The organism is Burkholderia sp. PR2, assembly GCF_052372875.1.
GTDB classification, from domain to species: domain Bacteria; phylum Pseudomonadota; class Gammaproteobacteria; order Burkholderiales; family Burkholderiaceae; genus Burkholderia; species Burkholderia diffusa.
This window is the reverse complement of the sequence record NZ_JBQRWH010000002.1, coordinates 572033-629703: the sequence shown is the minus strand read 5'-3', so window position 1 is coordinate 629703 and position 57671 is coordinate 572033. Positions and strand designations below refer to the sequence as shown.

Here is a 57671-nt window from a genome sequence, read left to right as displayed (position 1 = left end):
CGATATACAGCTCCGCCGCCGCGCGGCTGAAGCTGCCGGCGCGTGCGACGTGAATGAAACTGCGCAGTTCTCGAATGTCCATTTCGGTGTTGAGCTATGCCGGCGTGGCATAGAAATACATGTTCATAAGGTCTTTGTCAAAGAAGACGCCAGATTCTATGCTGCGGTTAGATAGCAATTCAACCCAATAACGATTCCGGAGACGCCATGCATCCTCTTCCTCCCGCCCATCCCGTTCCTCATTCGCGGTCGCGTCGCAGCGCGCAGCCGCATCGTCGCTGACCGTTTCGTCGTTCGATCGAAGCGCCATCCGAACCGAAATATGAAGGAATACTGATGAAAAGCCTGAAAAAACTGCACGTCCAGGTGCTGATCGGCCTGGCCTGCGCGATCGTGCTGGGCCTGCTCGCGCCGAAGACCGCGATCGCGATGAAACCGTTCGGACAGGGGTTCATCGCGCTCCTGAAGATGATGCTTGCGCCCATCATTTTCTGCACGCTCGTCCAGGGCATGGCGCACGTCAAGGATCTCAGGATGTTGGGCCGGATGGGCGTGAAATCGCTCGTCTACTTCGAGGTGGTCAGCACGATCGCGATGGTGCTGGGCTTCGCGATGGTCAACCTGTTTCCGCCGGGCACGGGCCTGCACGCCGCCAACATCGCCGAGAGTGCCGAAGCGCTGAAGACGACGTCGAATGCCGGCGAGATCTCCGCGGTTGCGTATCTGCTCAGCCTCATTCCGCATACGCTTGTCGATGCGTTCGCGAAAGGCGACATCGTGCAGGTCCTGATCATCTCGATCCTGGCCGGGCTCGCGCTGAACGTATCGGTCGGCGCCGATTCGGTGGTGCTGCGCGGCATCGACGAAGCGCAGAAGGTGCTGTTCCGGATGCTCGCGTTCATCATGCACCTCGCGCCGCTCGGCGCGTTCGGCGCGATGGCGGCCGCCGTCGGCAGCTATGGCGGCGTGACGCTGCTGTACCTGTTCAAGGTCATCGTTCTGTACTACGCGACCTCCGCGATCTTCGTCTTCGGCGTGCTCGGCGCGATCAGCTGGTCGATCGGCCTGCCGTTCGCCGGGATCATGCGCCTGATTCGCGACGAGCTCCTGCTGACGCTCGGTACCGCGTCCAGCGAAGTGGTGTTTCCGCGCCTCGTCGAGAAGATGAAGCGCGCCGGCTGCGACGAAGTCGTGGTCGGGTTCGTGCTCCCGGCCGGCTACAGCTTCAATCTGGACGGCACCGCCATCTACATGGCGATCGCGATCGGCTTCATTGCACAGGCAACCGACACGCCGTTCTCGCTCTGGCAGCAGCTTGGCCTGCTCGCGATCCTGAGCCTGACGTCCAAGGGTGGCACGACCGTCGCCGGCGGCGCGTTCGTCAAGCTGGCGGCCACGCTTCAGTCGGTGCGTTCGTTGCCGCTCGCCGGGCTCGGCCTGCTGTTCGGCATCGACCGGGTCATGGCGACCGCGACCGCACTCGTGAACGTGGTCGGCAACACGATGGCGGTGTTCGCGATTGCCCGCTGGGAAGGGCTGTTCGATTCCGCCGCGTTCAACCGCGAAACCGGCCGCACGGCGCGACGCTCGATGCTGCGCGCGCGCGTCGTGCCTGCCGATGCACGAGCCGAACGGTCCGGCGCGCCCGCCGAAGCCAACTGAATTCTGTCGAGGTGATTTCATTCATGGAACGTATTGCCACGCTCGCCCCCGAGCACATGTCCGACGCGCAGCGCCAGGTGTACGACGCGATCGCCAGCGGGCCCCGCAAAGGCGTGCGCGGTCCGCTGGCCGTCTGGCTGCATCGCCCGAAGCTTGCAGGCTGCGCGCAGGCGCTCGGCCAGTACTGTCGCTATGACAGCAGCGTGTCGCCCCGGCTCTCCGAGCTGGTCATCCTGTCGATGGGGCGCCATTGGCTCGCCGAGTACGAATGGGCTGCGCACAAGCCGTTCGCGCTCGAGGCAGGCCTGACGATCGACGTGATCGACGCGATCCGCGACGGCGTCGAACCGCCGTTCGTCCGGCACGACGAGAAGCTCGTCCACGCCTTCGTCACGCAATTGCACGAACGCCACGAGATCGACGATGCGTTGTATGCGGCGCTCGTCGACACGCTCGGCGAAGGCGCGGTCGTCGATCTCGTCGGCATCGCCGGCTACTACACGCTGATCTCGATGACGATCAAGGTCTTCAACGTGCCGCCGCCAGCCGGCGTCGCCCCCGAACTCCCTGCAACACACGGTTGAACACACCCATCATGAACGACACATCCATCAACGAGGCAGGCACGGGCCGCCTGCAAGGCAAGGTAGCGATCGTCACCGGCGCGGGCTGCGTCGGTCCCGGCTGGGGCAACGGCCGCGCCGTGGCCGCGCTGTTTGCCGCCGCGGGCGCGAAGATCTTCGCGGTCGACATCAACATGGACGCGATGGCCGAAACGGTCCGCCGCGTCACCGAGCTCGGCGGGGAGATTACTGCGCACACGTGCGACGTCACGAACAGCGCCGCCGTCGCGGCCATGGTCGACGCGTGCCGCGAAACCTACGGGCGCGTGGACATTCTCGTGAACAACGTCGGCGGCTCGGCCGCGGGCGGCCCGGTCGCGTTGTCCGAGGAAGCGTGGGACAAGCAGGTCGCGTTCAATCTGAAGAGCGTCTACCTGACCTGCAAGCACGTGCTGCCGGTCATGGAGCAACAGGGCGCCGGTGCGATCGTCAACACGGCGTCGACCTCCGGCATCCGTTGGACCGGCTCCGCGCAGGTTGCCTACGCCGCCTGCAAGGCCGGCGTGATCCAGCTGTCGAAGGTGGTGGCCGTCGAATACGCGAAGAAGGGCATTCGCGTCAACACGGTCGTGCCCGGCCAACTGCATACGCCGATGGTCGAGGTGCGTCTGGCCGGTCAACGCTCCGGCGGCGATGTCGACAAGCTGCTCGAAAGCCGGCTCGCGCGCATTCCGCTCGGCTTCATGGGCGACGGTCGCGACACGGCGAACGCCGCGCTGTTCCTGGCCTCCGACGAAGCCCGCTTCATCACCGGGACGGAAATCGTCGTGGACGGCGGCATGACCGCACGGTGCGACTGATGGTGCACGCTCGGCAGGATGGCCCGGTGGCGCCTGTGTGGGATTGCCACGCGCATATCTACGGGCCGTGGGAACGGTTTCCGGTGCCGGCCGACGCCGCGTACCTGCCCGAGGCGGCGCCGATGTCGCGCTTGCTCGCGCTGCACGAACGGCTCGGCGTCACGCATGGCGTGATCGTCCAGGCCGCGTGCTATCGGCACGATCACGCCGCATTGCTTGCCGCGATCGCCGCGACCGGCGGCGCCTATCGCGGCGTCGCGCTCGTCGACGACACGATGGACGACGGCACGTTGCGCGAGCTTCACGAAGGCGGCGTGCGCGGCATCCGGTTCAACTTCATGGGGCACCTGCCCGGCGAGCGTGACACGGACAAGCTGCTGCGCACCGCGGAGCGCGTTGCAGCGCTCGGCTGGCACGTGCTTCTGCACGGCCGGCTCGCCGAACTGCTGCCCGTGCTCGACACGTGGGCCGGGGTCGACATTCCGATGGTGATCGACCACATGGCGCGCCCGTCGTTGCAAGCGCCGTGGACCGACGACGAACGCGGCGCATTGATCGCGCATCTAGGCAATCCGTATCGCTGGATCAAGCTGTCCGGCGTGGATCGATTCGCGGGCGGCGACGCGCATGCGTGGCCGGATGCGCGGCCGCTCGCGCGCCGGCTGCTCGATGCCGCGCCCGACCGGTCGATCTGGGGATCGGACTGGCCGCATCCGAACATCGAAGGCGCGGCCCCGGACGACTCCGCACTGCTCGCGTTCGTTCGCGCCTTGTGCGGCGACGCGGCGCTTGCGGATGCCGTGCTGGCCGGCAATCCGCGGCGGCTCTACGGCTGAGCCGAAGCAGCCCGCGAATCGCCGCCCGGCGGACGAACAGAAAACACATTCGACTTACAGTGACCCTCAAGGAGGAGACATGAAGGAAAAATCGATCTGGCGGACTTGCGTGGCCGCCGCGGCATGGGTAACGCTGTGCGTGGCGTCGCCGGGCGCGCATGCCGAAGACATTCACGTACTGGCAACCGGCGCGCTGCACGGCGCGTTCGGGCAACTGGTGCCGATGTTTGAAAAATCGTCGGGACATCGTCTCGAGATTGCCTGGGGGCCGTCGTACGGCAAGTCGGCCGAGGCATTGCCGATGCGCTTGCGCAACGGCGAGAAGGTCGACATCTGCTTCATGATCAAGCCGGCGCTTGAGCAGGAAGTCGACGCGGGCCGATTCGACCGGGCCACGCTGTCGGACATCGCCGCCACCGGGATCGGCGTCGCGGTGCGCAAGGGACTCGCCGTGCCCGACATCAGTACGGACGACGCGCTGCGTCGCGCGTTGCTCTCCGCCAAATCGGTTGCCTTTTCCGAAGGAGCGAGCGGCACCTATATCGTCGGCACGCTCTTCAACCGGCTCGGCATCGCCGAGCAGATGAAATCGAAGAGCGTGCTGATTCGCGGCAAGGAACTGGTCGGCACCGCACTCGCGCGCGGCGACGCCGACCTGGGGCTGCAGCAGATCAGCGAACTGAAGGTGACGCCGGGCATCGACTTCGCGGGGCCGCTTCCTGCCGACGTGCAGAAGACCAGCGTGATCTCGTCGGCGATCGCCGCGAATGCGCAGGCCGCCGACGCGTCGCGCGCGTTCGCGGCTTTTCTGAAGACGGCGCCCGCCGTGGCCGTTCTGCAGAAAACCGGCCTCGATCCGCTTTGAGGCGACGGTCCGTATCGATTCACGAGGAGACAATGAAAGCAAACCAGATACTGACGCGGCTCGCGCTCGCCGCCGCACTGGCGACGTCGGTTGCCGCCTGCACCACGCCCGCCGCCGACGCGAACGCGGTTCAACGCACGCTCGTGTCGAAGGGCGACGTCCGGATCGAAACGCTCGCGCAAGGGCATGGCCCGGTGGTCGTGATCCTGCCGTCGCTCGCGCGCGGCGCGGAAGATTACGACGAGGTCGCGCGCATGCTCGCGCACGACGGATTCCGCGTATTGCGTCCGCAACCGCGAGGTATCGGCCGCAGCACGGGGCCGATGCGCGACCTCGACTTGCATGCATTCGCATCCGACGTCGCGCTCGTGCTCGATCATGAGCACACCGGGCCGGTCGTCGTCGTCGGGCATGCGTGGGGCAGCCAGCCCGCGCGCATGCTCGCGGTCGACCGCCCCGACCTCGTGCGCGGGCTCGTGATGGCCGCGGCCTCCGCGGGCAAGTTGCCGCCGGGATCGACAGAGAAGCCCTATGGACGCCTGCGCGAAGCGATCGACGGCGCCGGCGATCCCCGGGTGCCGGAACCGCAGCGGCTGACCTACCTGCGGCAGGCATTCTTCGCACCGGGACACGATCCGAGTGCGTGGCTGACCGGCTGGTATCCCGCGGTACACGCGGCACAGGCCCATGCACGCAACGTCACCCCGATCGATGCGTATTTCGGCGGCGGAACGGTGCCGATGCTCGATCTGCAGGCACAGTACGACGCCGTCGTCGTGCCTAACGTGTTCAAGCCGTGGCTGGGTGAGCGCGTGACCGTGCAGGTCGTCGCGGACGCCGGGCACGCGATGGCGCCCGAGCAGCCGCGCGCGATGAGCGATGCGATCGCGGGCTTTGCGCGCAAGGTCTACGGCACGCGCTGAGCTGTATTCGCACGGACAGCAAGGGGCGAATGCGTTCGTCAATCAACGAGGAGATTCAAATCATGAAGGTATCGAAGCGCGGCATCGTCGCCGCATGCGTGTTGTGGTGGGCGGCGTCCGCCTTTGCATCGTCCGGCGTGGCTGCGGTCGATCGGGAGATCGTCCGGCATGGCGACGTGCAGATCGAGGTGATGCGCCAGGGGCAAGGCCCGCTGATTGTGATCCTGCCGTCGCTCGGGCGCTCGGGTCGGGATTACGACGTGGTTGCCGCGCGGCTCGTGGCGGACGGCTTTCGCGTGCTGCGTCCGGAGCCGCGCGGCATCGGACAGAGCAAGGGGCCGATGGAAAACCTGTCGGTTCATGATTTCGCGGCGGACGTAGCGACCGTGATCGAGAACGAGCATCGCGGGCCGGCGATCGTCGTCGGCCATGCATGGGGGAACTTCCCGGCGCGCATGCTGGCCGTCGATCGGCCCGATCTCGTTCGCGGGGTCGTGCTCGCGGCCGCGTCCGCGGGCAAGGTGCCGCCCGGTTCGACGGAAAAGCCGATCAGCGCGGAGATTCGGCAGGCGATCGACGGCGCCGGGGACCTTTCGCTGCCGGAAGCCAAGCGGATCGAATACCTGAAGAAGGCATTCTTCGCACCAGGCAACGATCCGCGGGTCTGGCTCGACGGCTGGCATGCCGCCACGCACGACGCCGAATCGCATGCGCGCGAGACGACGCCGGTCGATGCGTATTTCGCGGCCGGCACCGTGCCGATTCTCGACCTGCAAGCCGAGCACGACGCCGTTGCGCCGCGCCGGTTCTCCAACGTGTTGAAGTCGATGCTCGGCGATCGCGTGACGATCGTGAGGATTCCGGATGCCGGCCACGCGCTTGCACCCGAACAGCCGGCCGCAATGGCTGACGCCATCGCAGCCTTTGCGCGGAAGATCAACGCCGCGCAGTGATGATCATGCATGGCGGCTCCATCGGGCCGCCGTGCATGATCGAGGGGAGTGCGCCGTGCTCCCCCGCAAGCTTTCCACCTGACGTGTGCGGACCTGTCCGTATGCGCATCCCGATACGACTTCGCGTGTCATGTCACGCTGTCCACCCTCCTCAATTTCGATTGTTTGCCGCGACAGGGGCGAGAAAATTGGTGCGTCGTGTCGTCACGTTGCGCGATGCCGGACCTTGGGCGGCACTGCGGAGAACCGTCAGGTATCCATATCGAATGTCGTGTGTCGCCATTGATCTCGTGTGTCGAACGCGCAAGCGACGGCGATGTGCGAATGACGCCGATTAATTTACGCAACTACATAATAGTCAACGCCCTTGTTTCAAGGAATGAAACTGCGCCATTGCGAGAAATAAGGGATCGTTTATCGTTCTGACTCGAGCTGCGGTTGTCAGCAAATACGGTTCGAGTTCGACATGGGTATCGTCCGCAGACGATAGATATTCTGCGCGCCGGCATTTCGGTGGATTGCGGTGCGGAGCGCACGTTCCGGAAACCGATGTCGCACCATGAACGGGCACGCGGTCGGCGAGCAGGGGCGAGCGACGTTTCGGCGGAGTTCGATGCCTGCGCCGGCGACTGCGCGACACCGGCCTGATCGCATGGTGATCGGATTCGATGGGGCGCAGATGGCATGTCCCTTGCGCTCGCAGATGCAGTGACATGGCCGATCAGGATCGACGCACGGACCTCAAAGGTCTGCTGGCGACATCAGATCAATAAGTACAACGATACGAATTTCTGGGGATGGTCGATGAGAAGTCGAAGGATCGAGTTAATCGGAATGCTGATGATTTCAGGAGCTGCCGCCGCACAATCCAGTGCGACACTCTTCGGCGTAGCAGACGCGTCGGTCAGGCGCATTGGCAACGGGGCGGATGCCGCCTATTCGATCGGAAGCGGGGGACTTGCCGCGAGCCGGCTCGGCTTTCGGGCGGACGAGGATATCGGAGGAGGAACGAAGGTACGCGCCTGGCTGGAGGGCACGGTGAACTTCAATGACGGCACGGGCAATCCGTCCCGCTACTGGAACCGGCGTTCGACGTTGAGCGTGATCGACCGCTACGGCGAACTGCGGATGGGCCACGATCTGACGCCGAGCTATACGTCGTTTGGGGAGTTCGACACGTTTGGCGTCAGCGGTCTGGCCGACCAGGGGAAATTCTATTCGACGGCGTTCGGCAGTGGCATCGAGGCGACCGGGCTTTGGGCTCGTGCCGACAACATGATCGCGTATTACACGCCGCCCCGTCTCGGCGGATTTTACGCGCAGGCTGCCTATGCGCTGGGTGGAGGCGAGCGGGCGAAGCGGTATGCGGGCGGCCGCGTCGGCTATGCGAACGACACCGTCAACGTCACGGCGGCATTCGGCGTATTCGACGGTCTGCAGGGGCCGCTCAAGCGCATCGGCTTTGCGGTCAGCTATGACCTCAAGTACCTGACATTACTGGGGTCGGCGGTGCGCAACCAGTATCTGGAAGCGTCCCGGCTGATAGCACAAGCCGGGGTGATCGTACCCGTCAATCCGTTTCTTTCCTTTCGCGCCAACTTCACGCGTGTGAGTGAATCCGGTGCATTGGGCAAGACCTCGATCGATGCAAATCACGCCACCCAGGTCGCTGTGGGCTACACGTACGCGCTTTCCAAGAGGACGAGCACGTATGGAACGGTTGTGCGACTGAGCAACAAGGGCGGCGATGCATTCGGCTTCGGCACGCAGCCGGTCGGGCGCCTGCTCGTCGGTGCGGAGCTCGGCGTCAGCCATCGCTTCTGAAGTTCGGCGATCGATTGTCAAGGCGGCGCATATCGTGCCGGAGCGACTGGCAGGTTGCAGTCCACTTCGGCGAATTTCTCCTTCAGTACCTTTCGAAAAAGGATGAAATCCAGGTGATTCGATCAAGATCCATCTCTGGTGTAGTCGGCGTACTGTTGCTCTCCATTCTGGCAGTGTCCGGATGCGGAACCTCGCGCCCGGAATCCTCGAAGCAGGTCAGACTCGCCGGCGGTGCAATTCCGCTGATCCACGCCGACGGATTGCTGTTCCGCGATCTGGACCGCAGCGGCGTGCTGGAGCCTTACAAGGATTGGCGCCGGCCCGCTGCAGTGCGGGCTGCCGATCTCGTTTCAAGAATGACGCTCGAGGAAAAGGCCGGCGCGATGATGCACGCGAATCCACCGGCGAAAGAGGCGGCGGGCGTGCCGGGAGCCGGCTCGGCATGGGACATGGCTGCCGTCGGCCGCCTCGTGCTCGACCGGCACGTGACGTTTTTTCTGAACCGGCTCAAAGCCGACCCGGCGAGCCTGGCGAATCAGCAAAACGCGCTGCAGGCGATTGCAGAGCAGGGGCGCCTCGGGATTCCCGTCACGGTCAGCAGCGATCCGCGCAGCCAGTTCTCGTATGCACAGGGTGTAAGCGTCGCCGCCGGCGCCTTCACGAAATGGCCGGATCCCGCCGGAATGGCGGCGACGGGCGATCCGGAACTGGTCCGTCGGTTCGCCGACAGCGTGCGCCGGGAATACCTGGCAGTCGGTATCCGGATGGCGTTGTCGCCGCAAGCCGATCTGGCCGTCAATCCGCGCTGGCATCGCAGCAGCGGAACGTTTGGAAGCGATCCGACGGCCTCCGCTCGATTCGTTCGCGCTTATGTCGCCGGCATGCAGGACGGCGAATCCGGGATTCACCGGAGCAGCGTCGTGTCGGTCGTCAAGCACTGGGTCGGCTATGGCGCGACGATGAACGACGGGGCGGACGCACATAACTACTACGGACGTCTGCTCGATATCGACGGGGCGAACATCGAGCGGCACATTATGCCGTTCACCGGCGCATTCGCCGCGCGAGTCGGCGCGGTGATGCCTTCGTACGGGATGCCTGCGGCGCCATTTCGCGTGCGCGGCAGCGCCGGACCGGTCGATCCGGTTGGCATGGGATTCAACCGAGCCATGCTGACCGATGTATTGCGCGGCCGCATGGGGTTCGACGGCGTCGTGCTGTCCGACTGGCAGATCACTGACGATTGCACGCGGGTATGCCGGAACGGCGCGAATCCCGGCGAGAAGCCACAGTTCTCCGACATCGCGATGCCGTGGGGTGTCGAAGCACTCGACAAGGCCGGGCGCTTCCTGAAGGCGATCGATGCAGGGGTCGACCAGTTCGGCGGCACGAGCGACCCGGAGATCGTCGTAGGTCTCGTCAGGAGCGGAAGACTCGACGTGTCGCGGGTCGATGCAGCGGTGCGGCGAATCATGACGCAGAAGTTCGAGCAGGGGCTCTTCGAGGATCCGTACGTCGATGCCGGCCGTGCCTCGTCGATCGTGGGAAATGCCGAATTCAGGCGGATCGCACTCGATGCGCAGCATCGCTCGCAGGTACTGCTGAAGAACGGCCGACATCTGCTGCCGGTGAGCCGGAGGATGACGAAGGTATTCGTGTACGGATTCGACGCGGAGGCAATGCGACGGCGCGGGTTCACGGTCGTGCAGCGTCCCGAGGAAGCGGATTTTGCCGTCGTCGGTATGGCGACGCCATTCGAGATGCTGCATCCGAACTTTTTCTTCGGTGCACGGTACCGCGAAGGCAGCACGCGTTTCAGGGCGGACGATCCGGCGTTCGCCGTGCTTGAGAAAACTGCCGCCGTCGTGCCGACCATCGCGTCGATATACATGGAGCGCCCGATCGACCTGTCCGGTATCGCGAACCGCGCGACAGCGATCGTCGCCAATTTCGGTGCGGCGCCCGACGCGATCGTCGATGTCCTGACCGGCGAGTCCGGTCCTGTCGCTCGCCTGCCGTACGACCTGGTATGGACCGATCGCCTTCACGAGCAAACGAACGAGCCGGTGTCGTATCGAATGGGTGAAGGTCTTAAGTACTAACCAATTTTGTATTGTTAGCGAGGAACGTATCGATGATATTCAGACATCTCAGAAGATGCCGGACGCTGGCCTGCCTGGCGACTGCCGTGGCGATCACGTCCGCCGCAGGCGGTATGGCGTCGGCGGCGGAGTTCGGCCCGCAGCAGTTCATCCCGACGAAAGTCACGCGGCATGCGTCGTTCTATGTCGGCGGGCGGTATGTCGAGAAGGACGGCAAGACGACGATGGACGGACAGATGTATGTCGAGGGCTGGGCGCCCGCACGCATCACGCATCGGTATCCGATCGTGTTTCTTCACGGCCTCGGCCAGACGGCAACGAACTGGATGAGCACGGCGGACGGGCGAAAAGGGTGGGCCGACTACTTTGTCGATCAGGGTTACGTGGTCTACATGGTCGATCAGCCCGATCGCGGCCGCTCGTCCTGGTCGACGGACGCCGATCGCCGGTTTCGGGTGACCGATGTCGCGATGGCGCAGCGCCTCTTTACGTCGCCGGAGCGCGACAAGGGGTGGCCGCAGGCGGAAAAGCACATGCAATGGCCCGATGCCGGGCGGCGTGGCGACCCGGTGTTCGATGCGTTCTATGCCGCACTCGTGCCGTCGCTTGCCGACAACGTGCAGAGTGAACTGCTCGTCAAAAATGCGGCGGCCGCGCTGCTCGACAAGATCGGACCCGCCATCCTGCTCGTCCATTCACAGGCGGGCCTGTTCGGCTGGTCGATTGCCGACGCCAGGCCGCAGCTTGTCAAGGGGATCGTATCGGTCGAGCCGTCGGGACCGCCGTTCCAGAACGCCACGCAAGCGAAACCCGAACTCGCGTGGGGGCTGACGAACATTCCCGTTCAGTACGACCCGCCCGTCACCGATCCGGCGCAGCTGACGATCGAACAGCAGGACACACCAGACGGAAGGGATCTGACGAAATGCTGGCTCCAGAAGGAGCCAGCCCGCAAGCTCGTGAATCTTCAGCATGTGCCGGTGCTGGTGTTGACCAGCGAGGCGTCCTATCACGCGCCCTATGACCACTGTACGGCGTCATTTCTCGAACAGGCCGGTGTGAAGACGACATTCGTGCGCCTCGACGCAATAGGCATTCACGGCAACGGGCACTTGATGATGCAGGAAAAAAACAACCTGGACGTCGCTGCCGTGATCCACTCGTGGATCGCGAAGACGATGCAATGATGCGTGCGCGCGTGCATTCGGGTAATGAAAGACCATTTGAGGAATCGATCATGCATCGTAAATTGGACAAGTTGCGTTGGCACCCTCTCGTCGGCGCGATACTGGCACTGGGCTGGAGCATCTCGCATGCGCAGGCGCTGCCCTCGCAGCGGGTCGGCGTCGACGGGAAGACGCTCGGGTCGATCCCGTTGAGCGCCGAGTTCCTGGCGGCGGCCGGCAGTCGCGAACTGCGAATGCGCGAAGTCACCATACAGCCCGGTGGCGTATTACCGATGCACAGCCATCGCGATCGGCCGTCCGTCTCGTATGTTCTGAGCGGGACCGTGACCGAGTATCTCGACGGCGCCCCGGCACCGCGGGAAGCGCTGGCAGGTCAGGCCTACACCACTTCCGGCCCGCGCGCGCACGCGCTGCGCAATACCGGCTCGGTTCCGGCGGTGTTTCTCGAGGTCGACCTGCCGGCCGCCAAATAGCTCGACGTTTGCCGAGACGGTCCGCATACGGCAGATCTGTGCGGACCTATTCATTCCGGTTATAGGTTTCTATCGATAAAAGGTTTTGGTCAATCCCGGGAAAAGTGTTCACAGTGACTGGCATAAACAGGAGACGAGCTTGCACGATGCCACGACGCTGCCGAGCGCCATGTTGATGGTCATGATGGAACCACCGTCCGATCTCGAGGACGAGTTCAACGACTGGTACGACACCGAGCATTTCCCCCAGCGCCGATCGCTGCCCGGATGCATCGCGGCTTCGCGATGGGTATGTGTGCACGGGTGGCCCCGCTGGATGGCGCTTTACGATCTGGCGAGCGTCGACGTGCTGCGAAGCGACGCGTATCGCTCGATGTCGGGCAGGCAATCGACGCCCTGGACACGCCGGATCCTGTCGCGCACGGTGGGCCGACGCCGCGTCGTGGCCACGGCGCTTGCCGGGACCACGGCGACCCAGCATGCCGGATGGGAAACTTCGCGGCTCGTCGTGATGGGCATTCCGGTCGAGACGCATGGCGACGCGCTGGATGTCGCCGGGGGGCTGCAACGCCAACTGGCCTCGTCGAACGAGGTGCTTCAGCTTCGCGGATTTTTCGAATCACGCGCTCAGCCGACGCGCGACGGCCCGCGTCAAAGCGCAGTACCGGCAGGCATCGCATGGTTCATTGTCGCGCTCGTCGCGCCCGTGGAGCACGCACTTCTCGACGCGACGCGCCGGGGCGCAGCCGGCCACTCCCTGACGGTATTCAATGTCTATGCGCCGTACCTGCGTGATGTCGGCCTGTCAGCCGACCCGTAAATGCAGATGGGGTTTGTGTCGGATCGGCGTGCCCGATCTGCAACCAGTTCGGCCTAGAAAACAGGATTCCGAACTGCCAGTAAAGACTTGATCGCACAGCTCGATCGCCTCGATCGCCTCGATCGGACACGCGCAATCTCGCGCCCGACTACGTGCGTATGAATGCCGGATTCGCACCACACGCGCGCGCCCAACGATGCGTTCTCCGGTGCGGTACCCATACCTTTCGCCTACCTTCAAGGAATCTGTCGACATGACCATGCCTTCTCCGAATTCCTCGGGGCATTCACTCAAGTTTTCTCCGCCGCCGCTGGCGGAACCGCGCCGCCCGGTCTTGCGCCTGCCGGCAAACAGCTGCGACGCGCATTGTCATGTGTTCGGGCCGTTCGACCGCTATCCGCTGCCCGACGACCGCAGTTTCGATCCGTCTGCGGCACCCGAAACTGCGTTGCGACGACTGCACGAGCGCATCGGCTTCTCGCGCGCCGTGATCGTACAGAGCCAGGGCCATGGGTTCGATCATCGGCCGATGCTCGACGCGTTGCGTGACGGAGCCGGGCGTTACAAGGGTGTCGCACTCGTTCGGCCGGGCGATTCCGATGAGCTCCTCGCGGAGTACGACGCGAATGGGGTGTGCGGTGCACGGTTCAACTTCCTTGCGCATCTCGGCGGCCGTCCGGATTTGAATGCAGTCGGGACGGTTGCCGCGCGCATCAGGCCGCTCGGCTGGCATCTGGCGATTCACGTGGCCGGGCAGGACATCATCGAGTTTTCGCCGTTCATCCGTTCGCTCGACATGCCGGTGGTCATCGATCACATGGCGCGTCTCGACATCGACGAAGGGGCGGACAGTCCGTCAGTGCGGGCGTTGTGTGCGTTGCTCGATACGGGAAACGTATGGGTCAAACTGTCGGGCGCAGACCGGATGTCGAAGGCCGGGGCGCCATTCGAGGACACGCTGCCTGTCGCGCGCCGCTTTGCCGAACACGCGCCCGAGCGCGTTCTGTGGGGCAGCGACTGGCCGCACGTCAACCTGAGCCATCCGATGCCGGACGACGGCGACCTGGTCGATCTGATCGCACGGATCGTGCCGGACGAGACGCGCCGCATGCAGATGCTGGTCGACAATCCCGCTCACTTCTTCGGATTCAGGTGAACCCATGGCATCGACGCTCTCTATTGCGCACGACCGGCCGGATGTGACGAAAGACGCCGCGCTTCAGCGCGCGTTGCGGAAGAACCTGATCCGTCTCGTCCCGCTGCTGGCGATCGGCTATTTCTTCAATTACATCGATCGCACCAACATCGGCTTTGCTGCGCTGACGATGAACCACGATCTCGGCCTGACCGGTAGCCAGTTCGGCATGGCCGCCGGTCTGTTTTTCGTCGGCTACTGCGTGCTCGAGGTGCCGAGCAATCTCGCACTCTATCGGTTCGGCGCGCGGCGCTGGCTGGCCCGCATCATGATCAGCTGGGGGCTGCTGTCGGCCGGCTGTGCGTTCATCCAGGGGCCGACCAGTTTCTACGTACTTCGCGTGCTGACCGGTGCGGCCGAAGCGGGCTTCTTTCCCGGCGTGCTGTTCTATCTGTCGTGCTGGTTTCCGAAAGCGTGGCGTGTGCGCGTGCTGGCGTGGTTTCTGGTCGCGATTCCATTGTCGTCGGTGGTGGGCGGCGTGCTGGCGGCGTTCGTCATGCAACTGGACGGGGCAGGGGGGCTCAAGGGCTGGCAATGGCTTTTCATCGTCGAAGGGTTGCCTGCGTGCCTGCTCGGCCTGCTGACCCTGTGGCTCCTGCGCGACCGACCGGAACAGGCCAACTGGCTGACGCGGGAGGAATCCGCGGCGCTCTCCGAAGTCCTGGCCCGGGAATCGGCCGAACTGCCGAAAAGGAACTTCGGCGCCGTGCTCCGCGACGCGAGGGTCTGGTTCATGGTCGGCATTCTCTTCTGCTATTGGATCGGCATCAACGGCATTGCGATCTGGTTGCCACTGATGCTCAAGGGGCACGGATTGTCGACGTTCTCGGTGGGCCTGCTGTCGGGAGTGCCGTATCTCGTCGCCGCGGTCGTCATGATCGTGTGGGCCAGGCTGATGGAGCGTCACGGCAGGCACCTGCTGCATCTCGCGCTGGCGTGCGTCGTCTCCGCCGCGGGGTTGATCTTCGCCGTCGTTTTTTCGTCGCTGCTGCCTGCGCTCGTCGGCATGGTGTTCGCGGTGATCGGGTTGAGCGCGGCGCGGCCGGCGTTCTACAGCCTGCCGTCGCGGTATCTGACCGGGATCGCGGCGGCGGGCGGCATGGCGTTCATCAACTCGATGGGCAGCCTCGGTGGCTACGTCGGCCCGTGGATGGTCGGCGTGCTCAAGGACACGACGCATTCGTATGCACCGGGAATGCTGGCGATGTCGGTGTCGCTCGCGCTCGCCGCGCTTTTGACGTGGGGTCTTGCGGTCTATACGCGACATGAATCGTCCGGAGAGACGAACGGCAACTGACGCATATTCGGATGAGGCCTGCGTGCGCAGGCCTCGATTCAGAAGCGAACGACTGAAGGCGCGAAGAATCGGCATTCGCGTCTTCGCCGGAACCTCAGCGTTCCATCGAAACGCTGGCTTTCTCGCGATCCCACAAGGTTTCGGGGAATTCGGCCGCCTGCAGACGCAGTTTGAACTTCTCGATCTTCTGGCTTGCATTGAGCGGTAGCGGCAGTGCGATGCACATCGATTCGTATGCGAGTATTTCTGCGATCGGCTGCACGGCCGGGCAGTCGTCGTCGGCGGGTAGCGGCACGCCGGGCAATCCGGGCGGCGAAGGCGGCGGCACCGGCACGGGTTCGGGCCCGGCCCCGGGCAACATCGGCGTCGGCGGCGAGCGCGACGGTGTCTTCAATCTGCCGCCGAACACCCGGTTCGGCGTTACCGCGCTCACCAATGCGGCGAACGACCAGACGATCGACATCTATATCGACGACAACCCGAAACCCGCCGCCACGTTCAAGGGCGCGGGCGTAGAGGATTAGAACCTCGGCACCAAGGTACTCGACTCCGGCAAGGGGCGCGTGCGCGTGATCGTGACAGTGAACGGCAAGCCGTCGCGGCTCGGCTCGCGGCAAGTCGATCTGTTCAAGAAGTCGTACTTCGGGATCGTCGGCTCGGAAGACGGCACCGACGACGACTACAACGACGGCATCGTGTTCCTGAACTGGCCGCGGGGCTAAGCGTTGGCCGCATTGGACGATCCGCGGGAACGGCCGAGTCACGCAGGCGCCGTTCACGCATCGAGCGTTCCGTATGGGCTTCGGCGGCTTGCGTTCCCAATCACCACGCCCATTGCCCCCAATTGGACGCCACCGTACGCCGTGGGAGGGGGCGTCCATACCATTTCCCTCAAGAGCTGTAGCCTCCACAAAACTCGGGGCGGCACACTCGAACCGGATTCGGTGATCTCCTGAACCATCTCAAGTCGATGCGCGAAAGTGCGTCGGGCATTCTTATGCGTGTCCATCCGGCTGGGTTCCTGGAAGGTTGAGTGTTTGACGACTTCCAGGAACCGAGACTCAGTTCGGATGAGCCATCGATACAACCTATTGAAGCTTCCCAGCTAGCGGGGACATGCGGCGCATTCGGGCGACACGTTGACCTGCGGCACGGCGTCCGGTTCGTGCGATCCATCCGCGACCCCGGCGCCGCTACATCGCCGCACTGTAAAGATGATGTGCGTCGGCCAGTGCGTCGGCGACGAGTTGCAAGCCGTCCCGACACCGCTCCCGATCCTGCGGCCCGCCAAGGCAGATGCGAATCGCCGCCGGCGGGTCGCCGTCCGTCGAAAATGCCGCGCTTGCCACGGCGGCGACGTTCCGACTCCGCAGATATTGCGCCAGGTCCGGCGCAGTCCACTGGCACTCGCGGGGAATCGGCAACCAGAGATGGAAACCGTCGGGATGCGCTTCGAAAGGCCATGCGCCGAGAACGCGGCTAGCGATCGCCTGCCGCGAATGCGCCTCGGATCGGATTGCGGCCAGCATCTCGCTTGCCGTGCCGTCATTGATCCACTGGGTAGACAGCAGCATCGTGAACGGGCTCGGCATCACGGTCGTGGCGCGCAATGCACCGGCGATACGCTGCGCTTCGCGCGCCGTCGGCGCCAGCAGGTAAGCGATTCGCAGCCCGGCGCCGAGGTTCTTCGACATGCCGGTGACGTAATAGGTCAGTTCGGGTGCCAACAACGCCAGGGGTGGCGGTGCGCTCTGCGGCAGCATCGCATAGGCGTCGTCCTCGATGATGGGCACGCTGTAGCGCATCGCGATATCGGCCAGCGCTTCGCGGCGCCTGAACGGTATCGTGAGCGTGCTCGGATTCTGCAGGGTCGGGTTGCAGTACAGCGCCGCGGGCTGTCCGCTTCTGCAGAGCGATTCGAATGCGTGCGGCAACGGACCGTCGTCGTCCCGAGGCAGCGGCTGCAATTGCACGCCCAGTTGCGATGCGATGGCCTTGATGCCGGGGTAAGCGAGTGAATCGAGGCAGATCGAGTCACCGCGGCGCGCAAGCCGGGAGACGAGCGCGACGAGGGCGCTGTGGATCCCCGGGCACACGAGCACGGTATCGCCGCTGCAGCCGGGCAGGCGATTGGCCAGCCATGCGCGGCCGGCGGCGCGATCCGCCGGTGTGCCGCCGAAGTCCTGGTATCGCATCAGTTGGTAAGGATCCGCTGCGGCGAATAATGCCGCTGCCGATTGTTGCAGCCGGCCGATCATCTCGGCCGGTTCAGGGGGCATGTTCATCGACATCTCGACGCTGCTGCCGCCCGACAGCGGGACCGTTTGCGTTGGGCCGCGCACAAACGTACCGCTTCCTGCCCGTGTATCGAGCAAGCCGCGTCGGCGGGCTTCCGCATAAGCACGGGCGACCGTCGTGTAGTTCAGGTTCAGCGCGCCGGCGAGATCGCGCAGCCCGGGCAGGCGGTCGCGCGGTTTCAGCCGGCCGGCCGCGAGGTCTTCCTCGATGAGGTCGGGGATCAGCAGATAGGCCGGTTTCCTGCTTTCCAACAAGCGCTTCGACCAATGATGGATTGCGTAATCCATACCCGTTTCCATTTGACGATTCATCAAAACGTTAGCATGGCGCATTAATCGGAAATATATATATCGCCACGTCGAAGCCGACTGATTGCATTGATCGCATCGTGTATCGGATTGATGCATCGATGCACGCTAGACGCGCACCGGTTCACGCGCGCTGCATCAGTCAGGTGCGCCGTTCGGCCCGGACAGGCCTGTTCCAGTTGGATCCGAATTGGGGCACGCAAGGATCGGACCGACTGCAGCGGCATTTTTCGATTGAATGATTGGAGAGTGATTGCATCGGGTCTGCGCCTGGTTGGCATATGCGTTGCGTTAATGAGCTCGCCCGGATTCGAAAGCGTCCGGGAACCTCACTCAACTCATTTTCAGACGGAGCGTGCCATGCCCGCAGTCAATCAGCCTCTGCACAAGAAGGGAGATTTCCTCGTCGACTACGAGGAAAAAGTATTCGAAGACGTGAAGGCGGAACCGGGCGAGAAGGCGCTCGTGACGTTCCACACGGTTGCGTTCGAGGGATCGATCGGCTTCGTGAACCTCCTGCAGGCGACGCGCCTGCAGCGCAAGGGGTTCGAGACGTCGGTGCTGCTCTACGGCCCCGGCGTGACGCTCGGCCTGCAACGCGGGTTTCCGACCCTGGGCGACGAGGCATTTCCCGGTCACCTGAACTTCAACAAGCAGCTCGTCAAGTTCATGGAAGAAGGCGGGAAAGTCTATGCGTGCCGCTTTGCGCTGCAGGCGCTTTACGGGCATGGCGAAGCGTCGCTGATCGAGGGCATTCGACCGATCAATCCGCTCGACGTGCTGGATATCCAGCTGCTTCACCGCAAGGAGAACGCGCTGATCATCCACACCTGGACCGTTTGACCGAATGACGGGTGCCATCATGTCCGACAAACGCATCATCCGGGCGGCAGCCGTCCAGATCGCACCCGATCTGGACCGCGCCGGCGGCACGCTCGACAAGGTCTGCGCGGCGATCGACGAGGCCGCCGGCAAGGGTGTCCAGCTGATCGTCTTTCCCGAAACATTCGTGCCGTACTACCCGTACTTCTCGTTCGTGCGGACGCCGGTCGCGTCCGGCGCCGATCACATGCGGCTCTACGAGCAGGCCGTGGCGGTGCCGGGCCCCGTGACGCATGCGGTTGCCGAGCGTGCGCGCCTGCACGGGATGGTGGTCGTGCTCGGCGTGAACGAGCGCGACCACGGCAGCCTGTACAACACGCAGCTGATCTTCGACGTCGACGGGCGCCTCGCGGTGAAGCGCCGCAAGATCACGCCGACGTTCCACGAGCGGATGATCTGGGGACAGGGGGACGCTGCCGGACTCAAGGTTGCGCAGACCGGTGTCGGACGGGTCGGTGCGCTCGCGTGCTGGGAGCACTACAACCCGCTCGCCCGTTATGCGTTGATGACGCAGCACGAGGAAATTCATTGCAGCCAGTTCCCCGGTTCGCTGGTCGGCCCGATCTTCGCGGAGCAGATCGAGGTCACGATCCGCCACCACGCGCTGGAGTCGGGGTGCTTTGTCGTCAATGCGACCGGTTGGCTGACGGACGCCCAGATCGAGTCGATCACGGGCGATCCTAATCTGCAGAAAGCCCTGCGCGGCGGATGCAATACCGCGATCGTGTCACCGGAGGGGCAGCATCTGGCCGAACCCTTGCGGGCCGGCGAAGGGATGGTGATCGCCGACCTGGACATGTCGCTGATCACCAAGCGCAAGCGAATGATGGATTCGGTCGGCCACTATGCGCGGCCGGAGCTGCTGAGTCTTGCCATCAACGATCGGCCGGCGACGACGGTGACCCCGATGGGGATCAGCGGGTCGGCCGCACGCGACTTCGAGGGACATTGCCATGAGCGCGAACGCGAAACCGTCGGTGCAGAGCCGGCAATTGATGACTGAATTGCAGTCGGTGGGGCTGCGCCTCGCGGATCCGAGGGTTGGCGCCGCGAGCCGGCGCGGCGGCGCCGGACCATCCGATCACAAGGCCGTGACGGTCGACGGCGTGACCATCATGGTGCCCGTGCACACGAGCACCGCGTGGGATTCGCCGTTCGTCGCGGCGGCGCCCGATGCGGCGGGTGTCAGCCTGCTCTCGCGCGGCACCATCCCGATCGCGAGCATCAGCTTTCCGTCGAGCCCGCGCTTCTACGCGTTGCAGACGCTGGAGGGCGTGCCGTACTCGCACATCGCGACGCTGCATGGTGCCGATGTGCTTGCGACCACGGTGTTGCAGACCTGCATTCGCTACGAAAGCCGGCGCAAGACCTGCCAGTTCTGCTCGATCGGCCAGTCGCTTGCGGCCGGCCGGACGATCGCACGCAAGACGCCCGAACAACTCGCCGAGGTTGCGCGCGCTGCGGTCCTGCTCGACGGCGTCAAGCACATGGTGCTGACGACCGGCACACCGCCGACGCCGGATCGCGGTGCGCGCGTGCTGTGCGAAAGCGCGTTCGCGATCAGGGCCGCGGTCGATCTTCCGATCCAGGCCCAATGCGAGCCGCCCGACGACGACGCCTGGTTCGACCGGATGAAGGCTAGCGGGATCGATACGCTGGGCATGCATCTGGAGGCCGTGACGCCGGCCGTGCGCGAACGAATCATGCCAGGCAAGGCGAGCGTGCCGCTGTCCCGGTATATGGTGGCATTCCGCGCGGCCGTCGCGGTGTTCGGCCGCGGACAGGTCAGCACTTACATCCTCGCCGGGCTCGGTGACAGCGCGACCGCGATTCTCGACATGTCGCGCGAACTGATCGTGTTGGGCGTGTATCCGTTCGTGGTGCCGTTCGTCCCGATCAGCGGCACGCCGCTGGAGAGTCATCCCGCGCCGTCGCCGGACTTCATGCGGGCGGTGCTCGAACCGCTCGGCGCCATGCTGCGCGACGCCGGCATGCGCTCCGCCGACATCAAGGCAGGCTGCGGAAAGTGCGGCGCCTGCTCGTCGCTTTCGACCTACGAGGGGTGAGCATGTACTGCGCAGAGATGGGACTGGCCGACAGCCGCGACACCTACCGGCCTGCCGAATACCGGATCAAATGGGCGGAGCTTCCTTGGGAAATCGATGAAGCGTACAAGCTGCGCCGGGCGGTGTTCTGCATCGAGCAGGGGATCTTCGCCGGCGACGATCGCGACGATATCGATCGCCACGCGCAATTGCTGGTCGCGGTCAGCTGCTGCGCCGGGCTGCCGGAGCAGGTGGTCGGCACGGTGCGGATTCATGAAACCGTGCCCGGAACCTGGATGGGTTCGCGGCTCGCGGTGCATCCCGCGTTTCGCAGGCAGGGCCGGATCGGCTCGATGCTGATCGCGCTGGCCGTCAGCAGCGCGCATGCCGAAGGTTGCCGGACCTTCGTCGCACACGTGCAAGCGCAGAATGTGCCGCTGTTTCGTCGGCTTCACTGGGACGCGCTCGGCGAAGAAACGTTGTTCGGACGTCCTCATCAACTGATGCAGGCGCAGCTTGCGCACTATCCGCCGTGCGGCACGCCGTTCGAGGGTTTCGTCCTGCGCGCGGAGGGGCGGCAATGAGTGTCGAAGATCGCATCGCAACGTTGCGCGCAAGCCGCGGCTTCCAGCACAAGCACGACATTTCCGGCGTGGTGGCGTCGCTCGCGGCGGCATTGCCGAACGGCGAACGGGATCTCGCACAGGCCGTTGCACTCGGCGACGACTGCGCGGCGATTCCCGACGCGGACGGCTACTTGCTATTTGCGATCGAGGGCATGGTCGGCGATTTCGTCGAGTCGATGCCGTGGTTCGCCGGTTACAGCGGTGTGATGGCGAACGTCAGCGACATCTACGCGATGGGTGGGCGGCCGATCGCCGTCGTCGACGCATTGTGGAGCGACGGAATCGACGCCGCGCGCCCGGTGCTCGCCGGGATGGCCGCGGCGGCGGCGGCGTATGGCGTGCCGATCGTCGGCGGCCACAGCAACACGCGCAGCGCGCAGGGGCAACTGGCCGTATCGATCGTCGGCCGGGCGCGCGCGCTGCTGTCGAGCTTCAGCGCGCGGCCGGGCGATCGCCTGATGATGGCGGTCGACCTGCGCGGCGCATTCGAGGAGCCGTATCCGTTCTGGAATGCGTCGGTCGCCGCGCCGCCGGCCCGGCTGCGTGGCGATCTCGAGATTCTGCCGACGTTGGCTGAAGACGGGCTGTGCGATGCCGCGAAGGATATCTCGATGGCGGGCGTGCTCGGTACGGCGCTGATGCTCGCCGAATGCTCGCGCGTCGGTGCGCGCATCGAGCTCGACGCGATTCCGCGTCCGCCTGGCGTCGACTTCGATCGCTGGCTGACGGCCTTTCCGAGCTACGGATTCCTGATGGCGGCCCGGCCGGCGCATGCCGACGCGATCGCGGAACGCTTCGCGGCGCGCGGGCTCGCGTGCGCCGTGATCGGCGATATCGATGCAACGCGTGAGGTCGTCGTCGAAGAAGCGGGCGAAACCGCGATGCTGTGGGATTTCCGGATCGAACCGTTCATGACCGGCGTCGGCGGAGGTGTGCGATGAGCGGCGATACGTTGCGCATAGCGCTGCTTACCCACTCGGTCAATCCGCGCGGCGGTGTCGTGCACGCACTTGAACTCGCCCGTGCGCTGCACGAAACGGGAAGCAACGTCACCGTGTTCGCGCCGGCCGCGCCGGGCGAGGCGATGTTCCGCGAGGTCCCGTGCCGCGTCGTGCTGGCACGCGTCGATGGCCATCCGCGCAGCGTCGCTGAAATGGTGCGCGCGCGAATTTCCGCGATCAAGCACACCTTGCTGGAGCACGACGCAAGCGGGTTCGACGTTCTGCATGCACAGGACAGCATCACGGGCAATGCACTGGCCGAGCTGAAGCAGTCAGGGGCAATCGATGGATTCGTACGGACCGTACATCACCTCGACGTATTCGACGACCCGCAGCTCGAACGCTGGCAGGAGCGCGCGTGGCGAGAGGCGGATCAGGTGCTGTGCGTGAGCGCCGCCTGGGCGGCCACGATGCGGAACACGTTCGGGGTCGACGCAAGCGTCGTGCCCAACGGCGTGAACGTTGCCCGGTTCGCTCGTGCGCACCAGGCGGACATGCAGGCGGTGCGGCAGCGATTCGGCCTGCACGGCGCGCCGGTTGTCCTGGCGATCGGCGGGATCGAGCAGCGGAAAAACTCGATTGCGTTGCTCGAGGCGTTCGCACGGCTGCGCGACACGATACCCGAGGCACGGCTCGTGATCGGGGGCGGCGCGAGTCTGCTCGATCACGATGCATATGCGCGCCGTTTCGTCGCGCGTGCCGCAGCGCTCGGGCTGGGCATCGGTGTCGACGAACCCGTCGTACCGACGGGGCCGCTGGACGACGCGGCGCTGATCGCGCTGATGCACTGCGCCGACGTGGTGTCGATGGTGTCGATCCGGGAGGGGTTCGGTCTGGTCGTCCTCGAGGGGCTCGCCTGCGGAAAGCCCGTCGTCGTGTCGGAAATCGCCCCCTTTACCGAGTATCTGGACGAGCGCGCGTGCATCTGGGCCGATCCCGACGACGTGGATTCGATTGCCGACGCGCTGTGCGATGCGCTCACGGGACGGCGTGCTCCCGATTTCGCACATGCCGTCCCCGCGCTGCTGAACCGCTTCACATGGGAAGCGAGTGCGCGCAGGCATCTGGACATCTACCAGGACAGGCTGGCGCAGCGTGCGCAAGCATCGTCCGCCGAGTGAGGAGGAATCATGCCGGTCATGCATTTTCGGGTTCGTTGGCCCGACCAGTCGGAAACCAATTGCTATTCGCCTTCGACCGTCGTGTCGGAATTCTTTGCGCCCGACACGCAGTACGCGCTTGACGATTTCGTCGAGCGGGCCCGCCGCGCGCTGGGTATCGCGTCCGATCGCGTACGCGAAAAATACGGGTTCGCTTGCTCGGCCGCGATGGACGAGCTGGCACGGATTGAAGCGCACGCGGAACGATTTGCGCCGCAGGGCGATGCGACCGTGACCGTCATCGAGCTCGTTTGAGGCGTCCGGCATACGGAAATCCATTGTCGTCTTCAACACACATTCAGGACTGCATCATGTCAAGCGAAAGCGTTGTTTCATCCAGCCTCCCGGATATCGATTCCCATCTCGGCGTAGCCGTCATCGGTGGCGGGCAGGCGGGATTGTCGATCAGCTACTACCTGAAGCAGGCAGGCATCGATCATCTCGTATTCGAAAAGGAAACTGTGACGCACACGTGGCGCAAGCAGCGCTGGGACGCGTTCTGCCTGGTGACGCCGAACTGGCAGTGCGCGCTGCCGGGCTATCCGTATCGCGGTGCCGATCCGCACGGCTTCATGACGAAGGACGAGATCGTCGAGTATCTCGACGGCTTCATCCGCAGCGTCGATGCACCGGTGCTGGAACACACTGCGGTCGAGCGCGTGGCGCGCGACGCGGACGGACGCTATCGCATCGCGACGTCGCGCGGCACGTACACGGCGGATCGGGTCGTCGTTGCATCGGGTGGCTACCATCGGCCGATCGTCCCGCGCATGGCCGAGCGGCTTCCTGCATCGATCGTGCAGATCCAGTCTTCGGAATACCGGAATCCGGCCGCCTTGCCGGACGGACCGGTTCTCGTGGTCGGATCTGGACAATCGGGTGCGCAGATCGCGGAAGACCTCCACCTCGCCGGACGAAAGGTGTTCCTCGCGGTGGGCGATGCCCCTCGCTGTGCCCGTTTCTACCGGGGCAGGGACGTCGTCGACTGGCTGGCAGACATGCAGTACTACGACATGCCGGTCGATGCGCATCCGCTGCGTGAAGGTGTGCGCGACAACACCAACCACTATGTGACCGGCCGCGACGGCGGGCGCGACATCGATCTGCGCCGCTTTGCCGTCGAAGGGATGGAACTGTACGGTCGGCTGGAGGATTTCACGGACGGACAGTTGCGATTCTCCGCGGATCTGTCGGCGCGGCTCGACAGCGCGGACGATACGTACAACGGGATCAATGCCGGCATCGACGCCCATATCGAGAAAAACCGGATCGCGGCGCCGCCGGCGACGCGCTACGAACCCGTGTGGCGTCCGGCCGGCGAGCGCACGGCGCTCGATCTCGCGGCCAGCGGCATCGCATCGGTCATCTGGTGCATCGGCTTCACCCCGGATTTCAGCTGGCTGGATGAGCCCGTCTTCAACGGTCGCGGCTATCCCGCGCACCGGCGCGGCGTGACGCCGGTTTCGGGGCTCTACTTCGTCGGGCTGCCCTGGCTGTACACGTGGGGTTCGGGTCGATTCTCCGGAGTTGCGCGCGATGCCGCCCATATCGTCGACCAGATCCAGGTCGAGATAACGGCCGCGCGGTGCTCGGCCGAAAGCCTGGCCGCTTGACGCCGATGCATACCGCCATCCATCGCTATCGGGCCGGCATGCCGCAACTCGCGCACACGGGGCTCGCGGAAAACTGGCTGCTCAAGGAGTGCGGGCAACGCCACTGGGACGCGCTGGCCGCGCATAGCGGCCGCGACGTGCCCGAGTTCTTCGACGATGAGGGGCGGCGTGCCTACGCGTCGTTCGTTGCGGTGCGCGTGGACATGAACCGCCGCCAAGCGATTTGCGAGAACGACACGTTCGCGCTTCATGTCGCGCTTCACCGGGTCGGCCCGATTCGCCATTTCAGCGAACAGCGGATCCGGCACGGCAACGAAGAAGCCGGAGTCGTGCGGATGATGTCGACGTTCGTGACGCGCGAACATGCCGGCAGCAACCGTTCGGTGATGAAGGCGCGAATGACCGGCGTCGACGGCCGCACCGGACCGGTCCCGGCCGATGCGCTGTCGATGGCGGAACGGGCGAAGAAGTTGCGGGTGCGGGATTTGTCGATCGTACCGGCGCTCGCCGGCCTCACCGAGGACGACGGCGCAAGCGTCTCGTTCCTGCCGTGCCCGAACATGGATTTCAACGGCGCGGACCTGCTGTACTTCGCCAGCTTCCAGGCATTCGTCGACCGCGCGGAATGGCAGCATTACCGCTTCGCGCACGCACCGGTGCTGGCGGCGCGTCAACTGTACTTTCACGGAAATCTCGACATCGGCGATGCGTTGACCGTGCGTTTCTTGCGTGCCCGACCTGATGCGGGGGGCTTGCTGCACTGGAGCGAAATCGTCCGCGACAGCGACGGGACGAAGATTGCCGACGTGATCACGCAAAAGCACTGGAGCCGGGCATGAACGAAGCGACAATCATGGAGCCGGGCGCTGACGTGGAGAGCGTCGCGCGGAACGACCGAGGCGCGCGGACGGTGCCGCTGCGCACACTCTACACGCAGCGCGATCTCGAAGCGGTCGCGCATCTCGACGGCATGCCCGGGGCATGGCCCTATGTGCGCGGGCCGTACGCGTCGATGTATACCGATCGCCCATGGACGATCCGGCAATACACGGGGCACGCGGACGCGACCGATTCCAATCTCGCGTTTCGCACGGCACTCGAGCAGGGCGCGCAGGGGCTGTCCGTGGCATTCGACCTGGCGACGCAGCGAGGCTACGACTCGGATTGCGCCGACGCACGGGCCGATGTCGGCGTGGCCGGCGTCGCGATCGATACGGTCGAGGACATGGTGCGACTGTTCGACGGCATCGCGCTCGACCGCACGACCGTGTCGATGACGATGAATGGCGCGGTCCTGCCGATCATGGCGGCGTTCGTCGTGGCCGCCGAGGAGCAGGGTGTGCCGCCCGCCCGGATCGGCGGGACGGTTCAAAACGACATCCTGAAGGAGTACATGGTCCGCAATACGTGGATATTCGAGCCGGCGCCGTCGATGCGGATCGTCGCAGACGTCGCGTTGTGGCTGGCGGAGCACGCCCCGCGCTTCAATGCGCTGTCGGTGTCGGGATATCACTTCCAGGAAGCCGGCGCCGATGCCGTGCTCGAACTCGCGTTGACGCTGTCGAACGCGCGTGCGTACGTCGACACGCTGGCCGCACGTGGCATGCCCGCGGATGAAGCGTGCTCCCGTCTGAGCTTTTTCTTCGGCGTGGGCAGTGATTTCTATACGGAAATCGCCAAGCTGCGCGCGGCGCGTCTGCTGTGGGCGGAGATCGCGCATGCGTGCGGCGCGCGTTCGCCCCGGGCGTGCGCACTGCGCATGCATTGCCAGACATCGGGCTGGTCGTTGACGGCACAGGAGCCGGAAAACAACATCGTTCGCGTGACCGCGCAGGCGATGGCCGCGGCGTTCGGCGGCACGCAGTCGCTGCACACGAATGCGTACGACGAAGCGCTTGCGCTGCCCTCGGCGGCGGCCGCGCGCCTCGCTCGCAACACGCAGCTGATTCTGCAGCATGAAACGGGACTGTGCGACACGGTCGATCCGTGGGCCGGTTCGTACATGATGGAGTCACTGACGGACGGTATCGCGACACGTGTGCGCGCCGAGCTGACCGCCATCGACGCGCAGGGCGGCGTGATCGCCGCGATCGAGTCCGGCTGGGTCAAACGGCGCTTGCTGCGTGCCGCGGCCGCGACGCAGGCGCAGGTCGATTCCGGGCGCCGGACCGTGGTCGGCGTGAACCGTTTCGTCACGAGCGATCCGACGGACGCGTTCATGGTGCGCGAGGTGGACGGCCGTCATGTTCGGGCCGGGCAGGAACGGCGAATCGCAGCCGTCAAGGCCGCGCGCGATCCGGTGCGGGTTGCGACGGCGTTGCGGCGGCTGGCCGATGCGGCGCGCGACGGCACCGGAAACCTGCTCGCACTGGCGATCGACTGCATGCGGGCACGTGCGACCGTCGGGGAGTGTACGCGCGCGCTCGAATCGGTATGGCCGCGGCATGCCGCGGCGGTGGAAGCGGACGGCGAGGGTGTCTACGGCGACCATCGGCAAGGCGACGCCGCATGGCGGGCGGCGAAGGGCCGCGTCGACCGGCTGGCGAAACGGGCCGGCCGCCGGCCGCGCATCGTGATCTCCAAGCTCGGCCAGGACGGACACGACCGCGGTGCGGCCGTCGTCGCAGCCGCGCTCGAGGACGCCGGATTCGACGTCGTTCGCCTGCCGCTTTTTCAGCAACCCGCATCCGTGGCGGCAGCAGCGCAGGCGCACGGCGCCGATATCGTCGGCATTTCGTCGTTGTCGGGCGCCCACCTCGAGCTCGTCGAAGAGCTGCTCGACGAACTGGCATCGCGTCGCGCCGAGATTCCGGTGGTGTTGGGCGGCATCGTTCCCGCCGCGGATGCGCGACATCTGAAGGCGAAGGGTGTCGCAGCGACTTTCGGGCCCGGCGTATCGCTCGATGCGATCGCCGAAGCGCTTTGCGCATGTATCGAGCGGGCTCGATGCGCACACCCGGCGGACGGCGCGAGCTGACGCGGGACGGCCGGCCGTTCATGCGACAGCGGTTGCATCGCGCGAACGATCGGCCGCAGCCGCGTCAAGCGAGCACGGCAACGCCGTCGGCCGCTCGCACGCCTTGGCCGGCGTCGAGCACGAACAGCGGATTGATCTCGGCTTCGACGAGCCGCTCGCCGAGCTGAAGCGCCATGCGCGAGAACGCCACGAGCGCGGCGGCGAGCGCTTCGACATCGGGCGCGAAGCCGGCCGCGATCTCGACGTCGCAGCGCATGCGCGTGAGACGCCCGCCGATCCCGTCCGCGCTCAGGCCGACCGCCACGCCGCCGACATCGCTCTTGTGCGTGATGCGGTTCGACAGGCGCTCGAGCACGACGCGATCGTCGAAGTCGCGCGCAGCCTGCTCCGCATCCGCGGCGGTGCGGACGATGCCTTCCCGCGCGGGCGGGATGCCGAAGCGCGCGAACAGCGCCCTGTCCTGCGCTTCGTCGAGCGGCCCGGCCGGCAGGTCGGCCAGGTCGACCGCAATTGCTTCAACTACATCGATCGCACCAACATCGGCTTCGCGGCGCTGACGATGAACCGCGATATCGGCCTGACCGTCAGTCAGTTCGGCATGGCGGCCGGGCTGTTCCGGAGGGCGCGTGCAATCCACGTGGATGCGGGCACCGATCAGGCGCGGCGCGGCGGAAAGTCCGAAGCGATGAACGTCCCGCGCGCACCGCTCCGGATCATGACGCCGACAACCTCATCGACACCCCCGTCGCTGTATAAACCGGCGTCGCCTTGAACCCGTCGACCGTCACGGTCGAGAACTTCGCTGAAGCCGCCGCGCCGTCGATCAGCGCGATCGTGTCGCCGGCCTTCGGCGCATAGCCGTTCACGAACTTCACGTGCAGCGTGCCACCCGCGACGGTGAGCGGGCCGCCGACGCGCAGCCGTCCGCCGCCGTTGCCGTCGATATCGAGTTCGAGCGTCGTGTTGTCGAGCTGCGTGTAGCGTGTCGCGACCGTCACGGGCGACGCGGCCGCGATCCGTACGCTGCCGCCCGAGCCGACATAGACGTCACCGGTGCCGAACGCGCTCGCCGATGCAGCGGCGAGCGTGCCGCCGCTCACCTGCGTGCCGCCCGTATAGCTGTTGTTGCCGGCGAGCGTCAGCGTGCCGGTGCCTTGCAGCGTCAGCTTGCCGGCGCCGGCGATGTCGTTGCGCCACTGATCGGCCGCATTGAGCCCGCCCTGGGATGCGTCCATCGACACGACGACGTTGCCGCTGAACGCGCCGTAACCGTCGGCCGCGGCGAACAGGTTCAGGCGCCCCCAGCCTTCCGCGTCGTCCATCACCGGATAGCCGGACTGCACTTCGGTGGTCTTCAGCACGACGCGCCGCTGATCCGCGCTCAGATACGGGAAGCGCGTCTGCAGCAGAATTTCCGCGCCCTTCGGCACCACGGGCGGCGCGCCGATCGATTCGATCGTGCCGAAGCCGAACGTCATGCGGCGCGCGAAGGCCGTCTTGTTCGTCGCGTAATCGGCAAACCGGTCGGTGGTCGGCGTGCCCGAGTGCGCGAAGGCGGCGAACGTCGTATCGGTCGTTCCCGTGAGCTGCTGCAGCGTCTGATGGGCCTGCGCATACGCGGCCTGCGCGTCGCTCGCGTACGCGGTCAGGTTCGCCGCGCTGATCGCGAGCGCGAGCATGCGGCCGCCGATCACGTCGAGCGGCGAGTGCATGCCGGCGAGGATCCGGTTTTCGCCGAGTTCGAGGCCGCGGCTGACCATCTCCTGGAAGCGCTCCGGCACGAGCCACGCCATCGTCATCGCGTCGCGCACCGCTTCGGCCGTGTGGCCGCTGATGAAGCCGCCGTCGGTAGCGGGCGTCGTGCTTTCCGCCGGCACGAGCGTCGGCGCGACGACCACGCTCGTGCTCCACCGGTACGGCCGCGCATACTTGTAGAAGCGCTTCGACGGCTCGGTCGACGCGTTGTTGCCCATCTGGTTGAGCAGGTCGACGACCTTGCCGAAGTTCGTGTTCGTGCTGCTGCCGATACCGACGTTGTTGCCGGAATCGTTGTACAGCACCGTCGTCGCGTCGGCGGGCACGCTCGTGATGCTGGTCGTCTGCTGGGCCGCGGTGCGCCATGCGTCGGTGAGCGGCCCCATGCCGTCGGTCACGCTGTAGCCCTTGCCGCGCCGGTCGTCGAAGTAGGCGGCGTCGGCCTGTTGCTGCGTGCGGGCGGTGGTTGCGTTGATCACATACTGGACATTGGCGTTGAGCACCGTGTCGTTCAGGATCGTGCCGCAAGGCGTGCCGCTGCCGGGCAGGCCCGAGCAGGTCGACGGCGAGATCGCCGGAAACGCGCCGTTGGCGGGCGCGCTCACGCCGGCATCGACCAGCATCGTCGCCGGTTGCCACAGGTCGAGGAAGCGGCTCACCACGCGCACGGCGGCGTTGGTCGACAGCGTTGCATAGCGCGCGTCGCCGCGCTGGTTGGTCGCGATGTTGTCGACGAAGGCCGGCACGCTCGGCACGGGCGCGCTGTCGACGAAACCGGGGTCGGCCGGCGGTGCCGGCATGGCCGCGCTGGTCGTGGTGGTCGACGCGACATCGTCGCCGCCGCCGCATGCGGCGAGAACGATCGCACTCGACAGCGCTGCGACGTGCAGCGGGAAACGGCTTCGTGACGCAAACATGCAAGACTCCATCCTGAGTGTTGAAGATGGCGGATTGTCGTGGGCGATCGTGACGCAGCCGTTAAGGATTTGTTTCGGGTCGCGGACGATGCGCCCGAATGTTCACTATGTGGTGAATTCGTGATGCTGAACGTTTGCGGACGGATCGATTCTGCCGTCGGCCGATGTTCTGCAGCGTGCGGATACGGGCAGGCGGTGCTCGCGCGGGTGCTTGAAGGAGAGCGGAACCGGCACGGTCAAGCCGGTTGAGCCAACGACTTCGCGTCGGCGTGGCACACGCGGTTTCTGCCCTGGCGCTTCGCCGCATAGAGGGCGAGGTCCGCCTGATGCGACAACGCGTGCACGGACCTCGGGTGCGCGCGGTGCCCGGTCGCGCAGCCGATGCTGACCGTGAAAGCCGGAATCGTCGCGTCGAACCCGTCGAGCCGGTTGCGCTCCACGGCGCGGCGAATCGCCTCGGCGACCTGCGCGGCGCCGCCTTCGTCCGTATCGGGCAACACGGCGACGAATTCCTCGCCGCCGTAGCGCGCGGCGAGATCGCCGCGCCGCCGCGTATGCGCACGGATGCACTCGGCGAGAAAGCGCAGCGCGATGTCGCCTTGCGCATGGCCGTATCGGTCGTTGTACTGCTTGAAGTGGTCGGCGTCGATGAACAGCACCGACAGGCTGCCGTCACTGCCGCGCTGCAGCCGCTCCCATTCGTCGGCGAGCGCGGCATCGAGCGCGCGACGGTTGTGCAGGCCCGTGAGCGGATCGGTGCGCGTCAGGTCGGTGAGCAGTGTCTGCTTGCGCAGGTTGTCCCGCAGCGCGAACGCGAGCAGCCATACCACCGCGCAGAACAGTGCACCGATGACGGACGCAGACACACCGACCGTCCACGCGAGGTGCGTGGTGCCGGCCAGCACGTCGCGCTCGGCCGGCGCGACCACGGCAATCAGCGGCGTTCCGGGCACACGCTGGAACGTATAAAGCCGCACGGTGCCGTCGATGCTCGAGCGCGCCACATAGAAACCCGATTCGCGGTTCACCATCCGTTCGAACGACTTCGAGCGGCGCAGGCGGACCATCTGGTGATCGCTCAACGGCGGGTTGCGCGCGAGGATCGTGCCGTCCGCGCGCAGGATCGCGCTGACGCCGTGCGGCCCGACGTTCAGGCGGGACAGGAGGCGATCGAAGTAGGCGAGGTCGATGGCGACCACCGCGATCCCGTCGAACGTGTGATCCGCCCGCTCGATGCGCCGCGACAGCGCGATCGATTCCGTGTCGCCGCGCGAACGCGCGCGATACGCCTCGGACACGTAGAGGCCGACGTTGTCCGCATCGCGATGGACCTTGAAGTAGTCGCGATCGCTGAAGTCCCAGTTGTGGGTCGGGCTGCAACAGCCGTCGATCAAACGGCCGTAGCGGTCCGTCACGCCCATGCCGGTCACGTATTGCGCGGCCGTGCGCTCGAACAGCACGTCGTGACGCAGCCCGGCGTCCATGCGTGCGACGGCGGGATTGCCGAGATCGATGGCCAGCGCGACGAGCGCATTGTTGGACGTTTCGACGGTGCGCGCGATCTCGCTGACCAGGACGGCCGCGACATTACGCGACGTCTCGTGCGCATGCTCGACGACTTCGCTTCGCGCGGCCCACAGCGTCGCTGCGCTGATGCCGAACGCCGCGAGCGACATCAGCGTGCCCAGCACACCGACGATCAGGTGGTGGCGGCCGGCCCAGTCGGCAATTTTCTCGATCGAAGTGAATGCAGGCATTGCTCGCGTTCGTGCGGGGAGCCGGCTGCGATCGCAGCGGCGCGGGTCAAATCCGGGTTAACGGCACCGTTAACCGGAAATCGAGGCCGCCATGCGAAGCGATGACTGCATGGGTGCCGCAAACGTGTGCGGCCGTTGCGCGCCGGTCGCGGCGCGCCGCGCAACGGAACGCAACGGCCGCGGATGCGAGCGGCCGCGCGGGATCAGTCGAGCCCGCCCTGGCACAGATACTTGATCGACAGGTAATCGTCGAGGCCGTAGCGCGAGCCTTCACGGCCGTAGCCCGATTCCTTCACGCCGCCGAACGGCGCGGCTTCGCTCGCAAGCGCGCCCTCGTTGATGCCGACGATGCCCGTTTCGAGCCGCGCCGACACGCGCGCGATGCGGCGCACGTCCTGCGTGTAGAAATACGCGGCAAGCCCGAACGGCGTGTCGTTCGCGGCGTCGACGGCTTCATCCTCGGTGGCGAACCGAAACAGCGCGGCGACCGGGCCGAAGGTTTCCTCGCAGGTCAGCTGCATGTCGGCGGTGGCGTCGGCGAGCACCGTCGGCGCGTAATAGTTCGGCCCGAGTTCGGGCAGGCGCTTGCCGCCCGTGAGCACGCGTGCGCCGCGCTCGATCGCGTCGCCGACGTGGCGCGCGATCTTGTCGATCGCGCGCGCGTTGATCATCGGGCCGATCTGCGCGGCCGGGTCGGTCGCCGGCGCGACCTTCAGCGCGGCGACGCGCGCGGCGAGTTTCGCGGCGAAGGCGTCGTAGACGCCGGCCTGCACGTACACGCGATTCGGCGACACGCAGGTCTGGCCACCGTTACGGAACTTGGCGGCCATCAGCCCGTCGACCGCGGCGTCGAGCTCGGCATCGTCGAACACGATGAACGGTGCATTGCCGCCGAGCTCCAGTGACAGCTTCTTCAGCGTCGCGGCCGATTCGCGCGCGAGCAGCTTGCCGACGGGCGTCGATCCGGTGAACGTGATCTTGCGCACGCGAGCGTCGGCGAGCCAGTCGGCCACCGCATCGATGCCGCGTTCGCGCGATGCCGCGATCATGTTGAGCACGCCCGGCGGCACGCCGGCTTCCTGTGCGAGGAAGGCCAGCGCGAGCGCCGTGAGCGGCGTGTCTTCCGCCGGTTTCGCAACGACCGTGCAGCCGGCCGCGAGCGCGGGTGCGATCTTGCGCGCGATCATCGCGAGCGGAAAATTCCACGGCGTGACCGCGGCGACGATGCCGATCGGCTCCTTGACCGCACTCAGCCGCTTGCCGCGCTGCTGCTGCGGAATCAGGTCGCCATAGGTGCGCGTCGCTTCCTCGGCGAACCACAGCACGTACGACGCGCCGTACGCGACTTCGCCGCGCGCTTCGGCGAGCGGCTTGCCTTGTTCGCGCGACATCAGCGCCGCGAGATCGTCGGTGTGCGCGACGATTGCCGCATGCCACGCGCGCAGGATGGCGGCCCGTTCGCGAGCGGGCGTTGCGCGCCATCCGGGCAGCGCGCGCGCTGCCGCGTCGGTCGCGGCGCGCGCGTCGGCGGCGCCGCTGTCGGGTGCGTGGGCAACGATCTCGAGCGTCGCGGGATCGGTGACGTCGAAGCGGCGGCCGTCGAGCGCATCGCGCCAGGTGCCGTCGATCAGGTTGGCGGTGCGAACGAGTTCGGTTCGGGACAGCGTAAGCGGCATGACAGATCCTTGGATGGGGCGATTCGGTGACGACGGCGGCGGCGCGGGCGCGCGACTACCCCGCGCGGACGGCGGGCCGCCGCGTTCGTGGATGCCGCGCGCTGTCCGTCAGTGACGCTCGCCGAACAGCGATTCGAGCGGGTAGTGCCGTTTGACGAACGGCGACTTGATGATGACGTAACTGAAATACTTCTCGATGCCGATGTTCTGCTCGAGCAGCCCTTCGACGATCGTCTGGTAATGGCTCACGCTGCGCGTGATGAACTTCAGCAGATAGTCGTAGCCGCCGCTCGCGAGGTGGCACTCGACGATCTCGTCGACGTTGCGGATCGCCGCGACGAAACGGTCGAAGTCCTCGCGCCGGTGGTCGGCCAGCGTGACTTCGGTAAACACGACCTGCACGTCGCCGAGTTTCTCGAGCTGGATGTGCGCGCCGTAGCCGCCGATGTAGCCGGCCTTCTCGAGCCGCTTCACGCGGATCAGGCAAGGACTGGGTGACAGTCCGACCGCATCGGCCAGTTCGACGTTGGTCATGCGGCCGCGCTTTTGCAACTGGGAGAGGATGCGCAGGTCGATGCGATCCAGCTTGCTGTCCGTCATGTTCACGTGAGAGGGAAAAAATGGAATGTCCGGTTACTTTAGAGTCGAACGATGGCCGCCACAAGCCCGGCTTTCCCTTGGCCGGTCAGGCCGGCTGCGCGTGCGCGGCGTCGAGCGCGCGCTGAACGCCCGCGTCGGCCAGCACGTCGTCGAGCGTCTTGCGCACGCGTTCGAACATCAGGTCGAACTCGCCCGCGCTGAAGCTCAGCGCCGGCGCGAAACCGAGCACGCCGTCGCCGAATGCGCGAAACACCACGCCGTTCGCGTACGCGGCGGCGGCAATCCTGTCGGGCACGTTCAGCGCAGGGTCGAAGCGCGTCTTGCGTGCCTTGTCGGCGACCAGCTCGAGCGCGCCGAGCAGCCCGACCGAACGGGCGTCGCCGACGAGCGGATGCGCGCGCAGCGCATCGAGCCCCGCGGCGAAACGCGGCGCCATCGCCTGGCCGTTCGCGAGCAGCCCGCCTTCGTGATAGAGCTTCAGCACCTCGAGGCCGATCGCCGCGCTGACCGGATGCGCGGAATACGTATGGCCGTGGCCGACCGCGGGCGAATCGGCGCGGCTGCCCGCGATCCCTTCGTAGATTTCATCGGACATCAGCACGGCCCCCATCGGCGCATAGCCGGCGGTCAGCCCCTTCGCGACGGTCATCAGGTCCGGGTCGACCTGCTCGGTCTCGCACGCGAACAACGGGCCCGTGCGGCCGAAGCCGGTGATCACCTCGTCGGCGACGAACAGGATGCCGAGGCGCCGGCAAGCCTCGCGCATCGCCTTCAGCCAGCCGGCCGGCGGCACGATCACGCCGCCGGAACCCTGCACGGGCTCGCAGAAGAAGGCCGCGACGTTGTCCGCGCCGAGTTCGGCGACTTTCGCTTCGAGCGCGGCGACCGACGCGGCGATCAGCGCCTGCGAATCGTTGCCGAGCGGGTGGCGATACGGGTAGGGCGACGGGATGTGGTGCTGGTCCGCGCGCGGCAGGTCGAAGTGACGGTGGAACGCGGGCAGCGCGGTGAGGCCGGCGCCGATCGACGACGAGCCGTGATAGCCGCGCTCGAGCGCGATCATGTGCTTTTTCGTCGGGCGGCCGGTTGCGTTGAAATAGTGCGTGATGAAACGCACCGCGGAGTCGATCGCATCCGAGCCGCCGAGCGTGAAGTACACGCGATTCAGCGACGGCGGCGCGAGCGCCGCGAGGCGCTCGGCCAGCTCGATCGCGGGTCGTGAGCCGAAATGGAAATAGCCGGTCGCGTAGGGCAGCTTCGCCATTTGTTCGGCGGCGGCCTTCACGATGCTGTCGCGGCCGTAGCCGACGTTCACGCACCACAGGCCCGAGAACGCATCGAGCAACGTGTGGCCGTCGGCGTCGCGCAGGAACACGCCTTCGGCGGATTCGAGCACGGTGACGCCGCGCGCCTCGTGCGCACGATAGTTGACGACAGGGTGGATCAGGTGTTGACGATCGGCTTCGATCAGCGCGGCTTGGTTCATGGCAGGGCGGGACTCTCGTCGGGTGTCAGCGTGAGGTCATGCTACCGGGCGAGAAATCCGCATGCGCCTTCAATTTGCGGCCTGAAACGTACGAAAGCGGTGTTTGCACGGGGCGCTTCGGCATTTTCTGCTGCGCGCCCCGCGGGGCCGGGCGCGCGCGTCAGTAGCCGCGTGCGCGATCGACGACGCCGATCATCGGCTGCCCCGCGCGATGGCGCGCGAGGTTTGCGAGCACGGCGTCGGCCGCGGTGTCGGGCCGCGTCGCGCTGGCGATGTGCGGCGTGATGCGAATGCGTGGATGCATCCAGAACGGGTGGCCGGCCGGCAAAGGCTCCGGGTCCGTCACGTCGAGGATCGCGCTGTCGAGGCGGCCGCTGCCGAGCGCGGCGAGCAGCGCGGTCGCATCGAGCTGCGGGCCGCGCCCGACCTGTACGAGCGATGCGCCGGCCGGCAGCGCGTCGAACACGCGCGCGCCGAGCAGGCCGCGCGTGTCGTCGGTGAGCGGCAGCAGGCAGATCAGAATGTCGGTTCGGGCCAGGAACGCGTCGAGCGCCGCGTCGCCCGCGTAGCAGTCGATGCCGTCGAGCGTGCGCGGCGTGCGGCTCCAGCCGGCGCACGGGAAGCCGAAGCGCAGCAGCGTGTCGAGCACGGCCTGCCCGAGCGTGCCGAGCCCGAGCACGCCGACGCGTCGCGACGCGGCGGCGCGCACCGGCTTCTCGCGCCACACGTGCTCGCGCTGCTGCGCCGCATAGTCGAACAGGTCGCGATGGATCGTCAGCACGGCCTGCGTTACGTATTCGACCATCCCCTCGACGATGCCAGGCTCGATCATCCGCACGACCGGGATGTGCGCGGGCACGCGCGACAGGTCGAACTGGTCGATGCCGGCGCCGACCGAAAACACGATTTCCAGATTCGGCAGCAGCGCTAACGGATCGTCGGGCGGCTGCCACGCGGCGAGATAGCGCACGGCCTTGGGGTCGCCGATGTCCGGCCAGATCCGGAACGCGAGGTCGGGCACCTGTTGCGCGAAGCGCTGCGCCCATTGCGCGCCGCGCACCGGGTCGGCCTTGTAGAGAAAGCTCATCGTGCGTGCGGTTCAGCCGAGCGCCTGGTTGACGATCGCGAACGCGCGCAGTGCCGGATCGCGGGCAGGTGCCGCGCCGCGCGCCATCGCGACGACGGTGTCGACGCGCGGCAGGCCGAGCCCCTGCAGCCAGTCCGACAGCCCGCTGTCGCCCGGCACGTCGACGCGCACGAACATGCCTTCGTGCAGCGCGAGCCAGTGGCTGATCAGCGCCTGCGCGCGCAGCGCGTCCGGTGCGATCACAGGGCCGATCACGTGGCCGCGACCGAAACGGCGAAAGAGCGCGAAGCCGAGCAGTTCGCCGTCGCGGTCGAGTGCGATCCCGTTGGCGACGCCGAGCAGCGCATCGATCACCGCATCGCGCGGGTAGCCGGCCGCGCGCGATGCGAGCGCGGCGAGGCGCGGACCGTCGTTGGTGCCGAGCGGGCGCAGCCGCTCGCCCGGCGGCAGCGAGATCAGCGGCGGCTGGAACGCGGCGCCCTGGTGCTGGTCGATCGTGCCGATCGCTGCGAAGCCGAACTTCACGTAGAGCGGTTCGCCGGACGGTGTCGCGTGCAGGAGGATCGTGCGCGTGCCGAGGCTGTCGACGACGCGCGCAAACAGTTCGCGGCCGATGCCGCGACCTTGGCGCTCGGGCGACACGATCACCATGCCGAGCGATGCGTGCGACTCGCCGAAGCGCCAGCCGAGCGCGGTGCCGACGATGCCGGATTCGTCTTCGGCGACGAAGCCGCTGCCGAGCTGGAATGCGAAGCGCCAGTCGTCGAGCCGGTGCGGCCACTTGACTGCTTCCGACAGCCGCAGCGCGGCAGGCAGGTCGGTCTCGGCGAAAGGACGATAGGTAAGCGTGCTGGAAGAATTGAGGTCGGCCACGCCGGACTCCGGATGGGTAGGAATGACATGTCGACTGTGCCAGCGCCACCACGGCGCGGATAGGACGATTCGCCTGTTTTCCGGCGGCGACGAGCGCGCGAGAGAGATCGACGCAAACCCGCTCGATCGGCGTGCGCGAACGCGCGGATCGTGCCGCCTCGGCCCGGCTTCCCGGCAGCTTCTGCTGCATGAACGCCAGTACGATGGAAGCGGGGTGGCGCGCCGCTCGCTGCCGCGCCGAACCGCGTGGCGGCCGCGCCGGGCACGCGCGTCGCGGTTTTGCGAGACCCGTCGGCAGGCCGGAGCGCACCGCCCGGAATCGCACCGCAGATCGTGCCGTGCAGCGCGCCCAACACGCGGTGATTCTGCGTTTTGACCGGCGTCGAACGATGCGCGAAGGACTTTTTGCCCTGATTCAATTTCGTACAACCCAGCCCGTCCCCGGCCCTGCCGGGGCTTCACACCGACAGGACGTCACCATGATCCAATTTGAACCGAAGTTCATCACGTTCGACTGCTACGGCACGCTGACCCGCTTCCGGATGGCGGAAATGGCGCGCGAGGTCTACGCGGACCGGCTGTCGCCGGTCGCGATGGAGGAATTCGTGCGCGCGTTCGCCGCCTATCGGCTCGACGAGGTGCTCGGGGCGTGGAAACCGTACCGCGACGTCGTCGTCAATGCGATCCGGCGCACCTGCGCGCGCATCGGCGTGCAGTTCGACGAGGCCGAGGCCGAGCGTTTCTATCATGCGGTGCCGACGTGGGGTCCGCATCCGGACGTCCCGGCCGGGCTTTCGCGGCTGGCCACGAAGTACAAGCTGGTGATCCTGTCCAACGCGTCGGACGACCAGATCATGAGCAACGTCGACAAGCTCGGCGCGCCGTTCCATGCGGTGTTCACCGCGCAGCAGGCGCAGTCGTACAAGCCGCGGATGCAGGGCTTCGAATACATGTTCGGCAAGCTCGGCTGCAAGCCGGAGGACGTGCTGCACGTGTCGTCGAGCCTGCGCTACGACCTGATGACGGCCGAGGACCTCGGCATCAAGCACAAGGCATTCGTGAACCGCGGCCACGAGCCGGGCACGCCGTTCTACAACTATTACGAGGTGTCGGACATCGGCCATCTCGCGACACAGCTCGGGCTGTAAGCGACGCCGCGCCGGCGTGGGGCCGCGTGCCCTGCGCGCGCGGCCGTGCCCGTCGCGATCGACCGGGGTGGCGCGATGGCCGTTCCGCCTTGCGCGTGCGATCACCGCACGAATCGAGGGTAATTACCGATACAGAGCCATTCAAGGCAGGGCCGCACGGGCCGATATATGTACCGAACGGTTAATATATCGAGGCCCTCCGCATGAAGTTGTCCACGAAACTGCTGATGCTCGTCGCCGCGGCGCTGCTCGGCGTTGCATTGCTTGCCGCGATGTCGCTGTATACGCTGCGCGACGCGCTGATCGACAGCCGTCGTGAAGAGATCGTCATTCTTCTGACCAAAGCCGAGCATCTGGTCGACGCGTATCGCGCGATGCAGGCGAACGGCACGCTCACGCCAGATCAGGCCCAGCAGCAGGCCAAGGCCGCGTTGTCCGCGCTCAATGCGAATTCGAAAAGCTACTACTGGGTGACGACGTCCGACGGCGTCAACCTCGTGCATCCGAACGCGAAGTTCATCGGCACCCGCGCCAAGGGCAACCGCACGACCAGCGGCATGACCGACAGCGAGGCGTACCGCGCCGGAATGGCCCAGGCGCATTTCGCGCTCGTCGACGTGCTGATCAAGCGCAGCCCGGACGCGGACGTGGAGCCGAAACTCCAGGGCGTGGTCGCCATTCCGGAGTGGGACTGGTGGATCGGCACGGGATTCTTCTACGACGACATCAATGCCGCGTTTACGCGGCTCGTGCAGGTGCTGGGCGCCATCACGCTCGTCATCGCCGCGGCGCTCGCGGCGATCGCGTGGGGGGTGTTGCGCAGCGTCCGGCGCACGCTCGGCGGCGAGCCGGCGCATGCGACGCACATTGCGGCCCGCATCGCCGCCGGCGAACTGGACGTGCAGTTCGATACGGCGAACGCCGCGCCGGGCAGCCTGCTCGTCGCGCTCGCCGACATGAAGGCCCGACTGACCGAGACCATCGCCGAAATCCAGACCACGACCCACTCGATTGCCGTCGGCACCGGCGAGATCGCGCAAGGCAATCTGGACTTGTCGCAGCGCACGGAGGAACAGGCCGCGTCGCTGCAGCAAACGGCCGCCAGCATGGAGCAGATCACGTCGACGGTCAAACAGAATGCCGACAATGCACGTCAGGCGAATGCGCTCGTGACCCACGCGAAGGAGGCGACCGAACTCGGCGGCGCTGCGGTGCGCGAAGTCGTCGAAACGATGCGGCAGATTTCGGACGGATCGGTGCGGATCGCCGACATTACCGTCGTGATCGAAAGCATCGCGTTCCAGACGAACATTCTCGCGCTCAACGCCGCGGTCGAGGCCGCGCGGGCCGGCGAGGAAGGGCGCGGGTTCGCTGTCGTGGCCTCGGAGGTCCGCTCGCTCGCGCAACGCAGCGCGGCGGCCGCGAAAGACATCAAGGGATTGATCGAGGCGTCGGTCGAGCGGGTCGGCAGCGGCAGCCGGCTCGTCGAGACAGCGGGCGCGCGCATGACGGAGATCGTGCGGTCGATCGACCGGGTGGCCGACATCATGGGCGAGATTTCAGCGGCATCCGCCGAGCAAAGCACCGGCATCGAGCAGGTCGGCCTGGCGGTCGCGCAAATGGACGAAGTGACCCAGCAGAATGCCGCGCTGGTGGAGCAGGCTGCCGCTGCCGCGTCCTCGCTGGATGAACAGGCGGCACGCTTGCGGGCCGCCGTATCGGTGTTCAGGCTGGCTGCCTGACGGCCGCGTGCCGGCATCCGCCGGCAACGACATCATCGCGTCTCCCTCACGCCACGCCGGCATGTGTCCGGCGTGCGCGCCGACAAGCCGACACGCCGGCATCGACCGCATCGACTGCATCGACTGCATCGACTGCATCGTGGCGGGAAATCACGGCCTGGTGGCCCGTCACGGGTTCGTTCCCGGCATCGGGCAACCCGGCCGTCTTCCCGTTATCCGGCACAGCCGCCTCGAAGTCGCCGCAATCTCCCGATCTTTCAGGCTCAAGGCGTCCTCACGGCCGGCACCCGCTGTCGCATGTGCACGTGGCGTTCCGGTCGTTTCGGGCACTGCGGGCCGCGAGTGCGCATTCCACGCAAACATGCTGTTTGAGGGAGCCGAACGCGCTTCGGATGCTGAACGGCCAATTTTGTCGGCGCAATCTGCCGCGTGCATCACTTTACGATTTCCTTCGTCGCGCACGCGCTGCGCAGCGTCGCGACGCGGCATCGAGCAAACGGCGGCACGCGTGGTCACGCAGCAAATCATGCTGCGCAGGTGGCCCAAAACGGTCGAATCGTGTCGTGCAGCCGCCCCGAATCGCGACAACCCGCATTTTGGCGATGCTTAAATGAACTCAATGCGCACGACGTCGTGTTCGCCACCAGCAGGCAGGCGCGGCGGGTTTTCTCGAACCACGCTGGATCCCAGGACCCCACTTTCCACAGTCAGGAGCAGTTCGGATGAGCGACGATATCGACAACGGCGGCAAGGGCGGCATCACGCGCCGCGACATGATGCGGGTCATGGCGGCGAGCGGCATGATGGCCGTCGGTGGCGGCGGCCTGCTGACCGGCATGCAATCCGCGTTCGCCGCGCCCGCGCCGAAGCGCGGCGGCAAGATCCGGGTCGCGAACGAATCGAGTTCGACGGCCGATACGCTCGACCCGGCCAAGGGCTCGACGGGCGCCGACTACATTCGATTCTTCATGTTCTACAGCGGCCTCACGCAGCTCGATGCGAGCCTGACGCCGCAAATGAATCTCGCCCAGTCGTTGCAGACGACCGACGCGAAAACGTGGGTCATCAAGCTGCGCAAGGGCGTCACGTTCCACGACGGGAAACCGGTCGGGCCGGCCGACGTGGTGTTCTCGCTGATGCGCCACAAGAACGCGGCCACCGCCTCGAAGGTCAAGCCGCTCGCCGATCAGTTCGCCGATGCGAAAGCGAGCGGCCCGGACGAGGTCACGCTCACGCTCGCCAGCGCGAACGCTGATCTGCCGGTGATCCTCGCGACGCCGCAGCTCGTGATCGTCAAGGACGGCACGACCGACTTCAGCACCGGCATCGGCTGCGGCCCGTACAAGCTGAAGTCGTTCAAGCCGGGCGTGTCGACCGTCGGCGTGCGCAACGACAGCTACTTCAAGCCGGGGATGCCGTATCTCGACGAGATCGAGCTGATCGGCATCAGCGACAGCGCCGCGCGCCTGAACGCGCTGCTGTCGGGCGACGTGCACCTGATCAACGCGATCGATCCGCGCTCGACGCAGCGGGTCGCGTCGACGCCGGGCTATGCGCTGCAGGAAACCAAGTCAGGGCTCTATACCGACCTGATCGTGCGTAGCGACAACCCCATCACCGCGAACCCGGATTTCGTCGAAGGGATGAAGTACCTGTTCGATCGCGAGCAGATCCGCTCGGCGGTGTTTCGCGGCTACGCGGTGATCGGCAACGACCAGCCGATCCCGCCGGGGCATCGCTACTTCAACGCATCGCTGCCGCAGCGGCCGCACGATCCGGACAAGGCGAAGTTCCTGTTCCAGAAGGCGGGCGCACTGGGCGCCACGCTGCCGCCGATCTATGCGACGTCCGACGCGAACGGGTCGATCGAAATGGCCGTGCTGCTGCAGCAGGCCGGCCAGAAGATCGGGCTGAACCTGCAGGTGAACCGCGTGTCGCCCGACGGCTACTGGTCGAACCACTGGATGAAGCATCCGCTCGGCTTCGGCAACATCAACCCGCGCTCGAGCGCCGACGTGTTGTTCACGCAGTTCTTCAAGTCGGACGCGCCGTGGAACGAGTCGGGCTGGAAGAATGCGAAGTTCGACCAGTTGCTGCTCGCCGCGCGATCGGAAACCGACGACGCGAAGCGCAAGCAGATGTACGGCGACATGCAGGTGCTCGTCGCGCAGCAGTGCCGGGTCGGCATTCCGGCCTTCATCAGCTTCCTCGACGGCTACGACAAGCGGCTCGCCGGTCTCGGCTCGATTCCGACCGGCGGAATGATGGGCTTCATGTTCGCCGAGCACGTGTGGTGGAACGCCTGAGCACGACGCGTGCCGCCGCCGCGCGACCAGTGCGGGCCCTCGCCCTGGTCGCGCGCGAATTTTTCCGGAGTGCCGCTTCATGAATCGAATCCTGCTCGGGCTGATCGGCCGGCGCATCGCGGTTACCGCGCTGACGCTGCTGATCGTGTCCGCGATCATCTTCACGATCACGAACCTGCTGCCGGGCGACGCCGCGCAGGCCGCGCTCGGCCAGTCCGCGACGCCGGAGACGGTCGCCGCGCTGCGTCAGCAGTTCGGCCTCGATATGCCGGCCCACGTGCGCTACCTGCACTGGCTCGCGGGGCTGCTGCACGGCGATTTCGGCCGCTCGCTGTCGGGCGACATGCCGGTGTCTGAGATGATCGGCGGACGTCTGCCGAAGTCGCTCGCGCTCGCGGCGATCACGACCGCCGTGTCGGTGCCGATCGCGCTGCTGCTCGGGATCCTCGCGGCGGTCAAGCGCGAGTCGGTGGTCGATCGCGTGATCAGCCTCGGCACGCTGTCGCTCGTCGCAACGCCGGAATTCCTGATCGCGACGGTCGCCGTGCTCGTGCTGGCCGTGAAGCTGCACTGGCTGTCTGCGCTGTCGTACAGCGGCCCGATCGAAAGCCTGCACGATTTCCTGCGCGCGTATGCGATGCCGGTGCTGACGCTGTGCGCGGTCGTGATCGCGCAGATGGCACGGATGACGCGCGCCGCGGTGATCGAGCAGCTGAGCGCGTCGTACGTCGAGATGGCCGTGCTCAAGGGCGCGAGCCCCGCGCGCGTCGTGCTGCGCCATGCGCTGCCGAACGCGATCGGCCCGATCGCCAATGCGGTCGCGCTGAGCCTGTCGTATCTGCTCGGCGGCGTGATCGTCGTCGAGACGATCTTCAACTATCCGGGGCTCGCGAGCCTGATGGTCGATGCCGTCGGCAACCGCGATTTCCCGCTGGTCCAGGCGTGCACGCTGATCTTCTGCGTCGCCTATCTGACGCTCGTGCTGTTCGCCGACCTGTGCTCGATCGTGTCGAACCCGAGACTGCGGACCTGAGCGTCCCGTCCTCCTTCCGAGATGCCGCCCATGCACCCGACCGAACCCGTTCAACGCAGCAGCGCGCTGCCGCCTTCCGGCGATCAGCCTCCGCCGTGGAGCGGCGCGACGCCGCCCGCCGCGCCCGCCCCCGACCAGCCGCGCAAGCGCCGCGCCGCGCGTGTGAAACTGACGACCGGCGGCCGCGTCGGCCTGTCGATGGTCGGCCTGATGCTGTTCATCGCGGCGTTCGCGCCGCTGCTCGCGCCGCACGACGTCGGCGCGATCGTCACGCCCGACGTGTTCGCGCCGTTCAGCGCGAAGCTGCCGTTCGGCTCCGACTTTCTCGGCCGGGACATGCTGAGCCGGATCCTGTACGGCACGCGCCTGACCGTGCTGCTCGCGCTCGCGGCGGTGTTGCTCGCCGCGCTGACCGGCACGACGCTCGGGCTGCTCGCGACCGTCTCGGGCCGCGCGGTCGACGAGACGATGAGCCGGCTGCTCGATGCGCTCACGTCGATTCCGTCGAAGATGTTCGCGCTGATGTTCGTCGCCGCGTTCGGCTCGTCGCTGCCGCTCCTGGTCCTGACCGCCGCGGTCAGCTACATGCCGGGCTCGTACCGGATCGCACGGGCGCTGGCGGTCAACATCAGCACGCTCGAGTTCGTGCAGGTCGCGCGGGCCCGCGGCGAGAGCGCGCTGTACATCGCGTGCGTCGAGATGTTGCCGAACATGATCCACCCGATGCTGGCCGATACCGGGCTGCGCTTCACGTTCGTCGTGCTGCTGCTGAGCGGCCTGAGCTTTCTCGGGCTCGGCGTGCAGCCGCCGTACGCGGACCTCGGCTCGCTGGTGCGCGAGAACATCGCGAGCCTCGGCGACGGCTCGGCCGTCGCGATCATGCCCGCGGTCGCAATCGCGATCCTGACGGTGGGCGTCAACCTGTTGATCGACGGCCTGCCGCATCGCGGCCGCCGCAAGGGTGCGGCCGCTGCCGCGGGAGAACACTGATGCGAGATGAATCGACTCCGCTCGTCGAGGTGCGCGGGCTGCGCGTCGTCGGCGGCCGGCCGGGCGGCGAGGAAACGACGATCGTCCACGGCGTCGACTTCGAGATCGGGCGCGGCGAGGTGCTCGCGCTGATCGGCGAGTCCGGCTCCGGCAAGACGACGATCGCGCTGTCGCTGATGGGCCATGCGCGTGCCGGCTGCCGGATCGCCGGCGGGTCCGTGAAGCTCGGCGGCGTGGACGTCTGCACGTTGCCGGCGCCGGCGCTGGCCGCGCTGCGCGGGCGCAAGGTCGCGTATATCGCGCAGAGCGCGGCCGCCGCGTTCAACCCGTCGCGCACGATTCTCGACCAGGTGATCGAGAGCGCGCTGATCCACAAGACGATGACGAAGCGCGATGCGCAGGCGAAGGCGGTCGAGCTGTTCCGCGCGCTCGCGCTGCCCGAGCCGGAGACGATCGGCAGGCGCTATCCGCACCAGGTGTCGGGTGGCCAGCTGCAGCGGCTGATGGCCGCGATGGCGCTGATCACAGATCCGGAGCTGGTGATCCTCGATGAGCCGACCACCGCGCTCGACGTCACCACGCAGATCGACGTGCTGCAGGCGTTCAAGAGCGTGATCCGGCGCTGCGGGATGAGCGCGGTGTACGTGTCGCACGATCTGGCGGTGGTCGCGCAAATGGCCGACCGGATCGTCGTGCTGAGCGATGGCGTGATCCGCGAATCGGGCGACACCGAACAGATCCTGCATGCGCCGACGCATCCGTACACGCAGAGCCTGATCGCGGCGGTCACGCCGAGCGATGCCGAACGTGATGCGCTAGCGGCGAGCGCCGCGCCGGCGCCGCTGCTCGACGTGCGCGGCGCGGTCGCCGGCTACGGCGGCCGTACCGCGAAAGGCTTTCCCGCGAAGGTGATCCTTCACGAAGTGGACCTGCGCATCGGGCGCGGGCAGACGGTCGGCGTGATCGGCGAATCGGGCTCGGGCAAGACGACGCTCGCGAAGGTGATCGCGGGCCTCGTGCCGGCGACGGCCGGGCAGATCCTGCTCGACGGCGAGCCGCTCGCGCTCGACATCGGCAAGCGCACCAAGGAGCAGCACCGCCGCGTGCAGATCGTGTTCCAGAACGCCGATACCGCGCTCAATCCGGTGCATACCGTCGAGCGCACGCTGGCGCGGCCGCTCGCGTTCTATCACGGGATCAAGGGCGCGCGTGCACGGCAGCGCGTCGCGGAACTGCTGGAACTCGTGCGGCTGCCGCAGGCGGTCGCCGCGCGGCGTACCGGCGAGCTGTCCGGCGGGCAGAAGCAGCGCGTGAACCTCGCGCGCGCGCTGGCGGCCGAGCCTGACCTGATCCTGTGCGACGAGGTCACGTCGGCACTCGACACCGTGGTCGGCGCCGCGATCATGGACCTGCTGCGCGACCTGCAGGCGAAGCTCGGCGTGTCGTACGTGTTCATCACGCACGATATCGCGAAGGTGCGCGCGATCAGCGACGACATCGTCGTGCTGTACGCGGGCCGCCGCGTCGAAACCGGCAGCCGCGATGCGCTGTGCGCGCCGCCTTACCACCCGTATTCGCACCTGCTCGTGTCGTCGGCACCGGAGTTGCGCGCGGGCTGGCTCGACGATGCGGCCGAGCGCTGCCACCGGCCGCTGGTGCCGATCGGCGCGAGCGCCGACGATGTCGAGCTGTGTCCGTTCCTGTCGCGCTGCGCGATGCGGGTGGACGGCGTGTGCAACCGCACCGCGCCCGCGCTGCGCACGCTCGAGAACGGCGCGCAGGTGCTGTGCCATCGCAGCGAGGAAGACCTCGCGCGCTTCCAGGCCGAGCCGGCGGCGGGCGTCGCGCCGGTGCAGCCGGTGCGTCTGTAGCGCGCCGCGCGGCCTTCCGCATAGTGTGCTGCGGCGGTCGTGCAAAACGGTGGATCGTGCGCGCGCCGTGCGCGAATACGCGGCAACTGCGCTTTTTGACGGTGATTAAATGACTTTCAACGGGCGATCGCCAATCGCTGTCGCCGGAATGCTCGACAAGGATCCGATGAAATTCGAATCGTACTGGCTGGATACCCGCCCCGCGTTTCGTGCCGGCTGCGAAGGGCCCGTGGAAGGGCGCGCCGACGTGGTCGTGATCGGCGGCGGCTTCACCGGCCTGTCGGCGGCGCTTGCGCTGGCACAGCGCGGCGTATCGGTGATCGTGCTGGAAGCCGCGCAGATCGCGGGCGAAGCGTCCGGCCGCAACGGTGGCCAGTGCAATACGGGTGTCGCGCAGGACTACGCGTCGCTGGCCGCACGCATCGGCGCCGAGCCGGCGAAGCAGTTCTATCGCGCCTACGAAAGTGCGGTGAAGAGCGTCGAGACGATCGTCGCCGAGCATGCGATCGAGTGCGACTTTCGGCGGGCGGGCAAGCTGAAGCTCGCGGCGAAACCGCAGCATTTCGCGGGACTCGCGAAGACGTTCGACGCATTGCGGCGCGACGTCGATCCGGATATCGAACTGATCGAGCCGTCGCGAATCCGCGATGAAATCGCGTCCGACGGTTTCCACGGCGGGCTGTTGCAACGCAATGGCGTGCAGATGCACATGGGCAAGTTCGGCGTCGGGTTGGCGCAGGCGGCCGTGCGAGCCGGCGCACGCATCTACGAGCACGCGGCCGTCACGCGACTCGATCGGATCGACGGCGAGCGCCACACGATCACCAGCACGCGCGGCACGCTCGTCGCCGATCGCGTGCTGGTCGCGACCGGCGCGTCGCAGCATGGCCCGTTCGCGTGGTTCCGGCGGCGCATCGCGCCGGTCGGCAGTTTCATCGTCGTCACCGAGCCGCTGCCCGACGCGCAGTTGTACCGGCTGTTCCCGCATCGCCGCGCATACGTGACGTCGCGCCAGATCGGCAACTACTTCCGCGTGACGCCCGACAACCGGCTGCTGTTCGGCGGCCGCGCGCGCTTCGCGATGTCGAGCCCGCGCTCCGACGCAAAAAGCGGCGAGATCCTGCGCGCCGGCATGGCCGGCTATTTTCCGGAACTCGCGAACGTGCGGCTCGATTACTGCTGGGGCGGGCTGGTCGACATCACCGCCGACCGGCTGCCGCGCGCGGGTCAGCACGACGGGCTCTATTACTCGATGGGCTACAGCGGCCACGGCGTGCAGATGTCCGTGCACATGGGCCGCGTGATGGCCGACGTGCTGTACGGCGCGGCCGCGTCGAATCCGTGGCGCGAACTCGACTGGCCGGCGATGCCCGGCCATTTCGGGCAAGCGTGGTTCCTGCCGTTCGTCGGCGCGTATTACCGGATGCAGGATTTCCTGCACTGAAGCGGCTGCCTCGGGAAGATTCGATATGAACGCACGATTCGTTTGCCTGCTCGCCGCCGAAGAACGTCGCCGCGACGGGACGGGCGTCGGTGACACGATGGCCTCGTTGATCGAGCGATGCTCGATCGCGCATTTCGCCGCACAAGGCGCGACCGTTGAGACGATTGCATGAGGACGGCGAGCATGGCCACCCTGTTCCACGATTTTCCTGAAGGCGCGACGCCGCGCGCACTGCGTATTCCGCAGCCCGTCTCGCCAGCGATCGGCGACGTGCTGCGCACGATCGATGCATCGTTCGCGCAGCCGCTGAACCTCGACACGCTCGCGGCGGTGGCCGGACTGAGCGTGTCGAGGTTCACGGCGCGCTTTCGCAGCGAAGTCGGCTTGTCGCCGCACCGGTATCTGTGTCTCGTGCGTGTGCGGCGTGCGCAGGATTTGCTGCGCGCCGGTCTGGCGCCGTCGGTCGTCGCGACCGAGGTCGGCTTCTTCGATCAGAGCCATCTGTGCCGGCATTTCCGGCGGGTGCTCGGGATTACGCCGCGCGATTACGTGGTCGCCCGGGCGGGTGATGCGCCGGCGCGAACGTCGTCGATGCGCGCGCATGCCGAACGCAGCGAAGCGTCGCGTCACGCCGCGTAGGCGCGGCGCGGGCGACGCCCGCGAACAACGATTTCCGATACCGCGCGACGGGTTGTCGACAACATCGCCGCGCACCGGCAGGAGCAGAAATGACCGCAGTTTTCGTGTTGCATCGTGCCGACGGCACGGCCAATACAACAGCTTTCCGCAAGCAGGCGTTCGGTGAGCGTGATCCTTTCGCGCGACATCGTGAGATCGCGTGGGAAGGGCCCGATTCGATGGCCGCCGGGCGTATCCGTTTCGTCGGCGAGCTCGACGTCACGCGTTATCCGCACATCGAGACCCTCGTCGTCGTCGAAGGCGAGCTGACGCTGGAAGCGGCGGGCGCCGCACCGTTGGTGCTCGGGCCGGGGGAGGGGGCAGTGATCGGCGGCGGCACGGCGCTTCGCGTCACCGCGGAATCGCGCGTGCTCGTCACGTTCTGCGCGGCTGCATGCGCGCAACCGACGAAGGGCGGCCTGTTCCCGCTGCGTGCCGACGCCGACTTCAGGCCGTCCGCATCGCTGCCGGCAGAGGTGCTGCTCGGCCCCGCACCGCAATGCCGTAGCGACAACGTGTTCATCGACGACGGCGCCGAGTACTGCGCGGGCACGTGGGATTCGACGCCCTATCACCGGATCGTTCGCCCGCATCGCGTGAACGAGTTCATGCTCCTGCTCGCCGGCAGCGTACGGTTCGCCGCGCCCGACGGCAGCGTGCTGTCGCTCGGCGCCGGCGACGCGCTCTTCGTGCCGCGCGGCGCATCGATCGGATGGGAAAGCAGCGAACGCGTGGCGAAATTCTACGTCGTGCAAAACATCCACGTATCAACCGAACGAGACTGAACATGTCCCCTCCGTTGCGCCAAATCGAAACGCCGTCCACGCCGCCGGCTTCGGCCGATGTCGTCGTGATCGGCGGCGGCATCATCGGCGTCTTCACTGCCTACTACCTGGCCCGGCGCGGGGTGTCGGTCGCGCTGGTCGAGAAGGGCCGAATCGGGGCCGAGCAGTCGAGCCGCAACTGGGGCTGGTGCCGGCAGCAGAACCGCGACGAACGCGAATTGCCGATGGCAAGCAAGAGCATCGATCTGTGGGAACGATTCGCCGCCGAATCCGGCGAAGACACGGGCTTTCACCGCTGCGGACTGCTGTACCTGAGCAACGACGAGGCCGAGCTGTCGCGCTGGGCCAACTGGGGCGATTTCGCGAAGACCGCGGGCGTAACGACGTACATGCTCGACAGCAAGCAGGCCGGCGAGCGCGGGCACGCGACCGGGCGGTCGTGGAAGGGCGGCGTGTTCTCGCCGAGCGACGGCACGGCCGACCCGGGGAAGGCCGCGCCGGCCGTGGCGGCCGCGGTCATGAAGCTCGGCGGCAGCATCAACCAGCACTGCGCGGCGCGCGGCATCGAGCTGGAGGGCGGGCGCGTCAGCGGCGTCGTTACCGAGGCGGGCGTCATCAAGACCAGGACGGTCGTGCTCTCCGGCGGCGCATGGGCGTCGTCGTTCTGCCGACAGTTGGGGATTCGTTTTCCGCAGGCGTCGATCCGTCAGTCGATCCTGAGCGTGTCGCCTGTCGCGCATCCGCTGCCGGATGCGCTGTATACGTCCGGCGTGTCCATCACCCGCCGCAGCGACGGACGCTACGCACTGGCGATCAGCGGCCGCGCACGCGTGGACCTCACGCCGCAGTTCCTGCGATTCGCGCCGCAGTTCGTGCCGATGTTCGCGAAGCGCTGGCGCAATCTTCTTCCGGGCGGCCTCGAAGGCATGCGCGGCGGACACGAAACGCTGAAGCGGTGGCGGCTCGATGCGCCGACGCCGATGGAGGCGGTGCGCATCCTGGATCCGAAGCCAGACATGCCGACGGTCGCCGAAACGTATCGACGTGCCGTCGAACTGCTTCCTGAACTTCGCGAGTCGACGATCACGCACGCATGGGCCGGGTTCGTCGACAGCACGCCGGACGGCGTGCCAGGTATCGGCGAAGTGCCGGGCGTGCCGGGATTGATCCTGGCGGCAGGCTTTTCCGGGCACGGCTTCGGCATCGGCCCCGGCGCCGGTCACTTGATCGCGGATCTCGCCACGGGTGCGCAACCGATCGTGGACCCGGTGCCGTATCGGCCGAGCCGGTTCGGCGATTCCGCCTGGGGCAAGGTTGCCGACTTCTAGTGCGCGGTCGTCACTGGAACGACGGTGGCGGCCTCGGGACGATGCGTTTCGATCCGGACGGCGCGCGAGCGGCCGGATCGGTGTGGTGAATGCTCGCCGCGCTGTGTAGCCTGGTGCTGCCGACATTGGAGTGCGTGATGCGTTTCGGATCCTACTGGCTCGATACGTCCGAGCCGTTCATGAGCCGCTCGACCGAGCGGCCTGACGGAAGTTGCGACGTGGTGGTGGTGGGCGGCGGGATCACGGGTTCGGCGGCGGCGCTCGCGCTGGCGAAGAAGGGCGCGAGCGTGGTTGTCTGCGAAGCGGGCACCGTGGGACAGGCGGCGTCGGGACGCAACGGCGGCATGTGCAACAACGGCTTCGCGCAGGATTACGCGTTCCTGTCGCAGCGCATCGGCACGGAACTGGCGAACCGGTTGTATCTCGCATTCGACGCGGGTGTCGATACGGTCGAGCGGCTGGTCAGGGAGGAGGCGATCGATTGCGACTTCGCGCGCCGCGGCAAGCTCAAGCTCGCAGCGAAGCCCGAGCACTACGACAAGCTCGTGCGAAGCCAGGCGCTGCTCGCGGCAAGCGTCGACCCCGACACGCGCCTCGTGACGAAGGCGGAGCTGCACGACGAGATCGGTTCGAACCGCTATCACGGCGGGCTGATCTTCGAGAAGAGTGCCGGGATGCACGTCGGCCGCTATGTGCGCGGCCTGGCGAACGCCGCGCAAGCGCGCGGCGCGCACATTCTCGAGCATGCGCCGGTGCTCGGCATGACGCGGGAGGCGGGCGGCGCCTACGCGGTGCGAACGCCGCTCGGCGAGATCCGTACGCGCCAGGTGCTGCTCGCGAGCGGCATCTCGCAGGTCGGCCCGTTCGGCTGGATCCGGCGCAGGATCGTGCCGGTCGGCGCGTTCATCATCGTTACCGAGCCGTTGCCGCGCGAACTTCTTGACCGGCTGCTGCCGACCCGCCGGATGGTCACCGACACCAAGAACTTCGTCAATTTTTTTCGCGTCACGCCCGACAACCGGATGCTGTTCGGCGGGCGCGCGCGGTTCGCGACGTCCAACCCGCGTTCGGACGAAAAGAGCGGGCTGATCCTGCGACAGCAGATGTCCGCCGTGTTTCCCGAACTGGCCGCCGTGCGCATCGACTATTGCTGGGGCGGGATGGTCGACATGACGGCCAACCGCCTGCCGCGCGCGGGCCAGCGCGATGGTGTGTATTTTTCGATGGGCTATAGCGGCCACGGCACGCACATGGCGACGCTGATGGGCACGCTGATGGCGGAGATCATGGACGGACGCGCCGATCTCAATCCGTGGCAAAGCTTCGACTGGCCCGCGATTCCCGGCCACTTCGGCAAGCCGTGGTTTCTGCCGTTCGTCGGCGCATGGTATCGACTCAAGGACACGCTGCAATGAATTCACTGGTCAATTCACCGGTTCGTCATCTGATGGAAGCCGGCAGGCTCGATCGCTTCTTCATCGACGGCGACTGGGTTTTACCCGACGGCGGCGAGCGCTTCGCGGTCGTTTGCCCGTCCACCGAAGACGTGCTGTGCGACATCCCGCTCGGCAACGCACGCGATGCCGACCGCGCGGTGCGCGCCGCGCGCAACGCGTTCGAACGCTGGGCCGCGACCTCGCCGCAAGAACGCGCCGCGCTGCTCGACCGCGTGCACGCATTGATGCTGGAGCGCGCGGAACGGTTCGCCACGGCGCTTGCGCTCGAAATGGGCGCGCCGATCAGCTATGCACGCGGCGCCCATGTGCCGCTCGCGGCCGAACATATCCGGGTCGCGCGCGACAATCTGGCCCGCTACCCGTTCGTCACGCGGCGCGGGACGACCGCGGTCGTACGCGAGCCGATCGGCGTATGCGTGCTGATCACGCCGTGGAACTGGCCGATCTATCAGATCACCGCGAAGGTCGGCCCGGCGCTCGCGGCAGGCTGCACGGTGGTCCTGAAACCCAGCGAGCTGTCGCCGCTCAGCGCGCTGCTGTTCGCGGAAGTGATTGCCGATGCGGGCGTGCCGGCCGGCGTCTTCAACCTGGTGAGCGGCAGCGGCGAGGCGGTGGGTGGTGCGCTTTCGTCGCACCCCGAGGTCGACATGGTATCGATTACCGGGTCGACGCGCGCGGGCGTGCTCGTGGCGCAGGCGGCGGCCCCGACCGTCAAGCGCGTCGCGCAGGAGCTGGGCGGCAAATCGCCGAACATCGTGTTGCCGGATGCGGACCTGCAGCAGGCGATCGGGCCGGGCGTGGCCGCAGCGTTCCGGAACATGGGGCAATCGTGCAGCGCGCCGACCCGCATGATCGTGCCGCGCGACGTGCTCGGCGCGGTCGAGGAACTGGCCGTCGCGGCAGCGCAACGGCTGATCGTCGGCGATCCGTTCGACGGCGCGACGACGCACGGGCCGCTCGCCAATCGCGCGCAGTTCGGTCGCGTCGCGCAGATGATCGACGCGGGCATCGACGAACGGGCGAAGCTGATCGCCGGCGGCCCCGGACGGCCCACGGGATTCGACCGTGGCTTCTATGCGCGGCCGACGATCTTTTCCGACGTCCGCACCGACATGGCGATCGCGCAGCAGGAGATCTTCGGTCCGGTCCTGGCGATTCTTCCGTACGATACGGTCGACGAAGCCGTCGCGATCGCGAACGACACGGTCTATGGGCTCGGCGCGCATGTGCAGGGCGCCGACAAGGAACGGGCACGTGCGGTGGCCGCGCGCATCCGGTCGGGGCAGGTGCATCTGAACTACCCGGCATGGGATCCGCAGGCGCCGTTCGGCGGCTACAAGCAGTCGGGCAATGGTCGCGAGTACGGGATCGAAGGGATGGAGGAGTATATGGAGACCAAGTCGATCGTCGGCTTTTACGACTGACGCAGCCGTCTATTTTTCGAAGGTGCCGAAATTGGAAAACCCCGTCATTCCCGACACGTCGCTGCAAGCGCATCACGCGCACTGGGCGAAGCTGCGCCGGGACCTGCATGCGCATCCCGAGCTGCGATTCGAAGAACACCGGACGGCCGACGTCGTCGCCCGCGAGCTCGAAGCGCTCGGCTATGCGGTGTCGCGCGGGCTGGGCGGTACAGGCGTCGTCGCGAGCCTGCCTGGCGCGGATCCGGGCCGCGGCATCATACTGCGTGCCGATCTGGACGCGTTGCCGATCCACGAAGCCAACGACTTCGCGCATGCATCGTGCACGCACGGGATCATGCACGCGTGCGGCCACGACGGCCATACCGTGATGTTGCTCGGCGCCGCACGCGTGCTGAAAGCGTTGCCGCAGCTGCCGGGCACCGTCCATTTCGTGTTTCAGCCCGGCGAGGAGGGCGGCGCGGGCGCGCGGAAGATGATCGACGACGGGCTGTTCGAGCAATGCCCGGCGGAAGCGGTATTCGGCATGCACAACTGGCCCGGCTTGCCGGCCGGGCATTTCGGGTTGCGCACGGGCCCCATCATGGCCGCGGGCTGCCGGTTCAGGATCACGGTGACCGGCAAGGGCGCGCATGCGGCGCAGCCGCACCTGGGCATCGATCCCGTCCCGCTCGCCTGTTCGATGGTGCTGCAGTGTCAGACCATCGCCGCGCGCCACAAGGATCCCGTGGATCCCGCCGTCATTTCCGTCTGCATGTTCCATGCGGGAACGACGGACAATGTCATTCCGGACACCGCCGAGCTGCGCGGGACGATTCGCACGCTGTCGTCGGCATTGCAGCAACAGTTGCAGCGCGACGTCCGGCTCATGTGCGAGGCGCTCGCCCGCGCTCATGGCGCGCAAGCCGACGTCGAGTTCTTTCAGTACTATCCAGCGACGGTCAACACGCCGGCCGAGACCGCGCTCTGCGAAGCGGTGATTCGCGACACCTTCGGCGACGCACGCGTTGACGCCAACGTGCCGCCGAACATGACGTCCGAAGACTTCGGCTTCATGCTCGAGGAGCGCCCCGGCGCTTATGTGCTGATCGGCAACGCGCCGGCCGGAACGGCTGCGCCGGCGCTGCATCACCCGAAATACGATTTCAACGACGACATCATTCCGGCCGGGGTACGGTATTGGGTCGCGTTGGCACAGCATTACTTCAGGCGATCGCCGTGAGTGCGTGCGCGATGTCAGAGCCGCAGGCGGTGGAGGTGCAGCCCCCCGCGACACGCATTCGGGGCCCCGGCACGCATCACGCGCCTTGAGCGGGCGCCCTCACCTGAGCGGCCGGCATCGCGCCGCGATGGATGCGGAATTCGTCGATCGTGCCGTTGAAGAACGGGTCGCAATGCACTACCAGCGTCGTCACTGGCGGCTTGCGTCGAATGTCGCGAACCCGTTCGCCCGGTGCTACGTCAGGGGCCGCAAATCATACGCAGTATGCGTGTTCGGCAACGAGCGAACGGTGCTCGCGAGCGCGAAATACAACCGGCAGCTGCGGCCGCCGTGTTTCGATACGGCGGTGGTTGCCGATTTCGAGAGATCACGCATCGCGCGCGTGCTGCGGGAGCACCCAGAGCATCCGGCCAACCGCCTCGGCCTGATTTCGGGAATGCGTCTTCTCGTAGATCGCGCGCAACTGGGTGCGAACGGTCGAGAGCGACACGCCGGCAATGGCCGCACATTCCTCCGGCGTCTTGCCGCCGACCAATGCTTCGGCGACGGCGGCTTCGGCGCTCGTCAAGCCGAATGCCTGCCGAAGTTGCTGAGCGACGACGAGCGGAGCGGCGCTGCGGCACCTGGCGGTGATCAGTATCGCAGCGTCGCCGAGTGCGCCATCGCGTGCTTGTCCGGACAACGAAGCGATGCCGATGAAGATTTCGTGCGCGGCGCTCACGGTGCCGGCCAGCGCAAGGTTCTCGCTTTTGCGGGTCTTCGCGACACGTGCCACGGCCGCCTTGAGTGCATCGTTCTGCGGCGCGCTCGCCGCGCTCAGATGCCCGTGCTCGAGCTTGAGGCAAGTGGTGGCGCGCAACATCGACTCTGCCGCCCGGTTGACGAATATGACGCGCGAATGCCGGTCGAGCGTGAAGACGGACAAGCCCAGTTCCTCCATCAGTTCGCGGCCGAGCGCAGCGTCCCGACGCAGCACGCTTGCATCCTGCCAGAGGTTGATCGCGCGTTGCAGATACCCGGCCATGCCCGTCAGGTTCGCGCGTTCCTCTGACGAATAGGGCGATCGGCCATGCGCTCTCAGCAAGCCGAGCAGGATGTCGTCGCTGCCCGGGCGCGCGAAGCGCATTCCCATCAGGTAGCGAATGCCCGACGGAATCTGATAGTCCTGAAAGAATTCGCTGCGCTCGACATCGCGTTCGGTCAGATGATCCTGGCAGCAAACGAATTCGCCGAGCGGTGCATTCTCAACGAAGCCGCGGCGCGGATCGAGCGCACCGTAATACTGGTCGTAGAGTGCGACGATCGTGTCGAATTCCGCACGCGGCGAATAGATCGAGAATTTCGGTGCATTGCGCGCGGCGTCCCAGCTGAACATATGAAAGACGTTTGCGCCGAGCGATTCGGATACCCGATGGAAGACTTCGAGAAAACCATCCGGGTATAGGGTGGCCTCGTAGAGGTCCCCGATGAGCTGGTCCCGTTGCATGCTCCACCGCGCCGCGTAATGATTTTGTATGCGGATTTTGTCTGACGATATTGATTCGAATACCGAATTTGATTCAGGCTAACACAGGCTATTTGCCTTCCGTACCGCATTGTTTCTGGATTTTCATTCACTTGAATGA

The 57671-nt window shown here is 66.5% G+C and carries 48 protein-coding genes and 2 pseudogenes (1 of these 50 cut by a window edge); 38 read left to right on the top strand and 12 right to left on the bottom strand.

The window, feature by feature from the left end; translation table 11 throughout:
- Positions 1-82, bottom strand: partial view of a LysR family transcriptional regulator gene (locus ACT2FV_RS14440; RefSeq protein WP_124901899.1) — the beginning only. Its footprint begins 857 nt before the window's first position; 82 of the gene's 939 nt are visible here — the first part of the coding sequence; its start codon is at positions 80-82; its stop codon lies off the left edge, out of view.
- Positions 83-336: 254 nt separating this feature from the next.
- Between ACT2FV_RS14440 and ACT2FV_RS14435 the strand changes: the two genes are divergently transcribed.
- The 14 genes from ACT2FV_RS14435 to ACT2FV_RS14370 all read left to right on the top strand — a co-directional run bounded on the left by ACT2FV_RS14435 (position 337) and on the right by ACT2FV_RS14370 (position 15560).
- The gene (locus ACT2FV_RS14435) at positions 337-1662 is read left to right on the top strand and encodes a cation:dicarboxylate symporter family transporter (RefSeq protein ID WP_444504157.1); all 1326 of its coding nucleotides are present in this window, start codon (positions 337-339) and stop codon (positions 1660-1662) included.
- 23 nt (positions 1663-1685) lie between these two features.
- On the top strand, positions 1686-2246 hold the full coding sequence (locus ACT2FV_RS14430) for a carboxymuconolactone decarboxylase family protein (RefSeq protein ID WP_059599628.1): 561 nt from the start codon (positions 1686-1688) through the stop codon (positions 2244-2246).
- Positions 2247-2257: 11 nt separating this feature from the next.
- A complete protein-coding gene (locus ACT2FV_RS14425; protein ID WP_059599627.1) occupies positions 2258-3085 on the top strand; it encodes an SDR family NAD(P)-dependent oxidoreductase in 828 nt (275 codons plus the stop codon).
- Positions 3085-3921, top strand: coding sequence for an amidohydrolase family protein (locus ACT2FV_RS14420; protein ID WP_444504156.1), 837 nt, complete (start codon positions 3085-3087; stop codon positions 3919-3921). The genes ACT2FV_RS14425 and ACT2FV_RS14420 overlap by 1 nt, the downstream gene beginning before the upstream one ends.
- Positions 3922-4000: 79 nt before the next feature.
- Complete coding sequence (locus tag ACT2FV_RS14415) at positions 4001-4786, top strand: substrate-binding domain-containing protein (protein ID WP_151047754.1); 786 nt, start codon at positions 4001-4003, stop codon at positions 4784-4786.
- A 32-nt stretch (positions 4787-4818) separates the two neighbouring features.
- Positions 4819-5709 carry an alpha/beta fold hydrolase gene (locus ACT2FV_RS14410; protein ID WP_124901905.1) on the top strand — a complete coding sequence of 297 codons (891 nt, stop codon included), beginning with the start codon at positions 4819-4821 and terminating at the stop codon, positions 5707-5709.
- 62 nt (positions 5710-5771) lie between these two features.
- Positions 5772-6662, top strand: coding sequence for an alpha/beta fold hydrolase (locus ACT2FV_RS14405; RefSeq protein ID WP_444504155.1), 891 nt, complete (start codon positions 5772-5774; stop codon positions 6660-6662).
- A 684-nt stretch (positions 6663-7346) separates the two neighbouring features.
- Positions 7347-8486, top strand: coding sequence for a porin (locus ACT2FV_RS14400; RefSeq protein ID WP_151047758.1), 1140 nt, complete (start codon positions 7347-7349; stop codon positions 8484-8486).
- Between the two features lie 155 nt (positions 8487-8641).
- Positions 8642-10588 carry a glycoside hydrolase family 3 protein gene (locus ACT2FV_RS14395; RefSeq protein WP_444504154.1) on the top strand — a complete coding sequence of 649 codons (1947 nt, stop codon included), beginning with the start codon at positions 8642-8644 and terminating at the stop codon, positions 10586-10588.
- 86 nt (positions 10589-10674) lie between these two features.
- Complete coding sequence (locus tag ACT2FV_RS14390) at positions 10675-11775, top strand: alpha/beta hydrolase (protein WP_444504153.1); 1101 nt, start codon at positions 10675-10677, stop codon at positions 11773-11775.
- Positions 11776-11825: 50 nt separating this feature from the next.
- The gene (locus ACT2FV_RS14385) at positions 11826-12248 is read left to right on the top strand and encodes a cupin domain-containing protein (protein ID WP_444504152.1); all 423 of its coding nucleotides are present in this window, start codon (positions 11826-11828) and stop codon (positions 12246-12248) included.
- 139 nt (positions 12249-12387) lie between these two features.
- Positions 12388-13068, top strand: coding sequence for a hypothetical protein (locus ACT2FV_RS14380; protein WP_444504151.1), 681 nt, complete (start codon positions 12388-12390; stop codon positions 13066-13068).
- A 196-nt stretch (positions 13069-13264) separates the two neighbouring features.
- Positions 13265-14224: an amidohydrolase family protein gene (locus tag ACT2FV_RS14375; RefSeq protein WP_260436511.1), complete on the top strand. Its 960-nt coding sequence runs from the start codon at positions 13265-13267 to the stop codon at positions 14222-14224.
- Positions 14225-14228: 4 nt separating this feature from the next.
- Positions 14229-15560: an MFS transporter gene (locus ACT2FV_RS14370; RefSeq protein WP_444504150.1), complete on the top strand. Its 1332-nt coding sequence runs from the start codon at positions 14229-14231 to the stop codon at positions 15558-15560.
- Positions 15561-15654: 94 nt separating this feature from the next.
- Here ACT2FV_RS14370 and ACT2FV_RS14365 read toward each other — a convergent pair whose 3' ends face one another.
- Positions 15655-15786: a hypothetical protein gene (locus ACT2FV_RS14365; protein ID WP_444504149.1), complete on the bottom strand. Its 132-nt coding sequence runs from the start codon at positions 15784-15786 to the stop codon at positions 15655-15657.
- A 124-nt stretch (positions 15787-15910) separates the two neighbouring features.
- Here ACT2FV_RS14365 and ACT2FV_RS14360 point away from each other — a divergent pair.
- Positions 15911-16282 (top strand): annotated as a pseudogene (locus ACT2FV_RS14360) (fucose-binding lectin II); the annotation flags it as partial.
- Positions 16283-16753: 471 nt separating this feature from the next.
- Here ACT2FV_RS14360 and ACT2FV_RS14355 read toward each other — a convergent pair.
- Positions 16754-18145 carry an aminotransferase-like domain-containing protein gene (locus tag ACT2FV_RS14355; RefSeq protein WP_444504148.1) on the bottom strand — a complete coding sequence of 464 codons (1392 nt, stop codon included), beginning with the start codon at positions 18143-18145 and terminating at the stop codon, positions 16754-16756.
- 381 nt (positions 18146-18526) lie between these two features.
- On the opposite strand from ACT2FV_RS14355, the gene ACT2FV_RS14350 reads away from it, so the two are divergent.
- Genes ACT2FV_RS14350 through scpA form a run of 10 tightly spaced genes read left to right on the top strand, consistent with a single transcriptional unit; the run spans position 18527 to position 28470 of the window.
- Complete coding sequence (locus ACT2FV_RS14350) at positions 18527-19009, top strand: MSMEG_0572/Sll0783 family nitrogen starvation response protein (RefSeq protein WP_059599615.1); 483 nt, start codon at positions 18527-18529, stop codon at positions 19007-19009.
- A gap of 19 nt (positions 19010-19028) precedes the next feature.
- Positions 19029-20051 carry a Nit6803 family nitrilase gene (locus tag ACT2FV_RS14345; protein ID WP_444504147.1) on the top strand — a complete coding sequence of 341 codons (1023 nt, stop codon included), beginning with the start codon at positions 19029-19031 and terminating at the stop codon, positions 20049-20051.
- Complete coding sequence (locus ACT2FV_RS14340; RefSeq protein WP_444504282.1) at positions 20044-21114, top strand: MSMEG_0568 family radical SAM protein; 1071 nt, start codon at positions 20044-20046, stop codon at positions 21112-21114. Before ACT2FV_RS14345 ends, ACT2FV_RS14340 begins: the two co-directional genes overlap by 8 nt.
- 2 nt (positions 21115-21116) lie before the next feature.
- On the top strand, positions 21117-21677 hold the full coding sequence (locus tag ACT2FV_RS14335) for an MSMEG_0567/Sll0786 family nitrogen starvation N-acetyltransferase (RefSeq protein WP_226117060.1): 561 nt from the start codon (positions 21117-21119) through the stop codon (positions 21675-21677).
- On the top strand, positions 21674-22660 hold the full coding sequence (locus tag ACT2FV_RS14330) for a sll0787 family AIR synthase-like protein (RefSeq protein ID WP_444504146.1): 987 nt from the start codon (positions 21674-21676) through the stop codon (positions 22658-22660). Before ACT2FV_RS14335 ends, ACT2FV_RS14330 begins: the two co-directional genes overlap by 4 nt.
- Complete coding sequence (locus ACT2FV_RS14325; RefSeq protein WP_151047771.1) at positions 22657-23841, top strand: MSMEG_0565 family glycosyltransferase; 1185 nt, start codon at positions 22657-22659, stop codon at positions 23839-23841. The genes ACT2FV_RS14330 and ACT2FV_RS14325 overlap by 4 nt, the downstream gene beginning before the upstream one ends.
- A 9-nt stretch (positions 23842-23850) precedes the next feature.
- Entirely contained in the window at positions 23851-24135 is a 285-nt protein-coding gene (locus tag ACT2FV_RS14320; RefSeq protein WP_059599611.1) for an MSMEG_0570 family nitrogen starvation response protein, read from the top strand.
- Positions 24136-24191: 56 nt separating this feature from the next.
- Positions 24192-25493: an MSMEG_0569 family flavin-dependent oxidoreductase gene (locus tag ACT2FV_RS14315; RefSeq protein ID WP_151047774.1), complete on the top strand. Its 1302-nt coding sequence runs from the start codon at positions 24192-24194 to the stop codon at positions 25491-25493.
- Positions 25494-25498: 5 nt separating this feature from the next.
- Entirely contained in the window at positions 25499-26332 is an 834-nt protein-coding gene (locus ACT2FV_RS14310; protein WP_151047777.1) for a Pnap_2097 family protein, read from the top strand.
- Entirely contained in the window at positions 26329-28470 is a 2142-nt protein-coding gene (scpA, locus tag ACT2FV_RS14305; protein ID WP_444504145.1) for a methylmalonyl-CoA mutase, read from the top strand. The genes ACT2FV_RS14310 and scpA overlap by 4 nt, the downstream gene beginning before the upstream one ends.
- A 64-nt stretch (positions 28471-28534) precedes the next feature.
- Here the strand turns inward: scpA and ACT2FV_RS14300 are convergent.
- The 8 genes and pseudogenes from ACT2FV_RS14300 to ACT2FV_RS14265 form a co-directional block, all read right to left on the bottom strand.
- Positions 28535-28975 (bottom strand): annotated as a pseudogene (locus ACT2FV_RS14300) (acetate--CoA ligase family protein); the annotation flags it as partial.
- 208 nt (positions 28976-29183) lie between these two features.
- Positions 29184-31142: a phosphatase PAP2 family protein gene (locus ACT2FV_RS14295; protein WP_444504144.1), complete on the bottom strand. Its 1959-nt coding sequence runs from the start codon at positions 31140-31142 to the stop codon at positions 29184-29186.
- Positions 31143-31378: 236 nt separating this feature from the next.
- Entirely contained in the window at positions 31379-32899 is a 1521-nt protein-coding gene (locus tag ACT2FV_RS14290; RefSeq protein WP_444504143.1) for a diguanylate cyclase, read from the bottom strand.
- Between the two features lie 203 nt (positions 32900-33102).
- Positions 33103-34575 carry an NAD-dependent succinate-semialdehyde dehydrogenase gene (locus ACT2FV_RS14285; RefSeq protein ID WP_444504142.1) on the bottom strand — a complete coding sequence of 491 codons (1473 nt, stop codon included), beginning with the start codon at positions 34573-34575 and terminating at the stop codon, positions 33103-33105.
- Positions 34576-34683: 108 nt separating this feature from the next.
- Entirely contained in the window at positions 34684-35175 is a 492-nt protein-coding gene (locus tag ACT2FV_RS14280; RefSeq protein WP_006749694.1) for an Lrp/AsnC family transcriptional regulator, read from the bottom strand.
- 85 nt (positions 35176-35260) lie between these two features.
- Positions 35261-36661, bottom strand: coding sequence for an aspartate aminotransferase family protein (locus tag ACT2FV_RS14275; RefSeq protein ID WP_444504141.1), 1401 nt, complete (start codon positions 36659-36661; stop codon positions 35261-35263).
- A 160-nt stretch (positions 36662-36821) separates the two neighbouring features.
- Entirely contained in the window at positions 36822-37748 is a 927-nt protein-coding gene (locus ACT2FV_RS14270; RefSeq protein ID WP_444504140.1) for a 2-hydroxyacid dehydrogenase, read from the bottom strand.
- Positions 37749-37760: 12 nt separating this feature from the next.
- Positions 37761-38621, bottom strand: coding sequence for a GNAT family N-acetyltransferase (locus ACT2FV_RS14265; RefSeq protein ID WP_124901927.1), 861 nt, complete (start codon positions 38619-38621; stop codon positions 37761-37763).
- 479 nt (positions 38622-39100) lie between these two features.
- Between ACT2FV_RS14265 and ACT2FV_RS14260 the strand changes: the two genes are divergently transcribed.
- The 13 genes from ACT2FV_RS14260 (at position 39101) to ACT2FV_RS14200 (ending at position 56046) form a co-directional block, all read left to right on the top strand.
- Complete coding sequence (locus tag ACT2FV_RS14260) at positions 39101-39769, top strand: haloacid dehalogenase type II (protein WP_059599594.1); 669 nt, start codon at positions 39101-39103, stop codon at positions 39767-39769.
- A 203-nt stretch (positions 39770-39972) separates the two neighbouring features.
- Positions 39973-41511 (top strand): methyl-accepting chemotaxis protein, encoded by a 1539-nt coding sequence (locus tag ACT2FV_RS14255; RefSeq protein WP_444504139.1) that lies wholly within the window; start codon positions 39973-39975, stop codon positions 41509-41511.
- A gap of 722 nt (positions 41512-42233) precedes the next feature.
- Positions 42234-43817, top strand: coding sequence for an ABC transporter substrate-binding protein (locus ACT2FV_RS14250; protein ID WP_059599589.1), 1584 nt, complete (start codon positions 42234-42236; stop codon positions 43815-43817).
- A 79-nt stretch (positions 43818-43896) separates the two neighbouring features.
- Positions 43897-44850 carry an ABC transporter permease gene (locus ACT2FV_RS14245; protein ID WP_059536198.1) on the top strand — a complete coding sequence of 318 codons (954 nt, stop codon included), beginning with the start codon at positions 43897-43899 and terminating at the stop codon, positions 44848-44850.
- A 30-nt stretch (positions 44851-44880) separates the two neighbouring features.
- On the top strand, positions 44881-45840 hold the full coding sequence (locus ACT2FV_RS14240; RefSeq protein ID WP_124627518.1) for an ABC transporter permease: 960 nt from the start codon (positions 44881-44883) through the stop codon (positions 45838-45840).
- Positions 45840-47711 (top strand): ABC transporter ATP-binding protein, encoded by a 1872-nt coding sequence (locus ACT2FV_RS14235; protein ID WP_444504138.1) that lies wholly within the window; start codon positions 45840-45842, stop codon positions 47709-47711. Before ACT2FV_RS14240 ends, ACT2FV_RS14235 begins: the two co-directional genes overlap by 1 nt.
- Before the next feature lie 166 nt (positions 47712-47877).
- Entirely contained in the window at positions 47878-49155 is a 1278-nt protein-coding gene (locus tag ACT2FV_RS14230; RefSeq protein WP_151049325.1) for an NAD(P)/FAD-dependent oxidoreductase, read from the top strand.
- Between the two features lie 183 nt (positions 49156-49338).
- Entirely contained in the window at positions 49339-49794 is a 456-nt protein-coding gene (locus tag ACT2FV_RS14225) for a helix-turn-helix domain-containing protein (RefSeq protein ID WP_151049327.1), read from the top strand.
- 89 nt (positions 49795-49883) lie between these two features.
- Positions 49884-50618, top strand: a complete 735-nt coding sequence (locus ACT2FV_RS14220) for a cupin domain-containing protein (RefSeq protein WP_151049329.1) — start codon at positions 49884-49886, stop codon at positions 50616-50618.
- Positions 50619-50620: 2 nt separating this feature from the next.
- Positions 50621-51946, top strand: a complete 1326-nt coding sequence (locus tag ACT2FV_RS14215; RefSeq protein WP_151049331.1) for an NAD(P)/FAD-dependent oxidoreductase — start codon at positions 50621-50623, stop codon at positions 51944-51946.
- 137 nt (positions 51947-52083) lie between these two features.
- Positions 52084-53361, top strand: coding sequence for an NAD(P)/FAD-dependent oxidoreductase (locus tag ACT2FV_RS14210; protein ID WP_151049333.1), 1278 nt, complete (start codon positions 52084-52086; stop codon positions 53359-53361).
- Positions 53358-54827, top strand: a complete 1470-nt coding sequence (locus tag ACT2FV_RS14205; RefSeq protein ID WP_124627530.1) for an aldehyde dehydrogenase family protein — start codon at positions 53358-53360, stop codon at positions 54825-54827. The genes ACT2FV_RS14210 and ACT2FV_RS14205 overlap by 4 nt, the downstream gene beginning before the upstream one ends.
- Before the next feature lie 31 nt (positions 54828-54858).
- The gene (locus ACT2FV_RS14200) at positions 54859-56046 is read left to right on the top strand and encodes a M20 aminoacylase family protein (protein ID WP_124901935.1); all 1188 of its coding nucleotides are present in this window, start codon (positions 54859-54861) and stop codon (positions 56044-56046) included.
- Positions 56047-56413: 367 nt separating this feature from the next.
- Here the strand turns inward: ACT2FV_RS14200 and ACT2FV_RS14195 are convergent, their stop codons facing one another.
- The gene (locus ACT2FV_RS14195; protein WP_444504137.1) at positions 56414-57532 is read right to left on the bottom strand and encodes a helix-turn-helix transcriptional regulator; all 1119 of its coding nucleotides are present in this window, start codon (positions 57530-57532) and stop codon (positions 56414-56416) included.
- Positions 57533-57671: the final 139 nt, after the last annotated feature.

Coding starts and splice junctions, on each gene's coding strand:
- ACT2FV_RS14435 (WP_444504157.1), top strand. CDS start 337: ATGAAAAGCCTGAAAAAACTGCACGTCCAGGTGCTGATCGGCCTGGCC.
- ACT2FV_RS14430 (WP_059599628.1), top strand. CDS start 1,686: ATGGAACGTATTGCCACGCTCGCCCCCGAGCACATGTCCGACGCGCAG.
- ACT2FV_RS14425 (WP_059599627.1), top strand. CDS start 2,258: ATGAACGACACATCCATCAACGAGGCAGGCACGGGCCGCCTGCAAGGC.
- ACT2FV_RS14420 (WP_444504156.1), top strand. CDS start 3,085: ATGGTGCACGCTCGGCAGGATGGCCCGGTGGCGCCTGTGTGGGATTGC.
- ACT2FV_RS14415 (WP_151047754.1), top strand. CDS start 4,001: ATGAAGGAAAAATCGATCTGGCGGACTTGCGTGGCCGCCGCGGCATGG.
- ACT2FV_RS14410 (WP_124901905.1), top strand. CDS start 4,819: ATGAAAGCAAACCAGATACTGACGCGGCTCGCGCTCGCCGCCGCACTG.
- ACT2FV_RS14405 (WP_444504155.1), top strand. CDS start 5,772: ATGAAGGTATCGAAGCGCGGCATCGTCGCCGCATGCGTGTTGTGGTGG.
- ACT2FV_RS14400 (WP_151047758.1), top strand. CDS start 7,347: ATGTCCCTTGCGCTCGCAGATGCAGTGACATGGCCGATCAGGATCGAC.
- ACT2FV_RS14385 (WP_444504152.1), top strand. CDS start 11,826: ATGCATCGTAAATTGGACAAGTTGCGTTGGCACCCTCTCGTCGGCGCG.
- ACT2FV_RS14375 (WP_260436511.1), top strand. CDS start 13,265: ATGCGTTCTCCGGTGCGGTACCCATACCTTTCGCCTACCTTCAAGGAA.
- ACT2FV_RS14370 (WP_444504150.1), top strand. CDS start 14,229: ATGGCATCGACGCTCTCTATTGCGCACGACCGGCCGGATGTGACGAAA.
- ACT2FV_RS14365 (WP_444504149.1), bottom strand. CDS start 15,786: ATGTGCATCGCACTGCCGCTACCGCTCAATGCAAGCCAGAAGATCGAG.
- ACT2FV_RS14355 (WP_444504148.1), bottom strand. CDS start 18,145: ATGGATTACGCAATCCATCATTGGTCGAAGCGCTTGTTGGAAAGCAGG.
- ACT2FV_RS14350 (WP_059599615.1), top strand. CDS start 18,527: ATGCCCGCAGTCAATCAGCCTCTGCACAAGAAGGGAGATTTCCTCGTC.
- ACT2FV_RS14345 (WP_444504147.1), top strand. CDS start 19,029: ATGTCCGACAAACGCATCATCCGGGCGGCAGCCGTCCAGATCGCACCC.
- ACT2FV_RS14340 (WP_444504282.1), top strand. CDS start 20,044: ATGACTGAATTGCAGTCGGTGGGGCTGCGCCTCGCGGATCCGAGGGTT.
- ACT2FV_RS14335 (WP_226117060.1), top strand. CDS start 21,117: ATGTACTGCGCAGAGATGGGACTGGCCGACAGCCGCGACACCTACCGG.
- ACT2FV_RS14330 (WP_444504146.1), top strand. CDS start 21,674: ATGAGTGTCGAAGATCGCATCGCAACGTTGCGCGCAAGCCGCGGCTTC.
- ACT2FV_RS14325 (WP_151047771.1), top strand. CDS start 22,657: ATGAGCGGCGATACGTTGCGCATAGCGCTGCTTACCCACTCGGTCAAT.
- ACT2FV_RS14320 (WP_059599611.1), top strand. CDS start 23,851: ATGCCGGTCATGCATTTTCGGGTTCGTTGGCCCGACCAGTCGGAAACC.
- ACT2FV_RS14315 (WP_151047774.1), top strand. CDS start 24,192: ATGTCAAGCGAAAGCGTTGTTTCATCCAGCCTCCCGGATATCGATTCC.
- ACT2FV_RS14310 (WP_151047777.1), top strand. CDS start 25,499: ATGCATACCGCCATCCATCGCTATCGGGCCGGCATGCCGCAACTCGCG.
- scpA (WP_444504145.1), top strand. CDS start 26,329: ATGAACGAAGCGACAATCATGGAGCCGGGCGCTGACGTGGAGAGCGTC.
- ACT2FV_RS14295 (WP_444504144.1), bottom strand. CDS start 31,142: ATGTTTGCGTCACGAAGCCGTTTCCCGCTGCACGTCGCAGCGCTGTCG.
- ACT2FV_RS14290 (WP_444504143.1), bottom strand. CDS start 32,899: ATGCCTGCATTCACTTCGATCGAGAAAATTGCCGACTGGGCCGGCCGC.
- ACT2FV_RS14285 (WP_444504142.1), bottom strand. CDS start 34,575: ATGCCGCTTACGCTGTCCCGAACCGAACTCGTTCGCACCGCCAACCTG.
- ACT2FV_RS14280 (WP_006749694.1), bottom strand. CDS start 35,175: ATGACGGACAGCAAGCTGGATCGCATCGACCTGCGCATCCTCTCCCAG.
- ACT2FV_RS14275 (WP_444504141.1), bottom strand. CDS start 36,661: ATGAACCAAGCCGCGCTGATCGAAGCCGATCGTCAACACCTGATCCAC.
- ACT2FV_RS14270 (WP_444504140.1), bottom strand. CDS start 37,748: ATGAGCTTTCTCTACAAGGCCGACCCGGTGCGCGGCGCGCAATGGGCG.
- ACT2FV_RS14260 (WP_059599594.1), top strand. CDS start 39,101: ATGATCCAATTTGAACCGAAGTTCATCACGTTCGACTGCTACGGCACG.
- ACT2FV_RS14255 (WP_444504139.1), top strand. CDS start 39,973: ATGAAGTTGTCCACGAAACTGCTGATGCTCGTCGCCGCGGCGCTGCTC.
- ACT2FV_RS14250 (WP_059599589.1), top strand. CDS start 42,234: ATGAGCGACGATATCGACAACGGCGGCAAGGGCGGCATCACGCGCCGC.
- ACT2FV_RS14245 (WP_059536198.1), top strand. CDS start 43,897: ATGAATCGAATCCTGCTCGGGCTGATCGGCCGGCGCATCGCGGTTACC.
- ACT2FV_RS14240 (WP_124627518.1), top strand. CDS start 44,881: ATGCACCCGACCGAACCCGTTCAACGCAGCAGCGCGCTGCCGCCTTCC.
- ACT2FV_RS14235 (WP_444504138.1), top strand. CDS start 45,840: ATGCGAGATGAATCGACTCCGCTCGTCGAGGTGCGCGGGCTGCGCGTC.
- ACT2FV_RS14230 (WP_151049325.1), top strand. CDS start 47,878: ATGAAATTCGAATCGTACTGGCTGGATACCCGCCCCGCGTTTCGTGCC.
- ACT2FV_RS14225 (WP_151049327.1), top strand. CDS start 49,339: ATGGCCACCCTGTTCCACGATTTTCCTGAAGGCGCGACGCCGCGCGCA.
- ACT2FV_RS14220 (WP_151049329.1), top strand. CDS start 49,884: ATGACCGCAGTTTTCGTGTTGCATCGTGCCGACGGCACGGCCAATACA.
- ACT2FV_RS14215 (WP_151049331.1), top strand. CDS start 50,621: ATGTCCCCTCCGTTGCGCCAAATCGAAACGCCGTCCACGCCGCCGGCT.
- ACT2FV_RS14210 (WP_151049333.1), top strand. CDS start 52,084: ATGCGTTTCGGATCCTACTGGCTCGATACGTCCGAGCCGTTCATGAGC.
- ACT2FV_RS14205 (WP_124627530.1), top strand. CDS start 53,358: ATGAATTCACTGGTCAATTCACCGGTTCGTCATCTGATGGAAGCCGGC.
- ACT2FV_RS14195 (WP_444504137.1), bottom strand. CDS start 57,532: ATGCAACGGGACCAGCTCATCGGGGACCTCTACGAGGCCACCCTATAC.